Below are 57,671 nucleotides of genomic sequence, written 5' to 3' on the forward strand. Positions count from 1 at the left end.
AGGTAAGCTCGTACAAATACCTCCTGGGCCAAGTCCTGGGCGTCGGCGTGATTACCGGTTAGCTGGTAACTAAGAGCGTATACTTTATCCTGGTAAGCTATCACTATCTTTTCAAATTCTTTTTTCTTATCACCAAGGATCAAGCCCAACACCCCTGGAGGCCCGGAAAATCCCCGGACACTTATTTAGACAAGAAAACAGGCACAAAAGTTCCCGAACCATGTACCTAAAAAGAAAAATATTTTGCATAAGTGTGCATCAAGCGGGCGTTGCATATTTTACATGGATATTCTATTGGTATGATAGCAAAAATCGCCACCTACCGATACTCCCTTTTTACACTAAGAGACCTCTATAAGAGACCTCTATGTTAAGAAGCGATTTTTCCCTCCTTTAACCTTAAAAAAATTTTTGGCCTGGGAACTTTTTAGCCCTTACCGGTGTCTAATAAAATAGGTTCGCAAGGTAAAGGAAGCCAGCTCAAGTAGGGGGCTGGTAGAAAAGCTATTTCTTGCCTGGCTCTAACAGGCGGGAGACTGAAAAACCATAGAATAAGGAGGGAGGGCTCTGGTAAGATAGGTGCGCCAGGCCAAAAAGAGCAAGGATCACCTCTAAAATTAAGCGCTATAAAATACTTTGGAATTAGGAGGGGAAAGGTTTGAGGAGAATACGGAGGAAGTGGCTCTCTATACTGCTAACGCTAGCCTTGCTAGTTGGCTTGATGGTACCCTTTGCCGGGTCAGCGGTGGCAGAAACAACTTATGTAAATTTTAGTGGAGCATATTCTTACGTTACTTCAACAGGTGACAACAAAGCTGTCACGGGGTATGTATATCTTACAGAGAAGCTTTCTGGAGCCATTGGTGCTACTACCTATGTTACTTTGACATTGCCGGATGGCGTAGAATATATGGCTGCACCTTCGACAACAACCAATTACGTTTATCAAGGAGATGGAATTACGGCTCCCAACGCTACCTTGTTAGGAGGCACGACAAAAGAAATTGATTTAAAGTGGGATAGCGCTACTGGCGGTTTGAAGTTTGTATTTAATGCTTCTAATTACTCGGCCTTGAAGATTGCCTCTACCTTTAGTGGTGATCTTAATGTTTCTGTGCGAGTATGGAGAGTTGATAATAACGGTGCGGTCCTGTGGGATGAAAGCAGCAATGTTACTATTGCTAAAGTAATTGCTGGGAAAGTTAGCGTTACAGCAGCTTCTCCTACCAATGTATATGTTGGTACGAATCAGACTGCCGCTACTATAACTATCCAAGAAAATGTTCCGGGTACTGTGAGTGGAGATGTATACGTAACGTTGTTAACTTCGGATGTAACTTTTGGAGACACAACTGGTATATTATCGAATGTAGGAATTAATGCAAATGTTGCTGGTACCTCTACCTCTACTAAATTAGTCATTAATACTACTCCTTCTTCAGGTATCGCAGGGAAATTAACAATTACACCTAAACTCAATATTCCACCCACAGTATCTGGTGACATCCAGGTTAAAGTTTCGGGCAGCAACACCAATATTCCTGAGACCACCCTTACCATTGCTAAAGTGGCTCAAGGCGCAGTAACAGTTTCTGCCCTTAACAACAGTGACCAGATTGTATATCAAGGTCAAAGCGCTACTTTAACCACTGATCTTAGCATTAAGCCGCAAACAGGGGCTGTTTTGCCACAAAATAGCTATATTACTTTGCAGCTACCTGAGGGAGCAAAGTGGAACTTCACTTGGAGTGCTGATAGTACACCGTTTGTTGACACAAATGGCGGAACTGTAAACGGAGTGGTCTATAAAGGCGTTTATAATAGCGGCCGGAGCATATGGTTTATTGTAAATACTACTGTATCTAGCGAGATCCAGCTTCGCGATCTCCAGGTTATTGTGTCTCCCACCTTCCCGGTAGGTGACCTGGTGGTTACTGTTGGGGGCAATGCTGGTGTAAGCGGTAGTGTTACCATTGCCCAGGTCAAGGCTCCCTTCACCGTAACTGCTAGTAAGCCTGAAATTAAGCCCGTTGGTGGTAAGCAGGCTGCTGGTAATATTGTGATTACTGAAGCTGCTGCCGGAGTGCTAAAGGTGGGTAAGAATATAACCTTATCGCTGCCTTATGGAGTAAGCTTCAACGGGACACCTACCGCAACTGTCAAGAGCGGAAACATTGGTCTAGGTTCTGTTGATCTGAAAGATAACGTAGTTACTATACCTGTAACCACAGCAAGTACTACTGCTAGCACTATCGAGATCTCTGGCATTTACTACGACACTGATAATCGTGCTGCTCTGGGCGATGTCGTAGTAACCATTGGCGGTACAATAAACGAGTATAATAGCGATCCCGTGGCCAAGATTGCTAACGCTGTTATCGTCTCCCCCACCAAGCGGGTTGCCGTCTTCACCCTGGGCAGCAACGTCTACACGGTGAACGGAACCCAGTACACCATGGATGTGGCCGCTTATACGAAGGACGGCCGGACCTACCTGCCCGTCCGGTATGTGGCCTACGCCCTGGGTGTGGATCCTGCTAACGTGCTGTGGGACGATGCTACCCAGACGGTGACCCTGATTAAGGGCACCAATGTGGTGCAGCTCACCATCGGTAGCAAGGTGCTGAAGCTTAACGGCATCAGCATCAATATGGATGTGGCTCCCGAGCTGGTGAGCGGCCGGACCATGCTACCCTTCAGGTTCATCGCCCAGGCTCTGGGTGCTACCGTGAGTTATGACGAGGCTACCCAGACCGTAACGATGAACCTCGAATAAGGGTTGGCCTTCAGGGCCCGGGTTCCTAGCGGACCCGGGCCTTATTATCTTTATGTTAGCGCAAGGGCTTACCTGGAAGCGGGGTGATGAAGTTGGTAAGGAAGGTGTATAAATCCCTAGAGGCTAGACGGGTGTTCCCGCTGGAAGTTCCACTAGCGGAGATATTGCTGGCCATTTTAATGTTTTTTGTAGGCTGGATAGGCTGGGCCGGGGTGAGCTATGGGGATGAGGCGGTGCCAGAGACTTTAAGCCTGGAGGATGCTGTCCACCTGGCGCTTCTTTCTAGTAAGGAAGTGCAGGTGGCGAGGGAGACTGTTGAGCTTAAAAAAACAATTAAAGATGAGACTTGGGATAAATATAATGCGGTGCTTATTCGCACGCATATACCAGGCACCGATATGTATGTGAGCCTGCCTACAGGCCAGGATCCTACCGGTATGGTCTTTAAGACCGACTACGACTGGAGGAAAGCGGAAAGAGATTACGAGGTTAAGGTGGCTTCTGTGGTAGCTAGCGTGTACCAAAAATATTCTGCTGCTGTGCTCGCCCAGAAGCAGGTAGAGGTGGCTAAGCTTAATGTGGCCCTTAAGGAGAGGGAACTGGCGGATGCCGAGGCCCGGTTTAAGGTGGGAGCGGAAAGTGCTTTAGTTGTAGCCCAGAAGCGAGCAAGCCTGGCTAGCGCTCGTTCGGAACTAGCCCAGGCGGAAGGCAGGTTAAATAAGGCCTATGCTGATCTAGTGGAACTGGTAGGGCTTCCGCGCGGTAGTAAGCCTGCCCTTGTTAGCCAAGTGGACTTTGCGCCCTTAAAGGTGGAAGACCTGGATAAAGAAATTGAGACGATAATAGAAGCCAGCCCGCAAGTGTGGACTGCCCAAGAAACAGTGAAATTGCAGAAGAATACTTACGGGATGGTGAACTCTTACGATGTAGATAAGATAAACCTAAAGCTTGCAGAAATAGGAGTAGACATCACCCGCCAGCAGCTTTACTTAGCACTGCTTCAGCTTTATAACAATGTGAAGGCTTTAGAAGAAAATTACGAGGCCCTACAACAATCCTTAACCACAGCCCAAGAGGGTCTTCGCATAGCTAGATTAAAATATGAGCTAGGTATGGCTACCCGAGCAGAAGTGTTGAGCGCTGAAGCAAGCGTGGTTTCTTTGCTGACCCAATTAGAGAATGTAAAATGGCAGCACGCTATGGCGGTTAGGGCTTTTTATGAACCATGGGCTTGGTCGGGTGGCGGCATAGGGGGTGCAAGTTCTACTAGTGGCCAGGGAGGAGGAAGCTAGGGGCCAAGTTTTTCCTTAAAAATTAAGCGTGTTTATTGATACCGCCGGGTGGCTGGCTCTCGGCAATAAGAGCGATGAATGAAGCCTGGCCGTCGTGGCCGAAGAGCAGAGGGGTTTAATAAAAAGGGCTTTGGGCGACCTCACTTAGTTAGCCTCAAGCCCTTTATTTTTTACTAATTTCTTAACCAAAATTTTTAGAAGTAGATGGTAAAATGAATTACTAGGATAGGACGGCCTGCCTGCCGTGGTAGGAGGGACGAAGCAAAGTGCAGTCTGAACAAGCAATCCTGGGTACAAGGATAACCTCTAGGTTAAGACGCTTAAAATGGCCGCTTATAATAATATTGCTCCTAGGAGCCACGGGAGGTTACTTTGGTTACCGTTACACAATGGGCAAGTCCAAGCCCAGCTACCTTACAGTAACCGTGGGCAAGGGCAACATAGCTGACGTAATCCAGGCCAACGGAATTATAGAGCCGGTACGCACGGTGGGTCTAAATTTTAAGAGCAGCGGTCTAATAAAGGCTATATATGTGCAACCGGGGGACCAGGTTAAAGCGGGCCAGGTCCTGGCTGAGCAGGATACAGCAGAACTGGAAGCCCAACTTAGGCAGGCGGAGAGCAATCTTAAACGCTCAGAGGCGCAGCTAAGGCTTAAGGAGGCTGGCTCTCTCCCGGAAGAGATAGCCCAAAAGGAAGCTGAAGTAGAAGCTAGCCGGGTAGCCTATGAGATGGCTGTAAAAGAGCTTGAAAGGCAGCAGAAGCTTTTTGAAGCTGGAGCCGCCCCTGCCACCGAGGTAGATAAGGCCAAGGAAGCGGTAGCCAGCGCCAAGAGTAAACTGGAGCAGTCGCAGCAGGCTTTAAATCTCCTTAAGCAGGGCAGCCGCCCTGAGGATATAGAAACAGCCAAGGCTGCTGTAGAAGCTGACCGGGCCCAGCTTGAACTAGCCCGCCTGAATTTAGAGAATGCTAAGCTACGCGCACCCTTTGATGGCATAGTTGCTAAGGTAAATGGCGAGGTTGGGCAGCGGGGTGGTGCGGGGGGAAGTAGCGAGAATGCTGCCTTTATTACCCTGGTTAGCGAGGAGCTCCAGCTACGGGCCTGGGTGAACGAGGCCGATATAAGCAAGGTAAAAACCGGGCAGGATGCAGAATTTACCGTAGCAGCTTATCCTAATGTAACCTTTAAAGGTAAGGTTAAGAATATATATCCCCAGGCCATAACTCAATCCAATGTGCAGATCTTCGAGGTATTGATATCCATAGAAGATCCCTCTAAACAGCTCCGCCCCGGCATGACGGCTACAGCAAATATCGTTCTAGCGAAGAAGTCTAATGTATTAGCTGTTCCCAGCATGGCCTTAAGCTTTGCCGAGAGCTACTTGAAGAGCCAGGCCCAAGCAGGGAAAGGAGGAACTAGACAGACTAGCGGGCTAGGGAGACAAGCAGGCGGAGGTACGGGAGGTCAAGGCAGCCAAGGAGGCCAATGGCAGGGTGGGGCTAGGGTTGTCCTGGTACTGGAAAACGACCAGCCCGTACCGAAGAGGATAAAGGTAGGCTTAAGTGATGGACAATATGTTGAAGTACTGGAAGGGCTTAAGGAGGGTGATAAAGTTATTATCGGTATGGTCACAGGCAAACAGTCGCAGCAGACTACCAGCCCCGGCGGGCAAACCCCAAGGTCGCCTGTTTTCCCTGGCGGTCCTATGCCACTGGGAGTGCCACGGCAAGGGGGGAGCCAAGCTAGGTGAGCAAGGTTTTGATAGAAGTTGAGGGCCTGACCAAAATTTATAAGCAGGGCGGGAATCATGGCGTTGTTGCTCTACGAGATGTGTCCTTCACCATAAGCCGCGGTGAAATGGTAGCTATTATGGGTCCCTCGGGCTCCGGGAAATCGACTTTAATGCATATACTGGGGTGCCTGGACAAACCGGATAAGGGCCGGTACATCCTGGCAGGGAAAGATGTAACACTTATGGATACCTTTGAGCTGGCGAGCATCCGTAACCGGTATATTGGGTTTGTGTTCCAGAACTTTAATCTCCTAGGGCGGGCCACAGCCTTGGAGAACGTGGCCCTGCCCCTGGTGTACGCGCGGGTGGGAAGGAAGGAGAGGGAGAGACGGGCCCGGTATGTTCTGCAAACTTTAGGTCTAGCTGGCCGCGAACACCATCTGCCCAATCAGCTTTCTGGCGGGCAGCAGCAAAGGGTGGCCATAGGGAGGGCCCTTATCAATAACCCTGAGCTTCTCTTGGCTGATGAGCCTACCGGCCAGCTCGATTCTAAAGCCAGCGCCGATATAATGTATCTTTTGCAGACCTTCCACCGCGAGCGGGGCTTAACCATAGTGATAGTCACCCATGAACCTGATATCGCTTACCACTGCCAGAGGATATTAAGGCTTAGGGATGGAATACTGGTGGCAGAAGAAAGGGTGACTGAACCTAAAATAGCGGAACCTTCCATGGATATACTGCAAGGGCAGGTGAACGGTTCGTGGTCTTCTTAACCGCTTTTCAGATGGCCTGGAGGAGCATCCTTGCCCATAAACTCCGCTCAAGCTTAACTATGCTAGGCATTATTATCGGCGTTATGGCGGTTATCGTCATGGTAGCTTTGAGCCAGGGGGCGAGGGCCAGGGTTACTGAGAGGATCGCTAGCATGGGTTCTAACCTCCTGGTTATCATGCCGGGCTACAGCACGGGGCCGGTTAGAGGAGCTACTGTTACCACTCGTTTAACCCATGATGACGCCCAGGCCATAGCCCGCCTGCCTATGGTTAAATATGTAGCACCGGAGGTCTCCACCGAGGCCACTGTGGCCTATGGAAACCAGACCTGGACGGCTACAGTTAGTGGTACTACTCCTTCTTTGCAAGCTATAAGAGATTGGCCCCTGGAAGTAGGGGAGTTTTTCACCGAGGCCGATGTTACCAACATGTCCATGGTAGCTGTAATCGGCCGCACGGTGGCCGATAATCTTTTCCCTCCCGGTACCAATCCTGTAGGTAGCCGCATTCAGATTAAGGGGCTATCCTTCACTGTCATCGGGGTGCTTACGTCTAAGGGGGCGAGCATGGGAGGAATGGATCAGGATAACTACATCTATGTACCCCTAACTACGGCCCAGCAACGGTTGGTGGGCACCAAATACGTAAGGCTTATAAATGTGCAGGCTGAAGAAGCTGAGGCCCTACCCGCCCTGCAAGAAGCTATTACTATCCTGCTAAGGCAGCGCCATCATCTGGCACCTAACGTACCCGATGACTTTACTATCCGTAACATGGCGGCCGTGCTGTCGGCTATTGAAGACACCACCAGGATCATGACTTTCTTGCTGGGCGGCATTGCCGCAGTATCCCTGGTGGTTGGTGGTATAGGCATTATGAATATAATGCTGGTTTCAGTTACCGAACGCACCAGGGAGATCGGAATCAGAATGGCGGTAGGGGCCACTCCTTCGGATATCCTTATTCAATTTCTAGTAGAAGCCTTTGTGCTCAGCATAAGCGGAGGAATTATCGGGGTAGGTATAGGCTGGGGCACTACTCACCTTTTAAGCTATTTGTCCGGCTGGAATATGGTACTGGTGCCTTGGGTTATAGCCCTGGCTATGGGCTTCGCTGCTGCTGTGGGTATATTTTTCGGTTACTACCCAGCTAAGCGGGCGGCAAGCGCTAACCCCATCGAAGCTTTGCGTTTCGAATAGGAGCGTTTGCGGTATTGGACAGATGTAAGGGTGAAAGACTACAGTTGTTTGATACATCGCTAAAGTAGATAAACATCGGCGTTATTGCCTATATCTGGATGGCTTTCCGGTGTACACTTTCCTTTAACTCAGGCGTAGCAGAGTCCAAAATTACCAGAATCCACATTAAAGGGTTGAGCTGCAGCTAGTACATCAGAATATAGACGCCAGAAATCTATCTTTGGGGGAAGTTTATCTATAGCCAAGTCGATATCGGAGTGTTCGCTAAAAGTACCTTCACCAGCCAGGGAACCGAAAAGCCACACCTGGCGCAGGCCATACCTGTGAATGACTTCAGCAGCTCGGTGGGCAGCAGCCAGAGCAGCTTCTTTTCTTTTAGCTAGTTCTTGCTCGTGTTTTTCGCGTTTTTTCTTAAGGTAAGCCTTAAGTTCGGCTACCTCCTTAGCGCTATAACTAAGCATATAAGTTATCCCTCACTTACAGGAAATACCTATTCTTCTGCCTCTGCTTTAGTTAACAGTTCAAGAAAGGCATGTATTTCTTGGGAGAACTTTTCCACTGTTTGGGGCATGTTTAAGACCAGAGGTTCCATACGCTCCTAGCTTAACTCGAAACCATAGAGGTTACGGAAGCGATGACGAAAGCTTAAATATACCTCCAAGTCTTTGGCCATTTGCCTAGTAAAATGGAACCCAAGGCGCGCAATAGGGTGGTGTTTTTTATCGGTTTATTTTTATAGGGTTTTAAAGTTTCTTTTAGTTCTTCTTTTAGGCATTGTAGATTGTATAGTTCCTGGTGGATGCGAGATTTAAGAATAAGTATATCAGGTGACAAAATTATCTTTACCTCCTTCGTTAGCGTTTAACTACTTTAATTTTATTTGAACATACTCTGAGATACAAACAAAATCTCTTTACAATAGGATGGCTACCTAGTGCGGGGTCGTAATTACAGGGGGTTGGCGAATGCGCTACTATAAGATAGATAGCAACACTTGGAAAGGAGCCCCCAAAGAGATGTGCTTGCCGGCCAGGAGAAGGAAAAGATACATCAATGAAGAAGGAAAAAGTAATCTCGATGCCGACAATATACAAGTAGAAGACTAAACTTATCTAGAAGAAGGGGTTAGTCCTGACGGGCTGGCCCCTTAATTATGGTAAAATCTAAACTATGGGTGCCTATTTACCAGGAAACATAAGAGGTATTCCATCCATGGTCCAAGCCAAATTACCCCTGAACTTTGAGCGGCAGCAAGCAAAAAAGCCTTCGCCAAGCGGTGAACCGTATGGTGCGCAAGGGTTTCTGGTTTAGTTTAAAAAGGATTGAACCTCCCTCTTAACAAAGTATAACTCTTACAACAAGCAAAGGGAACATAAAGATAATCTTAGAAATTAAGGGAAAGAGCCCTAGCCTTTGTCCGCTTCCGGGAGGAAGCACTGGGCGATATTGACCGTACTAGGCAACAGCAAGAACTTCTTAAGGCGCTGGTCCAACAAGCCATGCAACCGGCAACTTTACTTATTTTTAGCCTGCGGGTCGGAAATACATATTCGGGACAGAGGGCTACCCCAAAGTGGGCAAAAAATTGTCCGATATAAGTTCGTGGGTGAAAAAAGAAGGGGGTGAAGGTCGTCCAGTCGGCTGGAGTTCAGCCGCGGGTGGGGCGACCGGGGACAAGCATGATAAGAAATATGAGAAGCTTGCGGATCAAGATGGCTGTGTTATTTGGGTTGATCGTCCTAATTGGGTGCTTGGTGTTAGCTGTTATAAGCCAGAATCGCGCTGAGATCGCTTTAGAAAGTGAAGCTAAAGAGGCTATACTTAAAGTGGCCAGGCAGGTTGCCGAAACTGTAGACAGCCGGATCCAGGCGCGCATTTATGTGGTTGAAGAAATGGCCGATAGGAACGTTATTCGCGGTAAATCGGGTGACCACGAGGCTACGATGGAGGAAAAGTTAGAAACCCTTCGCGACGAGCAAAAAAGTGTGGAGAGTTTAGGGTTCAAGCAGTTCGGCATTGCCGATAAAGAAGGTAATATTATTTTTTCCAATGGTAACCGGGCGAATATCGCCGACCAGGATTACTTCCGGGCTGCCCTGGGGGGAAAGACTACTATCTCCAGCACTATTGTAAGTAAATTTGACAATTCGGTTGGGTTTGCTTATGCCACACCCATACGTCACTATGCCACTAATGAGATAACCGGCGTTCTAGTGGGTATAGTGGATGGAGCTAGGTTCAGTGAGTTGGTGGGAAGCATTACATATGGCCGCACGGGGTACGCCTTCGCTGTGGATGGTACAGGCAAGACCATAGCCCATAAGGATATAGAAAAAGTTAAAGACCAGGAGAACATTATAGAGCAGTCTAAGTTCAACGCGTCCCTTAGCCCCCTTGCTGCGGTAATCTCCAAAATGGCGAAGGGGGAGGAAGGCATTGCTGCTTGCGTTTTCCAGGGTCAGGAGATGATTATCGCCTATGCTCCTATAAAGACCACCAATTGGTCTATAGCGGTCACTGCCCCTAAGGCTGAGGTGCTGGAGAGAGTTTCTGGGCTTAAACATTCCATGCTAATTGTATCCCTCCTAATAATCTTTACTGCTCTAGTTTTGACCTTTGTAATGGCCAGAAACATTACTACACCCTTAATTTGGGCGGTGGACCACCTAGGGATTATAGCTAACGGCGACTTCACCCGGCCGATTCCGGAGAAATACCTTCGCATGAAGGATGAGATAGGAGAGCTTGCCCGGGCCGTAGAACGGCTACAGACCAATATCAAAATGATGCTTTTAAGCCTAAAAGAAGACGCAAAGACGCTAGCCGGTAACTCGGAGGCCCTAGGTGCTGCTTCGGAAGAGATCGCTTCTTCCTCTGGCGAGGTAGCCAAGGCTATCCAGCAGGTGGCGGCGGGAGCCTCTGAACAGGCTGGACACCTGCAGGAGATCCTTGACCTTATGGAAAACATAACCTCGAGCCTGGAGAAAGTCTATACCGAGCTGAGTAACGTTAAGGCCAATAGCGAGAAGACCTCTGGGCTGGCTAATGTGGGCAAGAAAGAGTTGGACACCCTCATCGCCTCCATCAAAGGTGTGCGCGAGGCCTTTGAGATTGTCGCGAAAAAGCTGACTGGTTTGAGCGGTTCTGTAGCTCAGGTGGGCGAGATCCTGGAAGTGATTAACGGGATAGCGGAGCAGACGAATCTTTTGGCCTTGAACGCGGCCATTGAGGCGGCGCGCGCAGGAGAGGCGGGCCGTGGTTTTGCGGTGGTGGCTGACGAAGTACGCAAGCTGGCCGAGCAGTCTCGTGCCTCTTCAGATAAGATAAGGACGCTGCTAGATACTATAGCTTCGGAGACGAATGGAGTGGTGAACACTTCGCAAGAAGTAAACAGGCAGATAGTTTCACAACTAGAAAACGTAGAGAACACCATCAAGGCCTTTGACAATATACTTGATGCAGTAGCCGCGTTGGCTCCTATGATCGAGGCGACTTACCGCGAGGTGGACAGTACGGTAAAGGCTAAAGATATAGTGCTAGAGCGGGTTCAGAGCATCAGCGCGGTAGCGGAGGAGACCTCGGCTTCAGCGCAAGAGATTTCGGCCTCGGCTGAAGAGCTTTCTGCTTCTACCCAGGAGATATCTGCCAATGCCCAGCAGGTCCTTGAGGTGGCCAAACGGCTCGAAGAACAGGCAGGGCGCTTTAAAGTATAAGGTTTTGTGAGCTACGTGTAAATGATAACTAGGGTAGGTAAGGCATTATGAAAAAAATTTTAAATACCCGCTTGTGGTTTGTAAGCGGGCTTTTTTTGATCCTGGCCGTGTTAACTTATACTATCTGGCTTTATAACCAGATGGAAAGGCTAGCCCAGGAATATTCCCGGATATCCCAAGAAAAGTACCAGATCCTCTATCACCTTAAAAGTGCCGAGAAATTAGTTATCGATATGGAAACAGGGATACAGGGTTATATGTTAACTGGAGATACGCGTTTCTTGGAGCCTTACACTGAGGCTAAGAAAGAAATAGCTTCTCACTTGGAAGAACTTTTCCACCTTTTTCCTTTAGGTATAAAATATCAAAACCATTTTCAGGAAATTATGCAAGCTTTAGAAAAATGGACTGCCTTAGTAGCCGTTCCAATTATCCAGTCTTTACCGTCTGCAAAGGATAGGGCTAATAATACTGCCATATTAGAACAAGGGAAAAGGATTATGGACCAAATAAGGGATAGGTTTGATTTACTGGAAACCCTAGTCGATATTACCCGGCAACAGGATCTTAAAGCCCTTTTGGCTTTCCATCGTCGCCTGGTATGGCAAGTTATGGTGGCCATGATAGGGCTATGGTTACTTATCGCTTTTATGGGCTATGCTCTTTACCGCCAGGTACGGCGGGTAGAAAAGCAGAATATAGAGCTACTTGAAAAAGAAGAAAAGCTTAGGAAGGCTGTGCGCGAGCTATATGCAGCTTCCCAGATGAAATCAGAATTCCTAGCTAACATGAGCCATGAGCTGCGCACCCCTTTAAATGCTATTATTGGATTTGCCCAAGTACTTAAAGGCCAGTATTACGGGGCCTTAAATGAGAAACAGTCGACTTATGTAAATTATATATTGACCAGCGGCCAGCACCTTTTAAGCCTTATAAACGATGTTTTAGACCTTTCTAAAATAGAGGCAGGCAAGCTAGAGCTTGAGCTTTCCACCTTTTCCCTCCGTAAACTCCTCGAGAACAGCCTTATTATGGTTAAAGAGAAGGCGGCCAAGCACAATTTAAAATTATCCTTGGAGATAGAACCCGATCTCCCTGATATTACTGCTGATGAACGAAAGCTAAAACAGATAATGTACAATTTATTAAGCAATGCGGTGAAATTTACCCCTGATGGGGGCTCTATAACTATCCGCGCCCGGCGATTTAAAGAGATAGGAGAAACTGCAGAAAAAATAGAAGTGAGCGTAGCAGATACGGGTATAGGTATAGCGCCCGAGGACCAGGAAAGGATTTTTGAACCTTTTACGCAGGCCAGGATGCGGGAGGAATCTGTAGAAGGCAATACCCCTTATGTGCGCCAGCATGAGGGTACGGGGTTGGGCCTGGCCCTGGTGCGCCGTTTGGTGGAGCTGCACGGGGGACGGGTATGGGTAGAAAGCCCTGGTCTGGGCCGGGGTAGCACCTTTTATTTTACCCTCCCGGTAATGACGCAAGGGAGGGGAGGGACAGATGAAGCCCAAGATTCTGGTAGTAGAGGACAATGAAGCCAATATGGTTTTATTAAGGGATATCCTGGCAATTATAGGAAGCGAAGTGTTAGAGGCTACCACCGGCCAAGAAGGGCTACGCTTGGCCCGGGAGGAAAAACCCCAACTTATTCTGATGGATATACAGCTTCCTGATATAGATGGCATAACCCTTACTAGGCTTTTAAAGCAGGATCCCGCCACTAGCCATATACCTATTATAGCAGTTACCTCTTATGCTTATGAAAAAGAGAAGGACCTTTTTAGCCAAGCAGGAGGGGATGGTTATTTGACTAAACCCATTGAGATCGAGAGTTTATTAAAAGTAGTGACCCAATTTATAAGGGGAGAAAAGATACATGTGGGAGAAGCCCAAAATACTAGTAGTAGATGATGAAGAGGTTAACTTAGTTTTGATGGAGGCCATACTCGTTCCCGCTGGATATCAAGTTATCTTAGCCCGGAGCGGGGAAGAAGCGCTGGCGGCTGCAGTGAGAGAAGAACCGGATGCTATCCTTTTAGATGTAATGATGCCCAAAATAGACGGGTTTACTGTTTGCCGCCAGCTCAAAGAGGGGGAGGCTACCCGGTTTATCCCCGTGATTATAATAACTGCCCTTGACCGGTGGGAAGACCGGGTCCAGGGGCTAGCAGCAGGGGCTGATGATTTTTTAACCAAACCTGTTAACGAAATAGAGTTAAAGGTTCGCCTGCGCTCTTTGCTCCGTATAAAAAAGCTTAATGATCAGCTACGATATGCCCATGAGCATATAAATTATCTTACCCGCCATGTGGACGACCTTCTTAAGCATTTTGATCCTCTATCTTTCTTAACCCACCCTGCTAGAGAAGAGTTGATCAAGCAATTATTTTATTTTCAAAAGCTGGCCCCAGAGATGGTGCTGGTAGCTTTCCTAGAGGGCGATGAAAAAGGGCAGGGGGCAATATATTTTCTGCAAGAAGGAAGGGTACACCAAGAAAGATTTTCCTTTTCCCTGCTTCCTCAAAGCCCTTTAGCTAAAATTCTAACCTTAGAAGGAAGAAGTAGTTGGGGCAACCGTAGCGAGGGGCAGGAAGAGATTTTTAGAAGTTTGGAAGGGATCCTCGCCCAAGCTAAGGTAAGGAGAACTTTACATAATTATGTTAGCTACCGGCAGGACTCTATTTGGCTTTGTTGTTTTAATTATGCCCACCCCGTTACCTCTTATGAATGCGATGTGCTACGGAATTTGAGCACTTACAGCCAGTTTTTAGAACTAATAGCCGAGCAAGTAAAAAGGACGGAAGAAGCCTTTCACTACACTCTAGAGGCTTTGGCCCGGGCTGCCGAGGCCAACGATGAAGATACCGGGAATCATATTATACGAGTGGGTGTTTTCGCCAAGGAACTAGCAGAGGCTATGGGATGCCCGCGCTCTTTTTGCCAGGAGATAGGCCGCGCAGCTAAGGTCCATGATGTAGGTAAAGTTCATATACCCAGCCATATCCTGAGGAAACCTGGGAAGCTTTCCCCGGAAGAATGGGAGATCATACGCCAGCACCCCTATTATGGAGCCAGGATCTTAGGTGAGGCGCCACGCCTTAAGACGGCGCGGGATATAGCCTTGCATCACCATGAAAAATGGGATGGCAGCGGCTACCCCCAGGGGCTAAAGGGCGAGGAGATTTCCCTAGCCGGCCGGATCGTAGCCCTGGCGGATATTTATGATGCCTTACGTAATAAGCGTAGTTATAAGCCAGCCTTTTCCCACGAGGAGGTTTTTAAAATTATAACCTCTGGCGATGGACGGGTGGAGCCCTCCCATTTTGACCCTTATGTATTAGAAACCTTCCGCAAGATAGCTCCCCGCTTTGAAGAGATTTACGAATCCTTGAAAGACTAAGCCGCCGGAAAGGCTTTATTCCAAATTTAATGTAGAATTTTGGAGGAATTGGAGAAAAAAGATCGAATATAAATCTAGGAAAATTAAGGATATCGGGTAAGTGATAAGAGAGGGTGGAGGGTATGCTATGCTATTCCATAAATGCAATAAATTTCCTAAATGGGGGGGGGGGGTATATTATACCAACATTGGCAGCAAATGCCATAGCTTAACCGCTTTTGGGAACCTTTCTGCTTCTGTTTTTTCCCTCCTAGACAAGCCTTCCTTAAAGGATCCCTTCCTGCTCATATCTTCTTTACCCCCACCAGCCCTGCTCTAAAGCTCTAAAAGCTTTTTAGCATCTAAGTTTATGGGGGCGAATTTTAAGGTGCAGGTAGACTTATATGGGCAGGGCCAGCAGGGTGGTAGCAGGATATACCGCCTCGTTTTTCCCTCCCCTTTAGCCCGGATATTGTTCCGTAGTTTAGCCTTGATCTTGCTAACCTCTATAACCTTAGCTAATCGGTATAGCCGGAGCTTGTCTTTCCAAATACTTTTAGATTTCTTTTATTTAATCCCTATCACTATAGCCTCACTAGATTCTTTAAATACTGGGCTAATATTTGCTTGCCTTTCTGGAGTTTTACGCTTAATTTTAAACCCTGTCCTCTTTGTCTCCCTAAAAGCCACAGATTATGTGGACTTTCTGGTGGTTACTAGTTTCTATTTATTAGACCCCTTAGGGATTGAGCTTTTGAGGCGCCTGGCCTGGCAGAGGCGGATGCTGGAACAAAATTTAAAGGTTACGACGGAAGCTTTGCTGGAGGCCTTGCAGCTCCGGGACCATTATACTGGCCAGCACTCGCGGGAAGTAGCCTTATATTCCCGGCTTATAGGCGAGGCATTGGGCTTAACAAGGGTGGAACAAGAAGAATTGTACCTGGCCGGTCTTTTGCATGATCTGGGGAAAATAGGCATAGACGATGCTTGTTTAAATAAACCGGGCCCGCTTACACCTGAGGAATGGGCCATTATACACCAGCATCCTAGGCTGGCTTACCAGATAGTTAAGAAGGTGGTGGGCGAGGGAAGTAGGGTAGCCCGGGCAGTGTTGTATCATCACGAACGTTACGATGGCCGGGGTTACCCGGAGGGGTTAAAGGGTAAAGCTATCCCTTTAGAGGCCCGCATTTTGGCTGTGGCTGATTGTTTTGATGCCATGACTACGGATCGTGTATACCGGCGGGCCCTAACTCGTGAGCAGGCTATAGAGGAGCTAAAAAGGTGCGCGGGAACCCAATTTGATCCTGAGATCGTAGATGTGTTTTGCCGGATACTAGAGGGGAAGAGGAATTAAATGCTTAAGTATAGCTTGCGTGGCTTCCTATACGGAAGAGCACACGGCAGCCATGGAAGAGTTGGCGGCACTTTAAAATGGGTAGATTGGAGGCTAAAATAATGGGTGCTACCATCTTGATCATCGAGGATACGGAAGCCCATCGCGTGCTGCTTAGAGATATACTGGCCCTCACCGGGAAGGAAATTATTGAGGCTACTAATGGGGAAGAAGGGATTCGCCTGGCAAAGGAAATAAAGCCTGAGTTGGTGTTTATGGATCTCCATTTACCTGATATGGACGGCATTACCGCTACTAAAATTTTAAAAGAAGATCCTTTAACGGGAGATATTCCAATAGTAGCTATAGGTTCCTATGAATCTTCTCAAGAGAAGCGTCTTTTTTTAGCTATAGGGGGGAATGTTTATTTAAGCAAACCCTTAGATGTGGAGGTTATCTTAAGCGTGGTAAAGCAATTACTGGCCCGCCATTAAATCGATGGTTCCCAGGCGTTCCGCCAACTGTTCAATGCGTTTGCAAACATCAAGAGAAATCCTGTCCAGGGACAGTGAGGAAGGATTTTCTTAACGCCCTTAAAAATAAAAAAAGTATAAGGGAAGATGATCTAGCGGCCCGTTATGGAGGAGATGAATTTGCAGTATTATTTGCGCGCAAGGGCCTCTGCCAGAAAAGTTTAAGGTGAGGCTTAAAGCGAATTTAGAGGCTGAACTGGCTAAATTAAAGAATGAAAACCTAAAAGAGCTTGGCTTTTCTTTAGGGTTAGCTTATTACCCGCTAGATGGGCAGGACGTTCATTCCCTTTTACGCATAGCTGATGGATAGGCCGTATGTATTTAGAAAAGGAGCTTAAAAAGAAGGATTTGATATAGGGGGCTTGGAATTTGAAGTTGTGGTAGCCAAAAACCGGGGCTATTGCCTATATCTAGATGCCCCTTCGGTGTATATTTTCTTTTAACTCAGGCAAATAGCTATTATTATCCCCAATACCTTTGCTATAACCGGATGCCTAAGAATATAAGGTATTAAGCCCATGTTTGCTTTAATTTAAGCGCAGATAGGACGCTACAATAGGAGCGAAAGAATAGATACAGAAGGCAAGTCTGGCCTTTCAACCAGGGATATACTTGTTATTGTAGATGCCTTTTTCCATCCTGTTCCGTTTTCCTTTGGGGTAGCTGGATATTTTCTTGCCTAGCCAGCGAGTATAAAGCACCCCTGCTTTGGTAAAACTGGCAGGGCAAACCCTAGGCCCGCTAAAATCATTTTCTACTACTACAGCGATATATTCGGGGCCCAGGGTAGCCAGCATTCCCTCTATCTCTGCCCCTAGATTTCCCCGGGCCGTACTATCAATTCTCTTTCCAAAATAGGAAACCCCAGCCTGACGAAGTATAGAAACCGTTTCTTCTACACGCCGCCGGGCCTCAGCAGGAACTACCCCGCGGCTAAAAGTATTAACAACTAGCCCTTCCCAATTTACTGTAAGTAATTCGGGTAACATCCGATAATTAATAACCGTTACTATCTTCAAACCTTTCTTAGCAAATAATACGCCTGTGGCATTAGCGCCCGTAAGATCATCCGCCACTACCGCCCATTTTGCCATTCTGTATCGCCAACCCTTTCAAGTCTTTAAACTGTATTATCTGGCTCAGCCAATATTAAATTAATCCCCTGCCGCTCCATCTCAGCTACTATTTGTGGAGCAAGCTGGTTGTCGGTAATAATAAGGTCCACAACCTTAAGCTCACAAACCTTGGCAAAAGCCTTCCGACCGAACTTGGTATGATCTGCTACCAGCACTGCTTTAGCTGCACTGGCTACCATAGCCCTTTTTAAGTGGACCTTATCCAAAGTAGGGGTGTATAAGCCTGCTAGGTCAACAGCGCCGGCTCCTAAAAAAGCTATGTTCACACTAATGGAACGCAAAAAAGCGAGCGCTTCTTCTCCTAGTAGGCAATACACGCCCGGCTGAACTTCTCCTCCGGTAGTTAAGACCTTAAACCCTGGTACATCAGCCAGTTCTATAGCAATATTTAAATCGTTAGTTACTATAGTTAAATTCTCTTTAGACTTCTTTAAACACCGAGCCACTTCTAGGGTAGTGGAACCTGCATCTAGGATCACCGTGCTATTATTTTCCACTAGACCAGCAGCCACCTTAGCAATTCCCCTCTTAAGCTCTAGATGGGAAGTAACTTTCGAGCGATAAGGTATTTCTCCAATCAAACCATTTCTGGACAATGCTCCACCTCTAGACCTAGCCAGAAGCCCCTCATTCTCTAAAGCCTTCAGATCCCGCCGGATGGTCATAGTGGAAACCCCAAAAGCCGAAGCAAGTTCGGCTACCTCCGCCCGGCCTTCCCGTAATATCCATTGCAAGATCTTTTGCCTGCGCTCTAGGGTGAGCATTAGGGAACCCTTTCTTTGTTCAGTAGTGTTCTATAAGCTGATGTTGGTTGCTTTGAATCTAGCTGGCCTGTTTCAGGATTAAAATACCTAAGGCTAAGAGGCGATTTTCATATTTAATGTCAGCAGGATTTAAGCAATGCATGGCGAATATATTTATAGGCTGAACAAATTACCAGCACAAATGTGCAAATTGAGGGGACATATATGAATAGCGAGATAAAAACTATCATCCAAGTGGCGCGACTATACTACGAAAAAGGTTTAACTCAACAAGAAATTGCTACCGAAATGCAGCTTTCGAGATCAACCGTTTCCCGCTTACTTGAAAAGGCTCGTAAAGAAGGTTTTGTGGAAATCCGTGTGCTTGATCCTTATAACCACAATCAAGACCTTGCCCGGACTTTACAGCAGCGGTTTAACCTTAAGGCTTGTGTTATAACATCAACCGGGGTTTCTGAACGCACCTCTAGGCGAGCAATTGGCTTAGCGGCTGCAGGTCTGCTCGATGAAATCCTTAAGGAAGGCGATGTACTAGGTGTTTCCTGGGGCAGTACGCTATACGAACTGGCAATTAATCTTAATGGCGTAACTCCAAGGGCGATACAGGTAGTTCCGTTATTAGGTGGGATGGGACAATTACCACGTCATTTTCAGGTTAATGAGTTGGCCAATATGTTTGCTCAAGCTTTTGGTGGTACTGCCTACGCTCTCCATGCTCCCGCCTTAGTAGGTTCTGCCGAAGTTAAAAGAGCCTTAATTAACGATCCTAGTCTAAGGCCAGTAATAAGTTTATGGTCCCAGATCACCGTAGCTGTAGTTGGCATTGGACCACCCATATCCGTGTCCCCCATGTTATCGACCAATTATTTTGGTGATAGCGATGTCCTTGCTTTGATGCACCAAGGAGCAGTGGGGGACATTTGTGCTCGCTTTTTCAATGAATACGGTCGTCTTTGCCAGGCATCGGTAAACGAACGTATTATTGCTGTGGATTTAGAAGATTTGCGACGGATACCCACTGTAATTGGTGTTGCAGGCGGTCCTGAAAAAGTACGGAGCATTTTGGGAGCCTTACGCGGGCGGTGGATCAATACTTTGGTTACAGATCTTAGCACAGCTGAGGAGTTAATACGCAGTATTAGGGAGGACAGATTAGAGTGAAAGTTGGTCTAATAGTCAATTTCCGGGCTGGTCGTGGCCCGACACATAATCTTCCGCTTATTACTACACTGTTACCACAGCTATTATCCGGTTTGAGGATCATCATGCCGGTTACAGCGGTCCTAGTTTCAGAGGAAACGGTAGCAACGGCTATTACCCGCGAAATCGGTTTACCGGTAGTACCCCTGCCCGTGACATCGAGGGGTAATAGGAACGAAACTATTACGGCCGCGCGTTTGGCCTGCCAAATGGGCGCTGAAGTTTTAGTAGTTGTGGGGGGAGATGGTACCCTAGCGGATGCTGCACTAGGTATCTTATTAGCTCAAAAGGTGTTACCAGTTGGTGGACTGGCGGCTAAGACCCGGCTTTTAGGTGTGGGAATTGGGACGACCAACGTAGGGCCGCTTGTCGCTTTCAAAGGAGAAGAATTATTAGGCGCTACTGTGGTACAACTCGAGCAGTGGCTTCGGGCTTTGCAGCCCTTTAATCCCCCGGCGCTAGTCGCTGAAGTCGCTGACGAAATTCTAGGGGTGGGATTTAATGATTGTACCTTCGGTTTTACCGTTCCGGCCACGGTAGACGGTCAGCGGTGGGATGTCGACGCTACTGCCCTTTTGGCAGGCCGACATGAACGGGGTTCAGTTGGACCGATTGGCGGGCCAAATACTGAGGTCTGGTTGAGGCGTAGTAAACACGAGTTGCTAGTGGGCAAAGGGCATAAAATAGGTCAAATAATAATCGGCACAGTTGACGGTCGTTACATTGGTAAGGCCGTGTCTGGCGGTGTTTGCCTTGCAGCCCTAGCAGGGGCACCAGCAGCTTTAGTGCTGGCTGATAAACCTTTGACGCGGATTAATATTGATGCTAGTAAGTTGGAAGCTATAGAGCCTGTAACAAGCCAGTGTTTTAGTTTGTTTACTGGAGATAAAGTAACAGTGAAGGGTTTAGTTAATAATACTGTTATCTGCGTCGATGGTAATCCCTTAAGTCAACTAAGTGTCGAAAAAAAGGTGACGGTAATAGTAGATACTGCCCTCGTAACCTGTCTTAGGCCTGTTAACAAACATTAATTAGACGCAATGCTTAAAGGAGGAGATGTTTTTGACAGGCCAAGAATTGCGTTTGCGCCGCTTGTTTCCACCAGAAGGAGCCCTAATTGTGGCACTAGATCACGGACTTTTTCAAGGGCTTCAAGGAGGACCAGAAGACCCGGTAGGGATAATTAGGGGGCTTGTGTCGGAGCCGATAACTGGCTTGCTCCTAAGCCGGGGGCTATGGAAACTGTTACCACCAGACTGTTATACTAAAGCCCTTTTATTACGAGTAGATGCCGCTACCTCATTTCCTGATGTGCCAGACACGGTTCAGGTTACTAGTGCGGCTTGCGCCTTGCGTCTAGGGGCAGATGGCATCTTGACAATGGGTTTGTTGCGCCAGGGAGAAAATAATAGCCTTTTACGGTATTTAGGGTTACTAACCGAGGAGGCCCACGCCAACGGCCTGCCGGCTATAGTAGAACTGATGCCACGTCATGATAGTCTGCCCGTTCGGGACGCTTTGCGCATCAGCGCCGAGTTAGGCTTTGATGCTGCCAAAATTTTCCTTCCACTAGCCCAAGATGAATTTACCAGCTTTGTTAGTTTAATTGGAGCTAGTCCTATTCCTGTTGCCGTTGCCGGCGGGCAACCTTTAGCTACAGAATTAAAACTTCTAGAGCTTGTGCGGGAAATCCGCAGTGCCGGCGCAGCCGGTCTAATTTTCGGCCGGAATATTTGGTCCCATCCCCAGCCGCGAGCAATTATTCGTTCGCTTAGTGCTGTTTGGCAAGGAGATTTAACTCCAAGAGAAGCTTATGACCAATACTTAGGTATGGCAAGCGAGGCGGTATGCCAGTGAAGGCAGCATTTTATATAGAACCAGGGCAGATAGAAATACGGGAAGTATCTTTACCCCCGTTAGAAAAAGGGGATTGGCTAATTAAAGTAATGGCGAGCGGCGTATGCGCTACTGATGCCAAGACTTACTTGCGGGGCCATCCATTTATAAAGCCACCAGCAGTTCTCGGGCATGAAGTGGCAGGAGTAGTGGTAGCTGCCCCAGTGGGGATTAATAACAAAGACGGGCCGCAGGAAGGGGACCGTGTGGTGGTGGCGCCTTATATTCCTTGTGGCCGTTGTTACTGGTGCAGCAATGAGCAGCCGACCCAGTGCACTGCCCTTTTTGCTACTAGCATTGAACCTGGCGGTTTTGCGGAATATGTACGTGTACCAGCAAATACTGGGGGTCGGGCGCTTTATCGCCTTCCTGACGACCTTGATTATGCTGAGGCTAGCCTGACAGAACCAGTAGCCTGTGCTTTACACGGCATTGAGGCTTCTCGCATTAAAGCCGGGCAAACAGTGCTTGTTATTGGTGATGGACCAATGGGTATCCTTTTGGCCCGCCTGGCTAAAGTCTTTGGCGCTCGCGTTTTTCTAAGTGGGATGTTACCCCACCGTCTGAAAATTGCTGCCCAGGGCCTAGATGGCATTTTCGACGCCTGCCACGAGGAAGTTGACCTACGCCCTTATACCTGCGGGCGCGGGGCTGATGTGGTACTAATTGCTGTAGGCGTACAAGAGGCGATCAGTTACGGAGTCCGTAATGTGCGTCGGGGTGGTATAGTTAACTTTTTTGCAGGGCTTCCTAAAGGTACGACTTTCCCGCTGGACCTAGAGCAGGTTCATTATGGAGAAGTTACTTTCATGGGTACTTTCGGTTTTACGCCTGGACAATTTGCCCGCGCACTCGAATTTATCGCTTCCAGACAAATATATTTAGCCGATCTTATTACCGCACACTACTCTTTGATGGAGACAGAACAAGCCCTAAAAGATACACTGGCTTGTAACGGCCTTAAGAGCTTAATACTTCCTTGGGGAGGTGAGGTATAGAGCGTAATAGAAAAAGAAGGAAGTTTTCGATCTATTGCTGTGTATAGTATTAAAAAAACTTTTAGGAGGGAACAGCATGACAGAATTTTTGAAGAGCCTCCTTAGTAGTTTAGGAAGCATTGGACGGAGTATCGGTTTTCAGACGATGAATGTTATTGGTACCTTTTTGCTCGTTATTATGACTTTGATCCTTATTGGAGAAATGTTTAACTACCAGGTAGTCTTAACGCCTTGGCCGCGCCTAGTTAAACGCCAGCGCCGATGGAATACAAAATCAATTGCCGTTATGGGTATGACAGCGGCACTGTCAGTTATTTTACAGGCTGTAGGGGCCGTTATTGTCCTTGTTCCGGGGACTATTACTTTTCGTGCTGATGCCATGGTTCGTTTTCCTTTCGGGGCCATTTTTGGAATGCCGGCGGTATGGGGAGTAGGGTTAGCTAATTTGCTTGGCGACGCCCTGGCAGGAACCCTCGGGCCAGGAAGTATTGGCGGGGCAGTAATTTCCTGGTGGATGCCCTACTTGTTCTACCGGCTTATGCGGCAGCCGGAGGAACGTAACATGATCAAAGGAAGCGCATGGTTCAAATATTACGCCATTAGTTTGCTCTGGTGCCTTATCGGTTCGTTTTACCTGTGTTCTTCCTTCCAGTGGTTACGCTTGTTACCGACGGAAGTTATCTGGGTAGGCGTATTCCCAGCTGTTATAGTAACTACTTTTATTGGTGGTCTCGCCGGTCCCCTAGTTGCTCGGATTGTGGGCCCGGCAGCAGATAAATACGGTCTGTCATTAGATAAAATGCGTTTTGAAGTTGAAAGCGAGTATAACAGCTAGTTGTAATTCAAATATAAGCGGCAACCCCAAACTAGGGTTGCCGCTTGCTCGAAAGCGTTTTATTATTTTCCGGATTATACCAGGAGGTTATGTTAAGTTATGGACTTTGTTATTGAGTTGAGCGGCATTAGTTATAGTTACCCTGGCCGCGAGAACCAACCGGTGCTGAAGGATATTAATTTAAAGGTAAGACGCGGTGAGTTTATTGTAGTTACAGGCCGGACAGGTTCGGGGAAAAGTACACTTTGCTATATCTTAAATGGCCTTATTCCCCATTTCTTTGGCGGTGTCCTTCAGGGGACAGCCCGTGTAGCAGGTTTAGAAGTGGCAAAGGCGACTATTACTGATTTGGCTAGCCGGGTGGGAATTGTTTTTCAAAATGCGGAATCGCAATTAGTAGGCTTAACAGTCGAAGAGGATATCCAATTTGGCTTAGAAAACCTCTGCCTTCCTCCGGCAGTAATATTAGAACGTAGCCGCTGGGCTATGGCTGTAACCGGCTTAGCAGGACTGGAAGGCCGTTCTCCTTGGCGTTTATCAGGTGGCCAAAAGCAACGAACAGTTATTGCGGCAGCATTAGCCATGTACCCCGAGGTATTGGTGCTGGACAATCCTACTGCTGAACTAGATCCCTTGGGTAAAGCTGAAGTACTTGCTGTTATCGAACGCTTAAATAAGGAGATGGGCTTGACAGTTGTACTTTGTGAACAAGACCTGGAACGTAGTGCATCTTTAGCTGACCGGATAGTTGTCTTAGATGCCGGGCGGATAATTTTAGACGATCAGCCGGAAGCTATCTTTGACAACGCCGAAACTTTGCAAAGGCTGGGACTAAGGTTACCTCAAGTAACTGATTTGGCCCTGCGTTTGAGGGCTTCAGGCAAATGGACTGGGCCTTTACCCGTGTCCGTAACGGGTTTTTTAAGTAATCTTCCACCTAAGGTCCAGTGTATTACTTCCACGGTTAATTACGGTGGCGAACCGTTATCAAAATCGGCAGAGAAAGTTAGTACCAATACGGCTAAAATTATAGTCGATAACGTTAGCCATATCTATCCAGATGGTACAAAAGCTCTGGATGGGGTATCCTTACGGGTTTTCCAGGGGGAAATACTAGCGATATTAGGACATAATGGCTCGGGTAAAACGACGCTAGCCAAACATTTCAACGGTCTGTTGCGTCCAACAACAGGTCGTGTTTTGGTAGATGGAATAGATACTAAGAATGCCACCGTCGCCCAATTGGCAAATAGAGTTGGATATGTTTTTCAAAACCCAGACCATCAAATTTTCGCGAAAACCGTGGCCGAAGAACTGGCGTTTGGACCACGCAACCTGGGCTGGCCAGAAGAGCAAGTGCAGGAGGCAGTGGAGGTCGTTCTTAAAGAATTCAATCTCCAAAAGTATCGCGAAAAAGATCCGTTTTTCCTAGGATTAGCTGAACGCAAGCTATTGGCTATTGCTTCGATATTGATTATGAAACCCCAGATTTTGGTGTTGGACGAGCCAGCAACAGGAGCTGATTACACTATCAACACCAGAATTATTGACTATATCCAGGAACTTAACAAGAAAGGGATGACCATAGTTGTCATTACTCACGATGTCGAAGCGGCTGCCGGCTATGCCCATCGCTTGGTGGTAATGAAAAGTGGCCAAGTAGTTTTGGCGGGAGAACCAGGGTTTGTTTTCCGCCATGAAGAGTTATTACGGCAATGTTATATTGAAGCGCCACCTGTAACTAAAATAGGACAAGAATTGAACAGAGTTGGCTGGCAGGGCGACATGTATACAGTAGAGCAGGCGTATGCAACCTTAGCGCGATTACTTTAGGGGATTTTTATTAGCACAAAGGAAGTGGGGGGACATCATGGCAAATATTAGGGTTGATTTCTTTCAGGGTGGTAATTCACTAGTTACTCGGTTGGATCCACGGACCAAATTGCTCTATGTTGCCTGGATATTTATCATGATTATAGTTTTTAGCCACCCTTTATACCAGGCTTTGACTTTTTGTACAATACTAGCCATGATTATCGCAGGTCGTTTATCCTGGCGTCAGGTATTTCGTAGTGGACGGCTTGGTATCTACGTAGGTCTTTTTTCCTGGTTGTTATGGATGATATTTTTGCATAATACAGGCCGTCCCCTGGCTAAAATACCCCTTTTGCCATGGCCAATCACTGACCTAGGCTTTACTTATGGATTGGGAGTAGCTTTTCGGATTTTTAGTTTGTTTTTCGCCTTTATAGTAGTTGCCATGACGACCAGTCCTAGGGATTTAATAGCTGGCCTTTACTATTTACGGCTACCTTTTGCTTTCTCCTTTGTAATTGGCATTATTCTCCGGTTAATTCCCCACTTTTTAGCGGAGCATGCGACTATTGTAGAAGCTCAAAAATCTCGGGCCTGTGAATTCGATAAGGGAGGCTTGTGGACTAGATTTAAAAAGCATACAGCTTATGTTATTCCCTTGTGCTTGCGCTCCTTGAAGATTGTGAGTGATATGAGTGTAGCTATGGAATCGCGGGCTTTTGATCCTAATAGACCCCGTACATTAATCAACCGGCCAGCTTTCCAGACTATAGATTACATCCTGTTGGCAGTTATGGCTGTATGGTTGATTACTGCTGTTACCCTAAGGTTACATGGCTATGGCGGAGTTATTCCAGGGCTGTTGTAAGGAGGTGTCTTTAATGATACCGGCAGAGGCTCAGTGCCATGGAGATAATCAACATGATAATCAAACACGGAAACCTGTTAACACTTATGATATTGTTACAGTTGGAGCCGTCGCTCTTGATATAATAGTCCAGGTGGACACTTTTCCTGGGGCCGATCAGCTGGTTCTGGCTAAGGAAGTGCGACGCGACGCTGGGGGGTCAACAGCCAATATAGCTGTCCGTCTGGCCCAGTTAGGGGAACGCGTAGCCTTTGCCGGTCTAGTCGGTGACGATGCAGCTGGCGAATACTTGAAGCAAGCCTTTATCAGGGAAGGAGTTGCTACAGAATTAATTACTACAGTACCTGGCGGTAGTACAGCGACTGCTGTTGTAATGGTTAATCCCGCGGGGCAACGTGCCATCCTTTCTTTAGGGGGGACCGCTCTATATAACGAAATCGCCCAAGTTCCATCCAGGGTCTGGGAGAGCAAGTTACTTTATATTGGTGAGGCCTACTTACCATTGGTCCGCCAGTTGGTAACCGGTGCCTGTTCCCGGGGCCAGCAAGTATTTTACGGACCAGGCGGCATTTTCGTACGGGAGGGTTGGACCGCCCTCGCTCGGGCTATCCAGGGAGTTAAGGGCCTTTTTCTCAACTGGGAAGAATGTATGCTTTTACTAAGTTGCCAAGTAAGGATACCTTATCAACTACCCGCACTAGGCGAATGGTTGGCCCGGGCCATCAAAAAGGCGGGTTGGTGGCAGGGGGGGCTAAGGGAGATAGTTGTCACTCTTGGCGCCCAGGGCTGTATCTGGCTAGCTCCTGATGGTTTATTTTGGCAACCAGCGATAGCGGCCAGGGTAGTCGATACTACCGGAGCCGGCGATGCTTTTACGGCTGGGTACTTGGCGGCTTATTTAAAAGGGTGGCCTGTGGAAACACGGTTAAAGTTTGCCACTGCCTGCGCTTCTCTGGCTATTGAGGGACCGGGGGCGCGCTGGGGGCGGATTACACCTGCAGCAGTAGCAGCCAGGTTACAACAGGAAGGTGGCATGGCTAGTGCTTAAGCAGTATTTTACGGTCGAACTGGAAAAATACCTTGGCTGCCTTTGGGGTTTAGCTTTAGGCGATGCTATGGGCATGCCGACGGAATTTTTAACTCCGGAAGAAATTGCCAGTAGGTTTGGAGGTAAAGTACAGGAGTTGCGGGAACCTTTAGTTTCCCATCCCCGGGCAGGTTGTCCCGCTGGTGCAGTAACAGACGATACAGGTCAAGCCATCGCGCTGGCTAAGGCCCTTATTACCTATCAGCGCTTGACCCCTGAGTTAGTTGCTAATGCTTTAGTTCAATGGGCAATTGAAGTAGACGCTTTTGGTAAAGGGTTTCTTGGCCCTTCAACAGCTTATGCTCTAAAAGCCCTGCAAAAAGGAGCAACACCTGCCGAGGCTGGTCGTCAAGGTAAAACCAATGGCGGGGCGGTGCGCATAGCACCAGTTGCTCTTGTCTTTAGTGATAATTGGCAGCTGCTGATGGAGCAAACTGCTATTGCCTGTTTACCTACCCATGGTACCACCCTGGCTATTTCGGCGGCCGCTGCTGTTAGTGCAGCTATTGCCGCGGCGTTGGTACCAGGAGCCAGTGTGGAGGATGTTCTGAAGGCCGCGCGCTTGGGGGCTGTGGCCGGCCGCGATTATGGTTACCCCTGTTGGACGCCGTTACTGGAACGACGCTTGGATCTAGCCTTGGAAATTATTTCCCGTTATGCCGAAAGAGCGGACCAGATACGGGCGCTTTATGAGTTAATTGGCGTAGATATGACAGTTACTGAAAGCGTAATTACTGCCCTGGCTCTAGTGGCAGTTACGGGTGGTGAACCAATGCCGGCTATTATAGAAGCTGTTAATATGGGTGGTGATACAGATACCATAGCGGCCATTGCTGGAGCCATTTGTGGAGCCTTAAGAGGTTCTCGGGCTTTTGATGTTACCCTCGTTTCCCAAGTAGAAAGAGTTAATAGCTTAGATTGTAAAAAACTGGCGATAGAGTTATTGGAACTCAGGAAAACGTATATGCAGCGATATTCTTTTTAACCTCATCATTAAGCCTGCTTTTCGAATAAGAACGGCTTCTATCGCGAATGTTTCAAAACCTGCAGTAGCAGGGGGGCCAAGGTAGCTACCGCTTTCAGGTTTTGCTGTACAGCCTCTGCAGGTAGAGTAGCTTTCGTTTAGCCCCGCTTTATAGGCTGCCGCTACAGCCCCACAGGTCCAGTGGTCGCAAGGGAGATCTGAAAATCTCGCTGCTGGCAGCTTTTGTTCTTCTAGTCCTAGAGCTCGTACCAGAAAAGTTACAAACTGAGTCTGGGTAATAGGGGTATCCGGGGCAAATAAATCTTCTGGTACCCCTTTGGCAAGGAGTCTTTTGGCGGCCCCTCAAGGAATGTCGAATGGTTTATAGCTGTTGACAAACCCTCCTCGACGGGGGTATTATTTTAGGTGTATTTACTTCGCTTTCGTAATTTACGTTTTAGAAACAGGTGAGGGATAATGCGTTACATTCGCTTACTTGAGCTTTTGGGCCGGATACATGGGAGGCTGGCGCGGCGGCTGGCACCGGCTTTCTATGCTGAGGACCTATCGGGTACCGAGATGATCGTATTGTGGAAAGTAGCAAAGAAGGGGCCGTGGCGGGTTAGTGAGCTGGCCAGTTTCCTAGGCATCCCTCCTAGCACCTTTACCGGCATCCTTGATCGCTTAGTAGCGCGGGGGCTAGTAGAGAGGGTAATGGATCCAGCGGACCGGCGGAGCTTCTTGGTGCGAGGTACCCCTTCCCTTAAGCAGGTGCTAGAAAGGGTGGCAAGCCGGGTGGAAGAGATACTGGATAAAACTTTATCCGGTTGGCCAGAAGAAGAGTACCGGATATTAATTAAAGCCTTAGAAGGATTAGATCGCTACTTGGACCAGCCGCTAAAAGAGTGAAAAAAGGTATCTCGAAAGGCCAGCCGTTAAAGGAGTGAAGAAAGAATGGAGGAAGCCAGAGAAAAAGGGAAACTAGGGAAAAGCCCTAGTAGCTTTTGGGCTTTACCCGTACTGGTAGCCCTTATCGGGCCCTTCATGGCTATTCTGGATTCAAGCATTGTCAATGTAGCCATCCCCACTATCATGCGCGTGTTTAACACTGACACGGCCACGGTGGAATGGGTAGTCACCATATATATGCTTTCCTTGGGGGTGGTGGTCCCTTTAAGCGGCTGGATGGGTGACCGCCTGGGATTAAAGAGGCTCTACATCCTATCCCTGGCTATATTTACCTTAGGCTCTTTTCTATGCGCTTTTAGCTTTAACATATATTCCCTTATCGCAGCCAGAGTAATCCAGGCTGTGGGGGGAGGTATGATTATGCCTACCACCATGGCCATGATCTACCGCATGGTGCCCCGGGAGCGCTTTGGTAGCGCCATGGGGGTCTTCGGTATAGCTATTCTAGTGGCACCAGCTATCGGACCTACCCTGGGTGGTTATCTGGTAGAGTATGTGGATTGGCGCTGGATTTTCACTATAAACTTACCAGTTGGTTTGCTGGGTATATTGCTTTCCCTTTTCTTCTTGCCAGAATTTCCAGGAATCCCTATCGGCCACCTGGATATAGGCGGGGCAGTTACTTCGGGCACCGGCCTTTTCTGCCTGCTTTTAGCCTTGAGCAAAGGTAACGACTGGGGATGGAGACAAGAGAACACGGTTTTATTACTTTATACAAGCGCTGTCTGCCTGGGACTTTTTGTATATCTGGAGCTTACCCAAGAAAACCCCTTGCTGGACCTCCGAGTGTTCCGTTATCCCACTTTTACTCTAGCTAACCTTATGGTGATCCTCACTACTATAAGCCTTTTCGCCGGTGTATTTTATGTACCTCTTTTTCTCCAGACAGTGAAGGGTTTAGGGGCTATGGAGACAGGTCTTCTCATGATGCCGGCCGCCCTTACCTCCGGCCTCTTGATGCCTATAACTGGTCGCCTTTATGATCGGGTGGGCCCCAAGCCTTTATGTTTGGCTGGCTTACTTCTTCTAGCTTATACTACCTATCAGTTTCATAATTTGGATATAGTTACCTCTACCAATTCTATAAAGTTTTGGCTGGTACTGCGGAGTATAGGCATGTCCATGGCTATGATGCCCGCCCAGACCGCGGCTTTAGCGGTTATCCCTGTGGAGTTGGTGGGGAGGGCTTCGGCTATTACAAACATTATAAACCGTGTTTCGGGTTCCTTCGGCATCGCTGTTTTGACGGCTATCCTTACCAACCGGCAGGCCTTGCACAGCGCCCACTTAGCCTGGCAGATTACAGGGACTAATCCGGCCGTGCAGTATTTTTTGCAGCAGGCCGGACCAAGCCCAAGCCTGGGTCTTGTTTACTTAAACGGGATAGTTCAGAGGGCTTCTTTCATCCGGGCGCTGAATGATATTTTTGTGATTATGGCGGTTTTGGCTTTAACCGGCCTTTTACCTTCCTTTTTTCTAGAAAAAGGGAGAGATAAACCTAGTCCTTTAGTGGGAAGCGAATAGAAAGCGAGGAGTGGGTGCAAGGTGATGAAAAATAAGAGGGTAAAGGTAGTCTTTTTGGTTCTTATACTTTCTCTTATAGGGGCAGGCGCTATAGTAGGATATTACTACTACGAATGGCGAAATTTCGTGACCACAGAGGATGCCCGGGTAGCTGCGGATATGGTGACCGTTACACCGGAAGTGCCGGGGAGGCTGGTGCAATGGAATGTTAAAGAGAGCGATAAGGTAAAGGCCGGCCAGCTCCTTGGCCGCCAGGATCTGGAGCCTAGCCTTACTTCTACTGCTACAGGCCCCCAGGCCTTAGCGGGAGCAGCAGGAGTAATGGCTTCCAAAGCCGAGATACGCTCGCCCATAAGCGGGGAGATCATACAGTCCAAGGCGGTGGTGGGATCCCTTGTTAGCCCGGGTACCCCTTTGGCTGTGGTGGCAGATACTGAACATGCTTATATAAGCGCTAACATCAAGGAAACGGAGATCAATAGAGTAAAGGTGGGCCAAAAGGTGGAGGTGAGGATAGACGCCTACCCAGGGAGGGTGTTCTCGGGTCGGGTGGCCAGCATAGGACGGGCTACTACCTCGGTATTTTCTTTGCTCCCCAGTCAAAATTCAAGCGGCAACTATATAAAAGTAACTCAAGTTATTCCAGTTAAAATCACCCTTATAGATGCTGGAGATATAAAGCTTTTCCCAGGGATGAGTTCTACGGTGAAAATCCATGTTAGATAAAGTATTTGGCTTAAAAGAATGGGGGAGATAGAAAGTGTTATGGGGGAGAGAAAACCTTAAGCTCTTTATAGCCATTGTAATAATACTTCTAATGATTTTGGCCCTGGGGCTCGTAGCTTACAGCAAGGAGGTAAGCCAGGGTACAAGTGAAAGAATCCCTGTAAAGGTAGTAGTGGTGGGCAAGGGCCAAGTGGAGTCTACGGTAGAGGTGGCAGGCTCTTTACTTCCCTATCGTTCGGCTAATGTGACGGCCAAGCTGGCTGGGCAGGTAAGCGCAGTCCACGCGGATGTGGGGGAGGAGGTGAAGGCTGGCCAGCTTTTAGTAGAGCTAGATTTAAAAGAATTAAAGGCTCAGCTTAAGCAGGCAGAAGCAGGAGTGGAGCAAGTAAAAGAGCAGGCTGAGCAGGCCAAGATAAGCATTGAAACGGCCAAGCTAAGTAGAGAAGTCGCTAGGCTTAACGCTGAAACGGCTAAAGCGGACCTGGACAATGTGGAGAAAAGTTACAGCCGTGTGAAGGCTTTAGTAGAGGCAGGTGCTGCTCCGCAAAGTCAATTGGATGAGCTAGAGACTAAGCTTTTCCAGGCAAGAAAACGTTACGAGGTAGCCCAAAAGCAGTATGATCTGGCGGTTAAGCAGCAGGAAGCTGCGGAAAAGCAATATGCTATAGCCACCGGACCGGGCTTGGCCCAGGCAGAGGCAGCTAAGAATGTGCTGGAAGCCCAGCTGACCAACGCCCAAATATTTTCACCTTTGAGTGGCATAGTAACCAACCGTTACATAAACCCAGGGGAGATAGCGGCGCCAGGCGTCCCCCTTTTAAGTATAGCGGAAACGTCCTCTTTAAAGCTTTTCGCCACGGTACCCCAAGAAAGGGTATCTTATCTGGCCCTGGGGCAAAAGGTTTCTGTGTTAGTAGATGCTTTTCCAGGGAAGGAATTTAAAGGAGAGATAGATAGAATAGGGCCTTTGTCTGTCTCTTATGGGCAGCGCTTTCCAGTAGAGATAAAGGTGGCTAATCCAGGCGAGCTTAAGCCCGGCATGACGGCTAAAGCCCTATTCCACCTTAAGGGAGAAGAGGGTCTAATAGTGCCGGCCAGTGCCCTCCAAAGGGAGGCGGGAGAGATTTTTGTATTTGTAATAGATCCCCAAGGAGTGGCGCGGCGGAGGGCGGTTACTTTGGGACTGGGCAATGAAGAAAAAGTAACGGTTCTTAAGGGTTTAAGCGAGGGGGAACAGGTAGCCATTACCAATGTAACGGCTTTGCAGGATGGGATGATAGTAAAAATAGACTAGTAATAAGCTCAAGCGAAGATTTTAGCTGGGAAGCAGTAGTAATAGCACGCGTTAGGGTTAGAAGCTGTGGGGAGGGGAGCGGGGAGCATGGGTTCTAGGCGAAGATTACTGCTGATTTTTTTAACTTTTAGCCTGTTAGCTGCAAGTTGTGGTAAAAGAGGCCCCCAGGAAACTGAAGAGCCTAAAGTAGCGGTGGAACTTAAGAAAGCGGAGTTAGGAAGTATTACGCGCCTGGCCAGCGCTACCGGGATTATTGCAGCCCGGGAGGAGGTGAAGGTGGGAGCCCCTTTACCAGGCCGCCTGACTAAAGTGTATGTGCAGGTGGGCGACAGGGTAAAGGCAGGGGATGTGGTGGCTGAGCTAGATAATGAAGACGTAAAAGCCAGGCTAGATCAAGCGAAGGCAGGGTTAGAACAAGCTCGGGCGGCTTTGAGCCAGCTGGAGGCCAACCGTGCCCAGTTGGAAGCTAATTTGCGTCAGGCGGAAGCCAATGCCAGTAACAGCCGTGCTAATTGGGAAAGGGTTAAAGCCCTTTATGAAGCCGGGGCAGCTTCTAAACAGCAGCTGGAGCAAGCCCAGACGGCCATGGAAGTAAGCCAAGCCCAGGTGGAGGCGGCTAGGGCGGCTCTGGAAGCCCTTAAAGCCCAGCGTTCTGCCCTTTCTTCCCAGGTGGCTAGTGCCGAAGCTGTGGTACGCCAGGCGGAAGTGGCCTTATCTAACACCTACATAAAAGCTCCGGTAGAAGGCGTGGTAACAGCTAAGCTTTTAAATCCAGGGGAGATAGCTCAGGGTCCTATTTTGCAATTGTCTACGGATAAAGATATAGAAGTCAACTTCCAAGTGACGGAGCGAGACATAAATTTCTTAAAAGAAGGTGCAGAGGTTAAGATATTAGTACCAGCGCTAGGACGGGAATTTAAGGGTAGGATAAGCACTTTTAGCCCCGCGGCGGACCAGCGGACACGGTCTTACACAGTTAAAGCGAAATTTACCAGTAGCCCTGAAGGATTACACCCTGGCATGACAGCCATTATCTATTATCTCACTGAGCGGGTGGATAACGCTGTCCTGGTGCCCAAGAATGCAGTAGTCAAAAGAGGAGCCCAGGATATAGTGTTTACTGTGGAAGAAGGCCGGGCTGTAGGCCGGCCGGTTACCCTGGGGATCGCGGACAGCGAGAAGGTAGAGATAAAAGAGGGCCTGGCTGCAGGCACTCCTATAGTAGTAAAGGGCCAGGATTTCTTGAGTGAAGGTCAATTGGTGGAAGTGGTGAAAGGGGAATGAAGAGATGAACCTACCCCGGTTAGCTGTAAACCGGCCGGTGGCCGTACTTATGAGCATCCTGGCGGCCATGCTTTTAGGTATGGTAGCTTTAACCCGCCTCCCGATAGACCTTTTGCCGGAGCTAAATTTACCTTATGCGGCAGTGATAACAAACTACCAAGGGGCAGGACCAGAAGAGGTGGAGAAGTCCATAAGCAAGCCTCTAGAGGAGGCCCTGGGCACTGTCCACGGGATAAAAAACATCCGCTCTATGAGCATGATGGGTACCTCCGTATTGGTTTTAGAGTTTGAATGGGGTACTAATATGGACTTTGCTACCCTGGAGATGCGGGAGAGGATCGACCGGGTCCAGGGGTTTTTACCCGACGGGGCAGACAAGCCCATGGTGGTTAAAATGGACCCCAATATGATGCCCGTGATGACCCTGGCTTTATACGGGGATAAGGATGAGGCGCGGCTTAAGGATCTGGCCGAAAATATAGTTAAAAAGAGGCTTGAGCGGCTAGAAGGGGTAGCAGCTGTCAGCGTAACGGGAGGCTTTAAGCGGGAAATACAAGTGCTGGTATACCCTGAACGCCTAAACTTTTTCGGGCTCTCCCTCGCCCAGGTGGTTCAAACCCTGGCGGGGGAAAACACCACTTTTGCTGCAGGCAAAGTGGAGGATGCCGGTAAAAATGTACTAGTACGGGTCACGGGAGAATTCAAAAGCTTAGAAGAGATAGAAAGAATAGGCTTTCCCACTTCGGGTGGAGGGATCGTACGCTTAAAGGATATAGCTAAAGTAGAGGATACCCATGCCGAACGCACAAGCCTTGCCTTGCTGGATGGCAGGCCGGCCATAGGTTTATCCATACAGAAGCAGGCGGGGGCCAATACAGTGGCCATCTCCCGGGAAGTGAAGAAAGCTATAAGTGAGATGGCCAGTAGTTTACCCCCGGGGGTAAAGGTAGAGCCCATAGTGGACAATGCCAAGTACATAGAGGCAGCCATCCAGGGGATATACCGGGATATGCTTTGGGGTAGCCTCCTGGCCATGGCCTTAATCCTCCTTTTTCTTAGAAACTTTAAGTCTACCCTGGTCATCGGCCTTACCATACCTGTTTCCGTGATCACTACCTTTGTCCTTCTTTACTTTGACCGCCTTAATTTGAACCTTATAACCCTAGGAGGGCTCTCCTTAGGTATAGGCCGCATGGTGGATGATGCTATCGTAGTATTTGACAATATCTACCGTCACCGCCAGCTAGGGGAGGAACCGGTCCAGGCGGCCATAAGCGGGACCGGAGAGGTGGCCAACGCAGTGGTGGCTTCCACCCTTACCACCATAGGTGTCTTTTTGCCGGTGGCCTTTGTCCAAGGGTTGGCCTCCCAGCTTTTCACGCCTATGGCCTTTACCGTGGCCTTATCCCTTCTGGCCTCCCTGGCTGTATCTCTAACCGTTACTCCTATGCTGGCTGCCCGTATCCTGGCCGGAGAATTGCCTAAAGAAGAAAGAACAGGGCGGGGCCTTTGGCAGGTGCTCTGGTCTGGCTCCTGGCTTACCTCTTTAACCTCTTTTTATAAGCGGGCCCTACAGTGGAGTTTAAACCACCGGCCGGCTGTGATCTTATTTACTTTAGCTATTTTTACCGGCGGGCTAGCTTTAATCCCGGCAGTGGGAGTAGAGTTTTTCCCCGCTTCGGATGAAGGAACTATAAATATTAGCCTGGAATTACCTAAAGGTACTCTTCTATCTGAGACCTCTCGGGTTGCAGAGAGAATAGTGGAAATAATTAAGGGGGAACCCGAGGTTAAGAGTATTTACGAGGTAGTAGGCGGTTCTACAAGCCAGATGAGTATTTTAAGCGGGGAGACACCGGAGATAGCCAGCATAACGGTGAGGCTGGTAGACCGGTCGGAAAGGCGGCGCAGTTCAGAAGAAGTAGCCTCGGCCTTGCGCCGGAAGCTAAGGCAGATCCCTGGGGCTAAAATTACAGTGACCGCGGCCTCGGGCTTTGAGAGCGGGGGTCTGACACAAGCGCCGGTGCAGGTGGATATCCACGGGGATGATTTGTTTACTCTGAAAGAGTTGGCTCTGCAGGTTAAACAAATAGTATCTCAGGTACCGGGGACAGTGGGGGTGGAGAGCTCCTTTACCCAGGGCAGGCCCCAGGTAGAGGTAATAGTCGACCGCGAGAAGGCTGCCCTCTATAATTTGTCTTCCGCGCAAGTGGGGAACATTGTAGCTTCAGCTGTGGGAGGGAAAGTGGCTACCCGCTACCGCGTGGGAGGAGAAGAGTACGATGTAAGAGTCCAGTTACCCCTTTCTTCCCGCCGCACCTTAATGGATCTAGAAAACCTTACCGTACCTTCTCCCCTAGGGATCCAAGTGCCTCTAAAAGAAGTGGCCCGCTTTAAAATAGATACCACCCCCTCTACCATAAATCGCTACAATCAAGAGAGGGTAGCTAGCGTCACCGCCAACATATCGGGTCGGCCTTTAGGGGATGTTATACAGGATATAAGGAGAGGCTTGAGCGAGCTTAAGCTTCCACCGGGTTATCGGTTTGAATTTACCGGCCAGAACAAGATGATGCTGGAATCCTTTGGCCAGCTAGGCATGGCTTTAGTGATGGCTATCCTTTTGGTGTACATGATCATGGCCGCCCAGTTTGAATCCTTATTTCATCCTTTTATAATCATGTTTTCCATTCCTATCTCCTTAACGGGAGTAGTCCTCGCTTTGCTCTTAACTCGCCGCACCTTTAGCGTCACCGCTTTCCTAGGAGTTATAATGCTGGCAGGGGTAGTGCTATCTAACGCTATCGTGCTGGTGGATTATATTAACCTTTTGCGCCGCCGGGGGCTGCCCCGGGAAGAGGCTATCCTGCAAGCTGGGGCTACTAGACTGCGGCCCATACTGCTAACCGCTTTTACTACTATCCTAGCCATGCTTCCTTTAGCAGTAGGGCTGGGGGAGGGAGCTGAAATGCAGGCGCCCCTGGCCACGGCTGTTAGCGGGGGACTTTTGGTTTCTACCCTTTTGACCCTGGTATTTATACCTGTGCTGTATACCCTCCTTGAGGATTTAGGAATAAGGCTTTTCTGCCGTTTTAAGGTAAGCAAGGGGATGGGCGCATAAGAGGTAAGCCGTAAGAGGCTAAAGCGCCTGGGAAAAGAGGTTAAACAATCCCTTAATCTCTCTTCCCAGGCGTTTTCTTTGGATTCCTTTGCGGTAAAATTTTTGCAACTATTTATTTCGATTTCGTAATTTACGATAAAGAAACAGCCTCGCATTTCTTAAGGTGAGAGCGCGGTGGTCGTTTTTTCTTTTGCTCGTGGCGCGGGGCCACGAGGTTTTTTGTGTTTAAAAAAATTTGCTTTTTGTTCGCGAAACTTTCTGCCCTCTCCTTCGTGATTATTACCGAAGTCACGACCCAACCTGGGCTATTTAAAGGGAGCTTATCTATGCCTGAAGTTGAGACTCTAATAGCCAAGGTGCAGGAGGGGGATACTTCTGCCTTTGAGGAGCTGGTGATGCTTTATAAGGATAAAGTATATTCCCTAGCCCTTACTTTAACAGGAAACCATGTAGATGCAGAAGATCTGACCCAGGAAATTTTCTTTAAAATTTATATCTCGCTCCCGGAATTTGCTCAGGGGAAAGGGAGTTTTGAGGCGTGGGTACATAGGATGGGGGTTAACCTTTGGATAGACTGGTGGAGGCGGCGGAGGAAAATCCGGAGTTTTTCCTTAGAAGGGGTAATGGATTCCAAGGAAGAAGGGGGGAAGTGGGAAATACCTGACGATAAAGATGATGTCCAGGAGACAGTGGCTAAGCGAGAATTTTGGCGAGCAGTGTGGAAGGCTTATAGAGAGCTCCCAGAGAGCTACCGCCTTACCTTAAAGCTAAGAGCTATCGATGAGCTTTCCTATAAAGAAATAGCCGCTACCTTAGGCGAAAGCGAGGCGGCAGTGAAGTCCCGCTTAAACCGTAGCCGCCAGCTACTTAAAGAAAAGCTTAAAAGCTTGGGATACCTTTCCTAAAAAAATACCGGTTAGTCACGAAACTTTCCTGCTAAATATTCGTTTTAAATAATACGAAAGGGTGCTTAAAGAGATGCTTTCCTGGGACGGGCAGGTCTATTAAGAGGGCAAAAGGTGGTTAAACTTTATGAGATGCTGGAAGGCAAGAAAGTTGCTCTCACCTTATATAGATGGGGAGCTAGGCGAGGAGGAAAGGTCCTCGCTTGAAGGGCACTTGGCTAATTGTCCTGCCTGCCAGGAAGAGCTGGAGGCATTGCGCAAGATATCTGAAGGGTTAAAAGATATATACCGCCAGGTGAAACCCCCGGCTGGTTTTGCGGAAGGAGTCATGGCCCGGATAAAGGCGATAGAGGAAGCAAGTGCTTCCCCTTGGCAGCTACAGGAGAAGCCGTTAAAGTGGCGCAAGGTAGCGGTGGCTGCTGCTCTTGTAGCGGGAATAGGCTTGGCGGTGCTGCAATATGGCCGTGCAGGGATAGGCGGGCCAGCGGGAGCTCCTTTGCTGAGCGGGAATATAGCTGCACCGGGAAGTTTAGCAGTAGAGGAGAAAGTAAGGGGCGAAGCTCCTAGCAATTCCTTAGGAGAGAGAGAAAAGATCCCGGTAGTGAGTAATCCTGGGGCTAAAGAAGGTGATAGGCTTCTAGACCAAAAGAAAGAAGGCCAAAGTAAGGGAAAGAAAACTTATGCCGGGGTGGAAACTGTGCCTAAAGCTGGCTTAGAGGCAGGGCCGTTGGTCAAGCAAGAAAAGCAAGGTCAGGTAGCTTCAAGCAGCGTGGGTTCGCCGGCGGTGGGAGGAAAAGCAGAACTCAAGCCCCAGCTATTTTTAAGCAAAGAGCTACATGTGCGCACTACCCTACTTAAACTTGAGGTGAAAAACCTCCCCTATGCCAAAGAAGTCGTTTTAGCCTTAGCGGAGAAATTTGGGGGTAGTCAGCCCAAAGAAGTTTGGGTTTACCAGCAGGAAGAGGTGCTCTTAAGAGTTGTCCTTCCAGTAGAGAAGGCGAGCGGGTTTATATCTCAGGTAGTGGCTTTAGGAAAAGAAATGGCCCGGGAAAGGAGCACCGTAGATTTGACCGGGGAGTATAACCGCAGGCTACTAGAATATCAAGAGCTCGAAGCCAGACAAGATCCGGAAAGCGAGGCAATGGCTAGGGCTTTAAAGAACTACCTGGAAGAAACCGGACAAGAAACCCTGGAAGCGGGGAAAGAAGTGATCAATGTGTGGCTTAAGCTACAGCCCTAAAGGCTCTAAAGTGTATAGAAAATACAGGTAAAGCTTTATGGGTAAAAAATATCGTGGGCGCGAAACTTTTGGAGGATATCTTCGTTATTATTACTTGGAAATGGCAGGGTAAAGAAAGGGAAAGGAGACACCTCTGGAGCGCCTGGCCGCGCCAGGGATAAGATAAAGCCTTGTGGCAAGAAAGAAGATAAAGGGGGGATGCAGTCCCGGTAGCGCCGTGTTGGGCCCCCAGAGGATGAGCGAGTGTAACGCGGGGGTGTAGCAAAGGCGGTCGGGGAGGGGAAAGGGAAGAACGGTAAAAGAAGGCATTATCACCTTAAACACTATCATTCTTAAAACTTTAGGGAGGGGAGAAAGTTGGCAAAAACGAGGAAGAAGTGGCTGTCAATCTTGGTAACCCTCGCTATGCTAGTCGGTTTAATGGTGCCTTTCGCCGGACCGGCAGCGGCTGTGGGTACGGCGTACACGCCGATTACAGTCCCAACGGTTGAAGATGATACTGCCCATGCCAAGCTAGGCTCATTTCAAATAGAAATTGATCCTATGTATTCTTCTGTAACCTCGGAAGCATGGATAGAGCTACCGCAGGATTATGAAATTTATCAGGTGCAGTTTACGGGTCTCGGTTTAGATGCTTCGAATGCTGTTACAAGAGTTACATTTACGGATCAACAAGCTGTAAATAAGGTAGTTTATGAGGAAAGCGGAAAATATAATACTTTTGTTACCGTCTCCGACAAAACGAAACGCGGGTTCAAATTATCATTCAGTGGCGGTAATATATCTGGTCAAAAATTCCGCTTGCTCGTAGAATTCACAGATGTAAAGGTGCCCGCTGGTGCGAGTGGTGATATCAAGGCTACGATCAAGAATATTTCGGGCCAGCTAGTTGATGGCAGCGTGGTAATCGGCAAAATTGCTGGTGGCGGGCTCCAGGTAGCTGCAGTGGACACCGATACTTTCTCTGATGCTGGAGGCTATGTAAAGATACGCCTTGAAGAAACTGTGGCCGGCAAGCTCAATGCGAAAGATGAGCTCAAGCTGGAGCTGCCCGACGGCTTTGAGTGGGGCGACGTCAATATCAATGGCGGAACATTGGACGATACGAAGAATGTAGGCGCAAAAATCATATATGGTACTTTGGGTAGCAGTGGTGATGTATCGAAAGTCAAGTTCATTTCCGACGGCGATACGCTGAAGATGTCGCTGGTAGACGATGTTTACAAGTCTACGGATAAAGTGGCCATAGACTTCTGGGTACCCATCAAGGTAACCGATACCAGTAAAGCTAAATATGGCGATGTGATTGCGAAAGTAAAGGGCGACTATACTGTGAGCCCGAGCGAAATCATAGTAGGCACCTATGGTGAGTACAAGGCGACTGTTAGCGCTAAAGACTCTTCCAAGGTAGTCTATGCTGGCCAGCATGATCAGGAAGTTAGCGATATCAAGATCACAGAGGCAATGAAGGAGAGCCTCGTACCAGGCAGGACAATCACGCTCACTTTGCCGCCCAATGCCAGGTGGTGGAAGATTGACGACCAGCGTGTTGATAATCAACTCAAGCCAGGCGATAGCGTGGATGAGGATAGCGGTATTAAGCTGGTATTCAAAGGCCTCGAAGGTACCGATGATCGCACAGCGAAGTTTACCGTTGAGCTGGCTTCAGGTAACACTGGTAAAGGTTCTACGGACAAGGCAGAGCTCACCATCGAAAATATCACTGTAGACCTCCAAGCTGGCTATACAGGGGATCTAGTAGTTGAAGTTGGCGGTAGCGCCGGTGTAAGTGGCAGGATTACGGTCGCTAAGGTGGTCAATCCCGTAACAGTAACCGCCGAGAAGACAAACGTACAGCTTGGCAAGGCTAACCAGGTGGCGGGTAAGATTACTATAACTGAGCAGGGAGCAGGTGCTATTGATACTGATGACGGCAAGAGGGAACTGGTGTTAGGGCTGCCGAGCGGTGTGAAGTTTAGCTCTAAGCCCGAAGTTAAGGTAACCAAGGGCGACATCGAGATCGACCAAGTCTCCCTTGTGAACGACGATCGCGATCTCAAGATCAAATTTAAGGATGACAGTAACGAAGCTAGCACTATCGAGATTAGCGGTATTTACTATGACATCGATCGGACCGTTGGCGAAGGCGATATCCAGGTTAAGGTTGGCGGCCCTGCGCTGGTAATTACCGACACGGAAGGCTATGATAAGGATAAGGATGGAGTAGTTGATAAAGCCTTCTTCCCGGGCGATGACTATGTTGTGAAGGTCGTCAACGCTACCGTTGTGACTCCGGCTCCGTCCGAGGCCAGGCAGACGGCAGTGTTCACCATTAATAGCACTACCTACACCGTGAACGGCGTCCAGTCCACTATGGATGTTGCCCCGTACATCAAGGATAGCCGCACTTACCTGCCTATCAGGTATGTAGCCTATGCCCTCGGCATCTCGCCCGAAAACGTGATCTGGGATGGCGTTAAGGCCACCTTCATCGGGCAGGGCCGCGTGGTTCAAGTCACTCCTGGCAGCGCGATACTGAGCATCAACGGTGCGCCCGTTACCATGGACGTGGTAGCCGAAGTGGTCAACGGCCGCGTGATGGTGCCGTTCAGGTGGGTGGCCCAGGCCTTCGGTGCTCAGGTGGACTGGGACGAGGCTACTCAGACCGTCACCATGAAGCTATAAGCCTACGAAGGCTTCCAGGACCCAGGTCCGGGTGCGGACCTGGGTCCTATAATTTGGGGGTGGTAGCTTGCAAAGGGCCTTACTGGCACTAGTCCTGGTTGCTGTTTTCGTGTTGAGCTTTGGTATGGTAGAAGCAGCTGCTGCAAAGGATACGCTGAGTTTGGACGAGGCCATCAAGCTGGCCCTGGAGCACGACAGGGGCATAAAGAAGGCGGCGGCCGAGATCGACCGCACTAAGGCCCTACGGGACCAGGCGCAGGAGGATGTACAGTTTACGCCGGTACTGGGAGGCTACGTCGGCCCCTACGGCCCGCAGATAGAGGCTAACTGGAACAAACTGCTTTCCTATGACCTGGCCTGGAGGGTCAGCAAGAGGGACTACGAGGCGAAGATAGACGCCCTGGTACTGGATGTGTGCAAGAAGTACTGGGATGTGCAGGTTGCCCAGAGCAAGTTAACCCTCCAGGAGAAGCTTAAAGAGCAGGCGCTGGTTAACCTGCAGAACGCCAGGGCTGGTGTAGCCGCAGGCACTATAGCACAGTCCATATTAACTATCGCAGAGGCCCAGTACCAGCAGGCAGTGAAGAATTGCGAGCTGGCGCGGCACGAATTGGATGACGCATACAACGCACTGAACCAGACCATTGGGCTGGATGCTGGCGAAAGACCGGAGCTTACTGACGACGTCAAGTTTGAGCCCTTGAAGGTAGACAGCCTTGAGGCCGAGGTGTCCAGGGTGCTGGATAAAGACCCCAACGTATGGAAGGCGCGGCAGAATATAGACCTTAAAAAATGGGCGGCGGACATGATGTACTTTATTAAAGGGGTTTACACCCCCTACGAGGCCAGGCAGAAGGAGTTGGAGGAGGCGGAGCTGGACTACGCCAACGCGCGAGAGGTTATGGCTAAATTTACGCGGACCATTTACTACCAGGCCAAAAAAGTCGAGGAAGGCTATGCCGCGGCGTTAGAGGCCCTCAAGATGGCGGGGGAAAAGCTGCGCGTGGAAAGGGCCAAATACGAGGTGGGGATATCCATTAAAGCAGACGTGCTGGCTGCTGAAGTAGCCGTGGTCCAGGCGAAGCAGGCCCTGGATGACCTGGTGCGGAAGCATGCCTACTTGAAGCTTGCCTTTGAGAAGCCCTGGGCTGTAAGTACGGGAAGCGGGAGTACTGGGAGCAGTGGGTCTGGCAACTAGAGCTGGATCTTTTCAAATTAAGTCTATACTTGCCGTAAAACTTTCTTACCCAGGGGAAAGGCTTATGGCCTTCCCCTGGGGGTTTTGGGAAGGAAAGGGCCTCTAATTGTCTCTAGTAACTAAATAGTTAGTTACCTGGCACAGGCATTTATAAGGGGGCGTTGCAGTGAAGGTGTGCGGGATGCAGAGCAGGGAGCGCATCCTGGCGGCGGCCGAAGAAGTTTTCGCTTCCAAAGGACTCCGGGGAGCGCGGGTAGATGAGATCGCTGCCAGGGCCCAGATCAACAAGCGGATGCTGTATCACTATTTTCAAAGCAAGGAAGACCTTTATACTGCGGTTCTAAAGGCTAATTTCGAGAGAGCCCTGGCCGCCACCAGCCAGGCATCGAAAAGCAAGGAAGATCCTAGGGAACAAGCCGTCGAGGCGATAAAGACCTACTTCTATTTCCTGGCCAGGAACCCCAATTACGCCCGGCTAGTATCCTGGGAGGCTCTTGAAGGCGGCCTTTACGCGAGGAGAGTCCTACCCCCCATATGGGAGGAGGGATTGCCGCGGCTTAAAGCCATATTGGAAGACGGCATGGCCAAGGGGGTTTTCCGCACCGACCTGGACGTGAGGCAGGTCTTAACAAGCGTAAACACCTTATGCATTTCTTACTTCACCCAAAAGGATATACTGGCCATCCTCTGGCAGGACGATCCCACGCGGCCAGAAAACCTGGAAAAACGTTTAAAGCACATACTGGACTTGGTTTTAAGGAGTATCCTGCTCATAAAGGGGTGAATATTTTTGCGCGAGAAATTTTCCCAAGTGCTATCCTTATTGGTTATCAGCTTTCTAATAATCACAGGATGCGGTAAGCAGCAGGAAACACTCCTCAAAGTTGACGGAATAGTGGAGGCCGAAGAGGTGGATGTCGCGGCTAAGATACCGGGACGCCTCCAAGCGATCAAAGCCAGGGAAGGCGACCTGGTCAGAGCGGGGGAAATTTTAGCTTACATAGAAATTAAAGAGTTAAAAGAAAAAGAAAAACAGGCTCAGGCTGCCGTTGAGGCTGCAAGGGCCCAGTATGAAAAAGCCCAGAATGCCCTCCTGCTCCAAGAAAAGGCAAGCGAGGCTGACCTCCAGGCCGCGCGGGCAGCCTTAAGCCAAGCCATGTCCCAATACGATAAGGTTAAAAAAGGTCCCCGGGCTCAGCAGGTAGAGCAGGCCCGCGCGAAGCTAGACCAGGCTAAGGCTGCCCTGGAGGTGGCGGAAAAGTCTTACCAGCGCACCAAGCAACTTTTCGAGTCTGGCGCCGTCTCCCAGCAGATGCTGGATGAAGTGAAAGCTAAGTATGAAGCGGCCAGGCAAGAGATGCTCTACGCGGAAGAGGGTTTAAGCCTTCTGGAGGAGGGGACACAAGAGGAAGACATACGCGCCGCGGCCGCCGCTGTTCAGCAGGCCCAGGCCGCCCTATTGAAAGCTGAGGCGGGCAAAATGCAAGACCTGATCGCCCGCAACGCGGTACAAATGGCTGAGGCGGACTTAAAGCGCGCAGAAGCCGTACTAGCTGAGGTTCGTAGTAGCCTGGAAGAAGCTGCTATAAAAGCCCCCTGTAACGGCATAATTGTTTCTAAGTACGTGGATGAAGGCGAGATAGTAGCCGCGGGGATGCCACTCTTCACTATACAGCAGCCGGATAAAAACTGGGTGAACGTTAAAGTCAAGGAAACACAATTAGGCCGCATTAAAGAAGGCCAGGAGGTGAGCGTAACAAGCCCTGCTTTTCCGGGCAAAACCTTTAGTGGCTGGGTAGAATCTATCAGGCCAAAGCCTGATTATGCCATCCAGCGAGCCACCAATGAGAGGGGTGATAAAGACATTATTTCTTATAACGTTAAAGTAAGGCTAGATAACCCTGAGTTTAAGGCGGGGATGTCTGTAACTGTAGACTTCCAACCCAAGCAGGAGGAAAAGTGAAAATGCTCTCCCAAATGTGGTACGTCTGGCTCCGCGAGTGGCAATACATCCTAAGAAACCGGCGTCTGCTCCTTATCTTAATTGGAGTGCCCCTATTGTACTGCATTTTATTCGGGATTCTTTACAGCAAGCATGTGGTTAATAATATCAACCTAGGCGTGCTGGACATGGATAATACCTCTTTAAGCCGCGCGGTCATAACTGCCTTCTGCGATTCTGACCGCTTCAAGTATACGACCAAGCTGGACAACCAAAAGCATATGGAAGTGGCCATGGAGAGAGGAGAGATCATGGCTGCCATTGTCATCCCTCCAGACTTTACTAGGAACATCAAGAGGGGTACGGGCAGCCAGGTGATGGTAGTAGTCAATGGGGCCAATATGATTATTGGCAACGCGGTCACTACCGCGGCAAGCGAGATCATCCAGACCTTATCTGCTGGTACGCTACTTAAGAGGTTAGAAGGTAGCGGCCTTTCGTCCCAGGCGGCCAGCAAGCTAATCCAGCCTATAGTCTTTCGCCTGAGGGTATGGTATAATCCAACATTTAACTATACTAATTTCCTGCTTCTGGGCCTCATGGCTACTGTAATCCAGCAGGTGGCGCTTCTTTATATGGCTGTGGCTATGGTCAGAGAAAAGGAACAGGGGGCCTGGAGGGAGATAACAGAACGCTACCGGAGCGCCTTTGCCGTTACAGTGGGGAAAATTATGCCTTACTTTCTTATCAACCTGGGGACCCTAAACCTCTTGTTTGCAGGAGGTATTTACCTCTTCCAGGTGCCCTTTAAGGGCAACTACGTCAACCTTTTACTCCTGACACTAGCCTTCCTCGCCTGTATCTTGAGCCTTGGCATTCTGCTTTCTACCATATGCCGCAATGAACTGGAAGCTACGCAGGTGGCCATGCTGGTGGCTGTTCCCTCTTTTTTGTTTTCCGGCTATACCTGGCCGCTGGCTGCTATGCCGCCCTTAGCCAAAGCCCTCGCCCGGCTCCTGCCTCTTACTTATTATGCAGATAACGTTAGGAAAATCTTTTTGATGGATGTAAGTCTAAACACTATCCTGCCCGATCTGGTTGTACTAGCCTCCATGGCCGCAATATTGTTTCTGTTGGCTACTGTGGTGGTAAAACTAAGATATTTTACCCCAGCCTCGCATCCCGAGTCGACTGAGCTACCACATAAGGCCCTTTAACCTGGACCAGTACCTTAACCACAGGAGGTCTATTCGATTTGGCCATGCCCGGTCGTAACGAGAGGAAACCTTGACAGATGTTGCTTGCAAGGCCTAATATGAACCTGAGAATGGTAGAGGTGAAGAAAGAGTTTAAGCTTAGGGTGGAGGAATAAACATGAGTCAGGGAACGTTGTGCTGCCAGGGATACGTGGACGCCCACATACATGTATGGGAATTCGCCCTCTTCAATCACTTTGCTGACCTGGAAAAATGTTCAAATCTCCAAGAACTAGTGGAAACCCTGAAGTCAAGCCTGGTAGAGGGATGGGCCATAGGGGTACGCTTTAACCAGGAAAGGCTGGCCGAAAAAATTATCCCCGAACGGGCCTTCCTGGACTATGCTTTCGGCTCAACTCCTGTGGTAATAGTCCGGACCTGCCTGCACCTGGTCGTAGCTAATACGGCCGCCATGCAGAGGCTGGGTTTTTTCGCAGAAAACGGCATCTTTTATGAGGCCGAGGTATTTAACCTCCTTAAGACCCTGGTAGCCAGCCTCAATCTAGAGCCAAGATCGATCCTATCCCAAGGCTTAAGGGAGCTTAAGAAACTGGGGATAGTTAAAGTCATTGACATGAGCATGGATCGAAGCAAGCGTCCCCTCTTCGAGGACCTGAATGAAGGGATCGAAGTGGAGTTCTATACGGTGGACTTCGGGCTACTGGATGAAGCTTTAGGGTATAAGGTTTTCCTGGACGGGGGCCTGGGGGCCCGTACCGCGGCCTTAACTGAAGAATACTCCGACGACCCTGGTAACTATGGCCTCCTCAATTACAGCGATGAAACCCTCCTTGCCCTGGTAAAAAGAGTCCATCAAAAAGGCAAGCCCATCGCTGCCCACGCTATCGGAGACCGGGCTATTGACCAATTCCTGCGCGTTGTGCGGCAGAGCCGTCACCCCCTGGACCGCCTGGAGCACGTCCAGTATGCCAGAGAAGAGCAGCTGGAGGCCTTGGCGGAGCTAGAGATACCCGTCTGTATACAGCCTATCTTTTCCCGGGAAATCTCCTGGGCCAAACGCAGGCTGGGCCCGGAGCGGATGCAGACAGCCTACGCCTGGGGGCTTATGAAGGATAAGGGTATACGTTTGCTGGTCGGCTCCGACGCCCCGGTGGAACACGCCGATCCCCGGGAGGCGGCCGCATTGGTGGCGGGCCTCTCGGGAGGGCATCATCTTAATTTTGAGGAGGTATTGGACCTTTTTGCGCGGGCCAACCAGGAGTTTTACGACAGCCAAGAATAGGCTCACTCCCGTAACCTATCCCCCACCCCAGGCTTAATGGCGGCTTTTGGACCCCAAGGTGCTTGGGGGAGCTAGCGCCTCGGAACTTTTTATGCGGTTCATGGCATTTTGCAACGGGATGTCGAAGAGTTAAAGGGATTTATGAGGGAAATTAAGAGGTGAAAGAAGGATGCGGGTAGCAGTAGTGCAGATGTTTATAGCTGATAGCCTTAAGGTTAATCTATCGCGAATACTAGCCTTGGCTAGGGAGGCGGCTCGGCGCGGGGCAAAGCTAGTAGTATTCCCAGAGATGTGCCTTACAGGTTATAGTTCTAAGGTCCTTAAAAGCCCACGTTTAGAAGAAGAATTAAAGGAAGCCTTGGCTATACTTAGCAGGTGGTCGGTCAAGCTAGACTTAAGTTTAGTGGTAGGAAGGGCAGAAGTTTCAGAAGGAAAGTATTACAATGCTGCCTCAGTTTTCCTCCCGGACGGCAGGGTACATACCTATTATAAGATCTACCTTACGGAAGCGGAAGCCCGTTATTTTTCTCCGGGGAAGACACCTTTAGTGTTTGAGTACTATGGACATCGCTTCGGTATAATTATCTGCCGAGACCAAAATTATCCTGAGCTGGCGCAAAGGTTGCGACAAGAAGGGGCGGAAGCCCTGCTTATCCTTTCAGCCCATTTTTACTCCCCACCCGAGGCTAGATGGAAAATGGATAAGAACTTAGCTCTTCCCATTGCCCGGGCAGTGGAGAATGCTTTTCCTGTCTTCCTGGCCAACGCGGTGGGGAGCCATATAGGCCTTATAAGCCTGGGGAACAGCTTAATCGTAGATCCCCAAGGCGTGGTGGTGGCCCGGGCCGGGGAAACAGGAGAGGAAATACTCACCTGGGATCCCTTCCCTCACTCCAACTCTCCGTGAGGTAGTTTAATAGCCTTATCCTTCATCTAGCCGTGGAGAGGTTAAGATGAGGAAGGAGGTGAAAAAATGCCTGTGATTCAAATCGATGCAGGTTCCATGAGCAAAGAGAAAAAGGCAGAACTTATCAAGGCCCTAACTGATACTGCTAGTTCTATCCTAGGTATACCCACCCAAGCCTTTGTCGTTATCATCCGGGAGAATTCCCCGGATAACATCGGCACCGGTGGCAAACAGCTTTCTGAGTTACACAAGTAAAATGAAGAGTAAAATGAGGAGAGGAGCTAAAGAAGGGTATGAAAGGAAGCAGTACGGCCGGGCTTTTAGCACCGGCCATTTTTTATGTGCGCCCGGCATGGGCGTTAACTTGGTGGTGAGAGTCCACTGCAGGCGAGGCAGCACGAGCCTGCTAGCCGAAGGCAAGGGTGTCCATCGTGAGGTGGAATCCGAAGGAAGCCGGAGGCAAAGCCACGGCCCGATGAACAAGAACCCCATAAGAGGCTAAGCCGTTCGGATGAGCTGGCATAACACAGCGAAATCCCAGGCAGACATAAGGACGGCGGAGTATATGGGGCGGGCGCGGGGTGAAGGTTAACGCTCTTACCCGGGGAGGCCTGCCGGATAAGCCAGGTAGAGCTGGTAACCCGTGTCGGAAGGCACGGCTGAACTGGCAGGAGGAAGCTTTGGGCATAGTACCCTGGGGGTCATGAACTCCAGGGGAAGGCCCGAACATCAAGTCAGAGGTGGGACTGGTGCGTTCGCGAGAAGGGCGAAGAAAGCAGAAAACCCCGGAAGGGGCCTGCCCACAGGAGGAAGTGGTGAAGCCACGGGGGACTGGGGGAGGGCCGAGTTCTTCTCCGGCACAAGGCGGGACGTCACCTCGCGGAGGCCAAGGTAGCGGCCTGATGGAGCAGGTGGTGGAAAGAAGCAACATGCTGGCCGCTTTGAGGCGGGTAGAGCGGAACGGAGGCGCGCCCGGCGTAGATGGCATCCCGACCGAACGGCTTCGGGACCAAATTCGTGCCGAATGGCCGCGCATCCGGGAGGAATTGCTTACAGGTACCTATAGGCCTAAGCCCGTGCGCCGGGTCGAAATCCCGAAACCCGGGGGAGGCAAGCGGCTATTAGGGATACCTACCGCAATGGACCGCCTGATCCAGCAGGCTCTCCTGCAAGTATTGACGCCCATTTTCGACCCGCAGTTTTCGGAGGCCAGTTACGGGTTTCGGCCTGGGAGGAGAGCCCATGATGCGGTAAGGAGAGCGCGTCAATACGTGGAAGAAGGATACGAATGGGTCGTGGACCTGGACATAGAGAAATTCTTTGACCGGGTCAACCACGACATACTCATGGCCCGAGTGGCCCGAAAAGTGACAGATAAGAGAGTGCTTACCCTTATCCGTCGCTATCTCCAGGCAGGTGTCATGGTAAACGGGGTGGTCGTAGAGACGGTGGAAGGGACGCCGCAGGGCGGGCCTTTAAGTCCACTTTTGGCCAACATACTCCTGGACGACCTGGACAAAGAACTGGAGAAGAGGGGCCACAAGTTTGTCCGCTATGCTGATGACTGCAACATTTACGTCAAGAGCAAGCGGGCGGGGGAGAGGGTCATGGCAAGTATCCGTAAGTTCCTGCAGGAACGGTTGAAGCTCAAAATTAACGAGCAGAAAAGTGCGGTAGACCGGCCGTGGAAACTGAAATTCCTGGGGTTTAGCATGCACAAGCGCAAGACAGGAGAAATTCTTATCCGCCTGGCGCCTCAGACCATCGAGCGGGTGAAAGGGAAAATTCGGGAGATAACTGCCCGGAATAAACCCGTGAGTATGGCCGAACGCATAGAGCGTCTCAACGCCTATTTGGGCGGGTGGATAGGATACTTTGCCCTGGCCGAAACGCCCAGCGTTTTTGAGGAGATAGAAGGCTGGATGCGGAGGAGGCTACGCATGTGCCTCTGGAAGCAGTGGAAGCGAGTACGGACCAGATATCGGGAGCTACGCGCATTGGGACTGCCGGAATGGGTGGTACATCAATTTGCTAATGCTCGCAAAGGGCCATGGTGGATGGCTCATGGTCCAATGAATAGAGCCCTGGGTAATGCCTATTGGCAGTCCCAGGGCCTCATGAGCTTAACCGAACGCTATTCTTGTCTTCGTCAAGCTTGATGAACCGCCGGATGCGGACCCGCATGTCCGGTGGTGTGAGAGGACGGGGGCTAGCCGCCCCCTCCTACTCGATGTGACTTGGCTACAACTGGGGAGAGTATGTATCCTAACCTTAATCTTTTATTATAGAGAAGGCTTAAACACCAATTTCACGGGCAAACAAGAACCTCCGGGTGGTATAAAATAAAGCTCAGCGGGCCGGTTGGCCTTAAGTTTCCCTAGGAAAATGGCTTGCTCCGGGGTTTCCACAAACCCCTTCCGGGGGACCTCGATTATATTTCCCTCAAGGACCACTATCCCCCCAAAGTAGCCGCTTACCGGGACTAAGAAAACCTCAGTATCGCGAATGGGTAGGAGCTTTAGCTTGTAGAAAGCGCCGTAATTGCCGGTAAGTGAAGGTGCACTACCCTTTCCAGGTAAAAATTCATCTTCCTGGCCATCAGCGAGGATAAGACTCCCTGTTTCCTGGCCGGTTAAAACAAGCTCTATTTCTATATCAGAGGGCCCGAAGGTTCCCCGCGTGTGTATTCCATCTGCCAGCAGATAAGGAAGCTTGTTATATTCCTTGAGCACATCAGTGGTGGTGGGAAGGGCTATGAAAAGGATCTGGAGCTTACCAGTAGCATACACATCCATAATCCCGTGTACTACTTGGTGCCGTACTGCAGGAGGGGTTATTTTATTAAGGATCAAAGCCTCTCCAGGTTTTAGGCGTAAAGTACGGCTTTGAGTGGCATTAAAATACTGGATGAGAGCCTCCTTGGCCACCTGGTAGACATTGTTAGAAGGTCCACTGTATCCCTCTTTCTCAATAGTGAGCTCAACTTCTCGCTGTCCAGGGTTAACAGCCAGTACATATATTCTAAAGGTTAAAGGGCTCTGAATAGCGTGCCAGAAATAGAGCCTTGCTTCTCCTTCTATCTCGTCACGGTATAGTATCCCGGGCCGTTCTATATATTCTGGGCTGTCGCTAAAGAGCAGGATAGGGCCTGTATGCTTCTTTATTGGCTTATAAGTGAAGGTGGGAGATATTTTCTCTTTCGGCCATAGGTCACCAGGTTGGAGGGTGACCGGAGCGGATAACACTTTGATAGTCCGTGAGAAGGGCTTGCTCCAGCTTCCCCGGCTATCCTTTACCTGCAGAGTAACAGTGTATAGACCTTCTTCGGGGAATACTTCTTGCCGGCCTATCCACCTTTCTTCAACGATGGGGTCTCCTTCGGGATCCTGTGGCTTTACTGTGTAATGTAGAGGTTGGCCAGCGTAGGCAGGTTGAGAGACTTCGAAGTAGGCCGTGGGAGGCCGGTTAGTGCTCCCTAGGAGGTAAGCTTTTCCTTCTGGCCATCTGGCGTAAGGGATGTTAAAAACCCTATAAAACATTATAGCGGGGGCAAAGACAAGCTGGCCCACCTTTTGTATTTCTGCTGGTAAGATTTCAGCTCCCGGCTGTTCCCCTTCTAAATAAAAGACAATCTTGCTTCCAGGGTAAATAATAGCCTGGCGATTTCCTAAGGAAACTTTTATGGTTTCCGGTGGACCGGGCTCCCACTGTACCTGACCGCCCAGCTTTTCGGCGAGGGGTCTTAAGGGAACCATAATGTAGTCACCGGATAGGTAGGGCTTCTCAGGCAGTTCGTCCCGCGTGCCGTCTATCCATATTTCCCTTGAGTTTTCTGAGAAGATGACCTGGGTTGCTGTTGCCGCCAAAGCGGGGTAGGGGAGAAAGATAGTAAAAAGGGAGAAGATAGCAAAAAGGCAAGGGATAAGAATATATTTGGACCTACGAGGAGCATTGTTAACACAGCTCATAGTCTTGTGGGCTATAAATTTATTGACCATAGCTTGATACGCTCCCGTTTAATTTACGGCTATTGTTTGGTATTTGGCGGCAAATTTATAGCCCTGCAGGTCCTTATGAACAGGCCTTTGCTCAGCTCCTATATTATTCGTCGGTCTCCTTCCTGTCCAATCTTACCTTTTCGCCGTCTCGCACGGCCTTTAATACTTTAGCTTCACCTATTACCTTGCCTACCACAGTAACGGGGCTATAGGGCCTTATTTCGCCTGGGCCAGATACAGGTGTGGGACCGAAGAAAACGCACAAGGCATGGCCAGGCGGCCAATAAGCCACATCTCCTTCTTGGACTGTCTCTTGGGGTTTTTCTTGCTCAAGCTTAACAGGGATGCTGAAATATATCTCGTCCCCCCAGGTGTTGACAGTAGCTTCAATGGGTAACGTTTCCCATATTTTCTGGGCAGTGGATGTATTGTTAAGCTCGATCTCAAGCTTTACATTTCCTACTTTAAGCCACACATGCATAGGTATTCACCTCCAAAGTTTATTTTACTAAAATTTGTTTCCATGCTCTAGGTTGTTTTCATCTGCTCCTTTTATCGAAATCCTGCGAGCCATAATTTTAAAGAGAAAAATTTATCTCCTGGAGGTGCCTAGAAGGAAACTTCGGAGGCTTGGCGAATTTGGACAGAGAACTGCCATTTTTGCGGGAGGTATATTATTTTGAAAAAGATAGCTGCAGAGGAAGCAAGGGCAATATGCAAGATAGAAGAACTAGGGTGTCTTCATACTGATGATCTTAAACCGCTGGGAACCATTATTGGTCAGGAACGCGCAGTTAAGGCGTTAGAATTTGGCCTGGATATCCAAGCGGAAGGCTTTAACATCTTTGTGGCCGGAGTACCAGGAACTGGTAGGACTACAGCGGTAAAGTCCTTCTTGGAAGAGGTGGCCTGTAAGAAGCCAGCGCCGCCAGATTGGTGTTACGTCTATAATTTCCGAGATTCCTACCGACCACGGGCCCTAAGGTTACCGGCAGGTATGGGGGCCCAACTAGCGAGGGATATGCAAAACCTTATTAAAACAGCCCGCCGGGAAATACCACGTGCCTTTGCTAGTGAAGAGTACGCTAAGAAGAGGGAAGAGATAACTGCGGCCTTTGACGCTAAGAAAAACGAGCTTCTCCGGGAGCTCCATGCTAAGGCGCAGGCGGCCGGGTTTGTTGTCCAGGCCACGCCCAACGGCATCTTTATTATTCCCCTTAGGAATGGTCAAATAATTAAAGATGAAGAATTCGCCGAGCTTCCACCAGAGGAACAAACAGACATATTACAGCGGCGAGCGGCTTTAGAGCAGGAAGTGGCCAGAACTTTCCGGGAGTTACACAAGTTTGAGCACGAAGCTGCCGAGGCTTTACGTCGTCTGGAAAGCGAAATAGCTGCTTTCGCAGTAGGACATCTATTTGCTCACCTCTTAGAAAAATATAGTGCATTTCCCGATGTGAAGGCTCATTTAGAGGCCGTCCAACAAGATATGGTGAATAATATCGGACTTTTTCGTAATGAACCACGGGAAAGCGAAAGTATGGTACCTCCCTGGATGCGGGAGACCCCGTTTCGGAAATATGAGGTAAATGTAATAGTAGATAATAGCGGACTAACGGGTGCACCTGTAGTTGTAGAACTTAACCCTACTTATGGTGACCTCTTTGGGCGAATCGAAAAAGAAGCTCATTTTGGCACCTTGGTAACTGATTTCACCATGGTCCGTGGCGGATCGCTTCACCGTGCTAATGGGGGATATATTGTTATCCATGTAGAGGATTTACTCCGCAATCTATTCGTTTGGGATGCCCTTAAACGTGCCCTGCGCGATAAGGAGATAACCATCGAGGAACCTGCTGAGAGGCTGGGCCTGGTGGCAGGCAAAAGCCTTCGCCCAGAGCCCATTCCTTTAGATGTAAAGGTTATCCTGCTAGGGGAGCCCCTACATTACTATATTCTATACTGGTTTGACCGGGATTTCCGAGAACTCTTTAAAGTTAAAGCTGAGTTCGATACTCGTATGGACCGTAACGCTGAAAACATAAGTAAATACGCGGCCTTCTTCTGCACCCTATGTGGCAAGGAAAATCTATTACACCTTGATGCTTCAGCAGTGGCTAAGCTAGTGGAATATGGTTCCCGGTTAGCCGAAGATCAGAAAAAACTTTCTACTCGATTTGCAGAGATAGCAGATATTGTGAGGGAAGCCTGTCATTATGCTCGACGAGAGGGAGCCCTTTATACTACCGCTGTGCACGTTAAAAAGGCTATAGATGCTAGTTTTTACCGTTCCAATCTTATCCAGGAACGGATTCAAGAAATGTTTGCCCGCGGGACCTTATTACTAGATGTCACTGGAGCCAAGGTGGGTCAGGTCAACGGGCTTTCTGTGGTGAGTCTGGGAGACCTCACCTTCGGTAAGCCATCGCGCATTACGGCTACTGTTGCAGCTGGCAAAGATGGTGTTATTGATATAGAGCGAGAAGCACGTCTTGGGGGTCGTATCCATACTAAAGGAGTGCTCATCTTAAGCGGCTATCTAGCGGGAAAGTATGCCCGGGACATTCCCCTTAGCCTTTCAGCACGGTTAGTTTTTGAGCAGAGTTACGAAGGTGTTGAGGGAGATAGCGCATCCTGTGCTGAACTATTCGCTTTACTGTCCGCACTAACCGGGATACCCTTGAAACAAAACTTAGCTGTCACTGGCTCTATCAACCAGAAAGGAGAGGTACAACCCGTAGGGGGTATAAACGAAAAGATTGAAGGATTTTTTGATGTTTGCCGTATTAAAGGCTTAACAGGGGATCAGGGTGTGGTTATCCCCGCGGCTAACGCTGAAAACCTAATGCTTAGGGAAGACGTAGTAGAGGCTATAAGAGATGAAATGTTTAACGTTTACCTTATTAATACTGTAGATGAGGGTATCGAACTCCTAACAGGCTTACCAGCGGGTCAGCTCGGGCCTGATGGAAAATTTCCTGAAGGTTCCTTTAATGCTCGGGTGGTCGCTAGCCTTACTGAGCTTAACTTGCGAGTAAAGGAAAGTGGAAAAGAGGGGAATGGCGAGAAATAAAGTAAAAATCCAAGAAAGAGAGAAGGGGAAAAGGATCAGTAATCCCCCATGAGTATGGCTATAGATTAAAACAATTTAAGCCGGTTTTGACTCGAACCCATAGGGATGCTAGAATAGCCACCAATGGAAAAAATAGAGGCGCTGAATTCCCTTAAATCTTAGGGAAGCGGGGGACCCGTATTTTGGGGTGAATCCCGGGAAATTTGGTTCCCGGGTAGGGCCGCCCCTGGGCCCGAACCCGTCAGCTAACCCCGTAAGCGCAAGGTAGGGGATTGCTCGAGGAAACATGGAGGATCTCCATGATTTTTTATTGGCTTTTTTAAGCAATAAGATTTAAGTAGATACTAAGACTTAAAAGGAGGAAATAAAGTTTTGGCTTATGGGTGCGATGGAAGAAACTAAACTAGAGTTAAGGCGAGATGTATCTGTGTGGGGCTCCTTTATGTGGGGTTATGCTGATGTGGGAGCGGATATATATGCAGCCCTAGGGTTAGTGATGCTTTGGGCTAAAGGCGCAAGTGTTCTGGCTTTTGCCCTGGCAGGGTTAGTATATATAATGATCGGCCTGGCCTATACTGAGCTTGCCGCTACTTACCCGGTAGCTGGGGGAGGGCAGTATTTTACCCTGCGGGGGCTAGGGGATTTCTGGGGTTTTGTAGCCGGTTCAGCCTTGCTTTTGGATTATACTATCGATATAGCCCTTTTTTCTGCCGCCTCGGCCGGGTATATTAATTTCTTTGTTCCTTACCTTTTTAACGTGGATGTTAAAGACTTAACGGTAAGCTTAGGTCCCTTCCACCAGGTAAACTTAGTTTGGATGGCAGAATCCCTTCTTTTGGTAGCCTTCCTTATCTGGCTTAACATTCGAGGCATCCGGGAATCTTCCCTGCTTAATGAGATCTTAGGAGCTATCGATATCCTTACAGAATCTAGCATCATCGTATTTGGCTTCCTTTTTGCCTGGAAGCCAGAGCTCTTGGCTTACCAGTGGCACACCCAGTTTCCTACCCTTAAGGAATTTATGTATGGCTCTTCCCTAGCCATAATTTCCTTTGTAGGGCTAGAATCTATTTCCCAGGCTGCCCAGGAGACCAAGAGGCCAGCCACCATAGTTCCCCGGACCTCGGTGACCCTGATTTTCACTGTATTTATTTTTGCCACTGCCTTTTCTACCATGAGCCTAGGGGTTTTGCCTTGGCAGGAACTGGCGGAAGCTATAGGTGACCCTGTGGCGCGCCTGGCCCATGCTATTCCCTTTATCGGTGTCATCGCCGGGCCCTTTGCTGCCTTGCTCGGTGCTACCATCCTTTTAATTTCTGCCAATTCAGGGGTGATGAGCGCTTCCCGCCTCACCTACTCTATGAGCCAGTTCCATTTTATCCCGGAATGGTTTAATGCTGTGCACCCGCGCTTCCGCACTCCTTACCGGACCATACTGGTCTTTTCCCTCATTGGCGTCGTGCAGTTAATCCTTTCCTTTCTTACCCCTAATGCCATGGATACTTTAGGCAATATGTATGCCTTTGGGGCCACCACAGGGTATATTCTAGTGTTTATAGCCCTGATTAAGCTTCGCTTCTCAGATCCTTATTCACCCCGGCCCTATAAAGTGCCCTTTAACATTAAGGTGAGGTATCATAACCGGATAGTAGAGTTTCCTATTTTGGGAGTATTGGGGATGCTGGGGGTAAGTCTTATCTTGTTTGAAGTTATCCTTACCCATGCCATAGGAAGGATAGCTGGCCCAGCTTGGGTTGTTTTAAGCTTTTTGTTTTATGCCTGGTACCGCCGGAAGCATGGCCTCCCTATATTAGGTAGTATACCGCGTGATTGGGAGGCTGAGCAGATGAGGGTTTTGGAGAGCGCCGAAGAATATGAACTCCTGGAACGATATAAGCTAGCCCTCCGGGAACGGAGGAAAAAGGAGGTAGCCCAGGCGTGAACGCCCGCCCCCTTACGTGGCGTGATTATTATCAAGTGATCGCTACTCTGGC

51 protein-coding genes and 1 riboswitch (2 of these 52 running past the window's edge) are annotated in these 57,671 nt (G+C 49.1%); of the genes, 45 read left to right on the forward strand and 6 right to left on the reverse strand.

Annotated elements, in window-relative coordinates:
- Positions 1-149 carry the 5' portion of a sigma-70 family RNA polymerase sigma factor gene (locus tag B9A14_RS00970; RefSeq protein ID WP_231967864.1) on the reverse strand. Its footprint begins 484 nt before the window's first position, so the window shows 149 of its 633 coding nt (coding positions 1-149); it begins with the start codon at positions 147-149; the stop codon falls past the left edge of the window.
- Positions 150-658: 509 nt separating this feature from the next.
- Between B9A14_RS00970 and B9A14_RS00975 the strand changes: the two genes are divergently transcribed.
- The 5 genes from B9A14_RS00975 to B9A14_RS00995 all read left to right on the forward strand — a co-directional run bounded on the left by B9A14_RS00975 (position 659) and on the right by B9A14_RS00995 (position 7,776).
- Positions 659-2,776 (forward strand): copper amine oxidase N-terminal domain-containing protein, encoded by a 2,118-nt coding sequence (locus B9A14_RS00975; RefSeq protein ID WP_084663142.1) that lies wholly within the window; start codon positions 659-661, stop codon positions 2,774-2,776.
- 86 nt (positions 2,777-2,862) lie between these two features.
- Positions 2,863-4,068, forward strand: coding sequence for a TolC family protein (locus B9A14_RS00980; protein ID WP_084663144.1), 1,206 nt, complete (start codon positions 2,863-2,865; stop codon positions 4,066-4,068).
- A gap of 389 nt (positions 4,069-4,457) precedes the next feature.
- A complete protein-coding gene (locus B9A14_RS00985; protein WP_157109724.1) occupies positions 4,458-5,819 on the forward strand; it encodes an HlyD family secretion protein in 1,362 nt (453 codons plus the stop codon).
- Positions 5,816-6,577, forward strand: coding sequence for an ABC transporter ATP-binding protein (locus B9A14_RS00990; protein WP_157109725.1), 762 nt, complete (start codon positions 5,816-5,818; stop codon positions 6,575-6,577). The genes B9A14_RS00985 and B9A14_RS00990 overlap by 4 nt, the downstream gene beginning before the upstream one ends.
- Positions 6,578-6,588: 11 nt before the next feature.
- Positions 6,589-7,776, forward strand: coding sequence for an ABC transporter permease (locus tag B9A14_RS00995; protein ID WP_084666983.1), 1,188 nt, complete (start codon positions 6,589-6,591; stop codon positions 7,774-7,776).
- Between the two features lie 128 nt (positions 7,777-7,904).
- Here B9A14_RS00995 and B9A14_RS01000 read toward each other — a convergent pair whose 3' ends face one another.
- On the reverse strand, positions 7,905-8,237 hold the full coding sequence (locus B9A14_RS01000; RefSeq protein WP_084663148.1) for a nucleotidyltransferase family protein: 333 nt from the start codon (positions 8,235-8,237) through the stop codon (positions 7,905-7,907).
- A gap of 504 nt (positions 8,238-8,741) precedes the next feature.
- Between B9A14_RS01000 and B9A14_RS16865 the strand changes: the two genes are divergently transcribed.
- From B9A14_RS16865 to B9A14_RS17320, 9 genes are all read left to right on the forward strand, one after another.
- Positions 8,742-8,882 (forward strand): hypothetical protein, encoded by a 141-nt coding sequence (locus tag B9A14_RS16865; protein WP_157109726.1) that lies wholly within the window; start codon positions 8,742-8,744, stop codon positions 8,880-8,882.
- A gap of 339 nt (positions 8,883-9,221) precedes the next feature.
- Positions 9,222-9,374, forward strand: coding sequence for a hypothetical protein (locus B9A14_RS18170; RefSeq protein ID WP_422938465.1), 153 nt, complete (start codon positions 9,222-9,224; stop codon positions 9,372-9,374).
- A gap of 81 nt (positions 9,375-9,455) precedes the next feature.
- Positions 9,456-11,489: a methyl-accepting chemotaxis protein gene (locus B9A14_RS01015; protein WP_084663152.1), complete on the forward strand. Its 2,034-nt coding sequence runs from the start codon at positions 9,456-9,458 to the stop codon at positions 11,487-11,489.
- A 47-nt stretch (positions 11,490-11,536) separates the two neighbouring features.
- Positions 11,537-13,036 carry a sensor histidine kinase gene (locus B9A14_RS01020; protein WP_084663155.1) on the forward strand — a complete coding sequence of 500 codons (1,500 nt, stop codon included), beginning with the start codon at positions 11,537-11,539 and terminating at the stop codon, positions 13,034-13,036.
- A complete protein-coding gene (locus tag B9A14_RS01025; protein ID WP_084663158.1) occupies positions 13,002-13,412 on the forward strand; it encodes a response regulator in 411 nt (136 codons plus the stop codon). The genes B9A14_RS01020 and B9A14_RS01025 overlap by 35 nt, the downstream gene beginning before the upstream one ends.
- Positions 13,378-14,901 carry an HD domain-containing phosphohydrolase gene (locus B9A14_RS01030; RefSeq protein WP_084663161.1) on the forward strand — a complete coding sequence of 508 codons (1,524 nt, stop codon included), beginning with the start codon at positions 13,378-13,380 and terminating at the stop codon, positions 14,899-14,901. The genes B9A14_RS01025 and B9A14_RS01030 overlap by 35 nt, the downstream gene beginning before the upstream one ends.
- Positions 14,902-15,268: 367 nt before the next feature.
- Entirely contained in the window at positions 15,269-16,237 is a 969-nt protein-coding gene (locus B9A14_RS01040) for an HD-GYP domain-containing protein (protein ID WP_231967866.1), read from the forward strand.
- Between the two features lie 77 nt (positions 16,238-16,314).
- Positions 16,315-16,710: a response regulator gene (locus B9A14_RS01045; RefSeq protein WP_197686541.1), complete on the forward strand. Its 396-nt coding sequence runs from the start codon at positions 16,315-16,317 to the stop codon at positions 16,708-16,710.
- A 205-nt stretch (positions 16,711-16,915) separates the two neighbouring features.
- The gene (locus tag B9A14_RS17320) at positions 16,916-17,059 is read left to right on the forward strand and encodes a hypothetical protein (RefSeq protein ID WP_172839002.1); all 144 of its coding nucleotides are present in this window, start codon (positions 16,916-16,918) and stop codon (positions 17,057-17,059) included.
- Between the two features lie 286 nt (positions 17,060-17,345).
- Here B9A14_RS17320 and B9A14_RS01050 read toward each other — a convergent pair whose 3' ends face one another.
- The gene (locus B9A14_RS01050; RefSeq protein WP_084663173.1) at positions 17,346-17,843 is read right to left on the reverse strand and encodes a four-carbon acid sugar kinase family protein; all 498 of its coding nucleotides are present in this window, start codon (positions 17,841-17,843) and stop codon (positions 17,346-17,348) included.
- A 26-nt stretch (positions 17,844-17,869) separates the two neighbouring features.
- Positions 17,870-18,649, reverse strand: coding sequence for a DeoR/GlpR family DNA-binding transcription regulator (locus tag B9A14_RS01055; protein WP_084663175.1), 780 nt, complete (start codon positions 18,647-18,649; stop codon positions 17,870-17,872).
- 204 nt (positions 18,650-18,853) lie between these two features.
- Here B9A14_RS01055 and B9A14_RS01060 point away from each other — a divergent pair, with 204 nt between their 5' ends.
- From B9A14_RS01060 to ltrA, 28 genes are all read left to right on the forward strand, one after another.
- Positions 18,854-19,810, forward strand: a complete 957-nt coding sequence (locus tag B9A14_RS01060; protein ID WP_084663177.1) for a sugar-binding transcriptional regulator — start codon at positions 18,854-18,856, stop codon at positions 19,808-19,810.
- A complete protein-coding gene (locus tag B9A14_RS01065) occupies positions 19,807-20,880 on the forward strand; it encodes a diacylglycerol kinase family protein (RefSeq protein WP_084663179.1) in 1,074 nt (357 codons plus the stop codon). The genes B9A14_RS01060 and B9A14_RS01065 overlap by 4 nt, the downstream gene beginning before the upstream one ends.
- Positions 20,881-20,911: 31 nt before the next feature.
- Positions 20,912-21,706: a class I fructose-bisphosphate aldolase gene (locus tag B9A14_RS01070; RefSeq protein WP_172839003.1), complete on the forward strand. Its 795-nt coding sequence runs from the start codon at positions 20,912-20,914 to the stop codon at positions 21,704-21,706.
- Positions 21,703-22,743, forward strand: a complete 1,041-nt coding sequence (locus tag B9A14_RS01075) for an alcohol dehydrogenase catalytic domain-containing protein (RefSeq protein WP_172839004.1) — start codon at positions 21,703-21,705, stop codon at positions 22,741-22,743. Before B9A14_RS01070 ends, B9A14_RS01075 begins: the two co-directional genes overlap by 4 nt.
- A 76-nt stretch (positions 22,744-22,819) precedes the next feature.
- Positions 22,820-23,578 (forward strand): hypothetical protein, encoded by a 759-nt coding sequence (locus B9A14_RS01080; protein ID WP_084663185.1) that lies wholly within the window; start codon positions 22,820-22,822, stop codon positions 23,576-23,578.
- A 99-nt stretch (positions 23,579-23,677) separates the two neighbouring features.
- Positions 23,678-25,411, forward strand: a complete 1,734-nt coding sequence (locus B9A14_RS01085) for an ABC transporter ATP-binding protein (RefSeq protein WP_084663187.1) — start codon at positions 23,678-23,680, stop codon at positions 25,409-25,411.
- Positions 25,412-25,448: 37 nt separating this feature from the next.
- Positions 25,449-26,261 (forward strand): energy-coupling factor transporter transmembrane component T family protein, encoded by an 813-nt coding sequence (locus B9A14_RS01090; protein ID WP_084663189.1) that lies wholly within the window; start codon positions 25,449-25,451, stop codon positions 26,259-26,261.
- Positions 26,262-26,274: 13 nt separating this feature from the next.
- Positions 26,275-27,309 (forward strand): carbohydrate kinase family protein, encoded by a 1,035-nt coding sequence (locus B9A14_RS01095; protein WP_172839005.1) that lies wholly within the window; start codon positions 26,275-26,277, stop codon positions 27,307-27,309.
- A complete protein-coding gene (locus B9A14_RS01100) occupies positions 27,302-28,333 on the forward strand; it encodes an ADP-ribosylglycohydrolase family protein (protein WP_084663193.1) in 1,032 nt (343 codons plus the stop codon). Before B9A14_RS01095 ends, B9A14_RS01100 begins: the two co-directional genes overlap by 8 nt.
- A gap of 456 nt (positions 28,334-28,789) precedes the next feature.
- On the forward strand, positions 28,790-29,221 hold the full coding sequence (locus B9A14_RS01105) for a MarR family winged helix-turn-helix transcriptional regulator (protein ID WP_084663195.1): 432 nt from the start codon (positions 28,790-28,792) through the stop codon (positions 29,219-29,221).
- 45 nt (positions 29,222-29,266) lie between these two features.
- Complete coding sequence (locus B9A14_RS01110) at positions 29,267-30,805, forward strand: DHA2 family efflux MFS transporter permease subunit (protein WP_084663197.1); 1,539 nt, start codon at positions 29,267-29,269, stop codon at positions 30,803-30,805.
- A gap of 24 nt (positions 30,806-30,829) precedes the next feature.
- Positions 30,830-31,531, forward strand: a complete 702-nt coding sequence (locus tag B9A14_RS01115; RefSeq protein WP_084663199.1) for an HlyD family secretion protein — start codon at positions 30,830-30,832, stop codon at positions 31,529-31,531.
- 34 nt (positions 31,532-31,565) lie between these two features.
- Positions 31,566-32,825 carry an efflux RND transporter periplasmic adaptor subunit gene (locus B9A14_RS01120; RefSeq protein WP_231967867.1) on the forward strand — a complete coding sequence of 420 codons (1,260 nt, stop codon included), beginning with the start codon at positions 31,566-31,568 and terminating at the stop codon, positions 32,823-32,825.
- Positions 32,826-32,912: 87 nt separating this feature from the next.
- Positions 32,913-34,109 carry an efflux RND transporter periplasmic adaptor subunit gene (locus B9A14_RS01125; protein WP_084663208.1) on the forward strand — a complete coding sequence of 399 codons (1,197 nt, stop codon included), beginning with the start codon at positions 32,913-32,915 and terminating at the stop codon, positions 34,107-34,109.
- Positions 34,110-34,113: 4 nt separating this feature from the next.
- Positions 34,114-37,230, forward strand: coding sequence for an efflux RND transporter permease subunit (locus B9A14_RS01130; RefSeq protein WP_084663210.1), 3,117 nt, complete (start codon positions 34,114-34,116; stop codon positions 37,228-37,230).
- Positions 37,231-37,556: 326 nt separating this feature from the next.
- The gene (locus B9A14_RS01135; RefSeq protein ID WP_084663212.1) at positions 37,557-38,135 is read left to right on the forward strand and encodes an RNA polymerase sigma factor; all 579 of its coding nucleotides are present in this window, start codon (positions 37,557-37,559) and stop codon (positions 38,133-38,135) included.
- A 127-nt stretch (positions 38,136-38,262) separates the two neighbouring features.
- Positions 38,263-39,375: a zf-HC2 domain-containing protein gene (locus tag B9A14_RS01140; RefSeq protein ID WP_084663214.1), complete on the forward strand. Its 1,113-nt coding sequence runs from the start codon at positions 38,263-38,265 to the stop codon at positions 39,373-39,375.
- Positions 39,376-39,732: 357 nt separating this feature from the next.
- On the forward strand, positions 39,733-42,060 hold the full coding sequence (locus tag B9A14_RS01145) for a copper amine oxidase N-terminal domain-containing protein (protein ID WP_084663216.1): 2,328 nt from the start codon (positions 39,733-39,735) through the stop codon (positions 42,058-42,060).
- 67 nt (positions 42,061-42,127) lie between these two features.
- Positions 42,128-43,258 (forward strand): TolC family protein, encoded by a 1,131-nt coding sequence (locus B9A14_RS01150; RefSeq protein ID WP_231967868.1) that lies wholly within the window; start codon positions 42,128-42,130, stop codon positions 43,256-43,258.
- Positions 43,259-43,424: 166 nt separating this feature from the next.
- Entirely contained in the window at positions 43,425-44,042 is a 618-nt protein-coding gene (locus tag B9A14_RS01155; protein WP_231967869.1) for a TetR/AcrR family transcriptional regulator, read from the forward strand.
- A 6-nt stretch (positions 44,043-44,048) separates the two neighbouring features.
- Positions 44,049-45,221 (forward strand): HlyD family secretion protein, encoded by a 1,173-nt coding sequence (locus B9A14_RS01160; protein WP_084663218.1) that lies wholly within the window; start codon positions 44,049-44,051, stop codon positions 45,219-45,221.
- 2 nt (positions 45,222-45,223) lie between these two features.
- Positions 45,224-46,417, forward strand: a complete 1,194-nt coding sequence (locus B9A14_RS01165; protein ID WP_084663223.1) for an ABC transporter permease — start codon at positions 45,224-45,226, stop codon at positions 46,415-46,417.
- 157 nt (positions 46,418-46,574) lie between these two features.
- On the forward strand, positions 46,575-47,699 hold the full coding sequence (locus tag B9A14_RS01170) for an amidohydrolase (protein WP_084663225.1): 1,125 nt from the start codon (positions 46,575-46,577) through the stop codon (positions 47,697-47,699).
- A gap of 169 nt (positions 47,700-47,868) precedes the next feature.
- Positions 47,869-48,606 carry a carbon-nitrogen hydrolase family protein gene (locus B9A14_RS01175; RefSeq protein ID WP_084663227.1) on the forward strand — a complete coding sequence of 246 codons (738 nt, stop codon included), beginning with the start codon at positions 47,869-47,871 and terminating at the stop codon, positions 48,604-48,606.
- A 66-nt stretch (positions 48,607-48,672) separates the two neighbouring features.
- Complete coding sequence (dmpI, locus tag B9A14_RS01180) at positions 48,673-48,861, forward strand: 4-oxalocrotonate tautomerase DmpI (RefSeq protein ID WP_084663229.1); 189 nt, start codon at positions 48,673-48,675, stop codon at positions 48,859-48,861.
- A gap of 1 nt (position 48,862) precedes the next feature.
- Complete coding sequence (locus tag B9A14_RS01185) at positions 48,863-49,108, forward strand: hypothetical protein (RefSeq protein ID WP_084663231.1); 246 nt, start codon at positions 48,863-48,865, stop codon at positions 49,106-49,108.
- Between the two features lie 79 nt (positions 49,109-49,187).
- Positions 49,188-49,313 (forward strand): hypothetical protein, encoded by a 126-nt coding sequence (locus B9A14_RS17860; RefSeq protein WP_269456741.1) that lies wholly within the window; start codon positions 49,188-49,190, stop codon positions 49,311-49,313.
- A 195-nt stretch (positions 49,314-49,508) separates the two neighbouring features.
- Positions 49,509-50,765 carry a group II intron reverse transcriptase/maturase gene (gene ltrA, locus B9A14_RS01190; RefSeq protein WP_231967870.1) on the forward strand — a complete coding sequence of 419 codons (1,257 nt, stop codon included), beginning with the start codon at positions 49,509-49,511 and terminating at the stop codon, positions 50,763-50,765.
- Between the two features lie 123 nt (positions 50,766-50,888).
- On the opposite strand, the gene B9A14_RS01195 is transcribed toward ltrA, so the two are convergent.
- Together B9A14_RS01195 and B9A14_RS01200 are read right to left on the reverse strand one after the other, a co-directional pair.
- On the reverse strand, positions 50,889-52,604 hold the full coding sequence (locus tag B9A14_RS01195; RefSeq protein WP_084663235.1) for a stalk domain-containing protein: 1,716 nt from the start codon (positions 52,602-52,604) through the stop codon (positions 50,889-50,891).
- A 103-nt stretch (positions 52,605-52,707) separates the two neighbouring features.
- Entirely contained in the window at positions 52,708-53,085 is a 378-nt protein-coding gene (locus B9A14_RS01200) for a cyclophilin-like fold protein (protein WP_084663237.1), read from the reverse strand.
- 198 nt (positions 53,086-53,283) lie between these two features.
- Between B9A14_RS01200 and B9A14_RS01205 the strand changes: the two genes are divergently transcribed.
- The 3 genes from B9A14_RS01205 to B9A14_RS01215 all read left to right on the forward strand — a co-directional run.
- Entirely contained in the window at positions 53,284-55,677 is a 2,394-nt protein-coding gene (locus B9A14_RS01205; RefSeq protein WP_231967871.1) for a Lon protease family protein, read from the forward strand.
- Between the two features lie 129 nt (positions 55,678-55,806).
- Positions 55,807-55,952, forward strand: a riboswitch (cyclic di-AMP (ydaO/yuaA leader).
- A gap of 113 nt (positions 55,953-56,065) precedes the next feature.
- Entirely contained in the window at positions 56,066-57,619 is a 1,554-nt protein-coding gene (locus tag B9A14_RS01210; protein ID WP_157109727.1) for an APC family permease, read from the forward strand.
- On the forward strand, positions 57,616-57,671 hold the 5' end (the start) of the coding sequence (locus B9A14_RS01215; protein ID WP_084663243.1) for a hypothetical protein. 163 nt of this gene lie beyond the right edge of the window; the window shows 56 of its 219 coding nt (coding positions 1-56); its start codon is at positions 57,616-57,618; its stop codon lies off the right edge, out of view. Before B9A14_RS01210 ends, B9A14_RS01215 begins: the two co-directional genes overlap by 4 nt.

The organism is Thermanaeromonas toyohensis ToBE, assembly GCF_900176005.1.
Lineage (GTDB): Bacteria > Bacillota > DSM-521 > Neomoorellales > Neomoorellaceae > Thermanaeromonas > Thermanaeromonas toyohensis.

Bases quoted from the DNA above. Each gene is read 5' to 3' on its own strand.
- B9A14_RS01050 (WP_084663173.1), bottom strand. From the start codon at position 17,843: ATGGCAAAATGGGCGGTAGTGGCGGATGATCTTACGGGCGCTAATGCC.
- B9A14_RS01135 (WP_084663212.1), top strand. From the start codon at position 37,557: ATGCCTGAAGTTGAGACTCTAATAGCCAAGGTGCAGGAGGGGGATACT.
- B9A14_RS01000 (WP_084663148.1), bottom strand. From the start codon at position 8,237: ATGCTTAGTTATAGCGCTAAGGAGGTAGCCGAACTTAAGGCTTACCTT.
- B9A14_RS01130 (WP_084663210.1), top strand. From the start codon at position 34,114: ATGAACCTACCCCGGTTAGCTGTAAACCGGCCGGTGGCCGTACTTATG.
- B9A14_RS01030 (WP_084663161.1), top strand. From the start codon at position 13,378: ATGTGGGAGAAGCCCAAAATACTAGTAGTAGATGATGAAGAGGTTAAC.
- B9A14_RS01055 (WP_084663175.1), bottom strand. From the start codon at position 18,649: ATGCTCACCCTAGAGCGCAGGCAAAAGATCTTGCAATGGATATTACGG.
- B9A14_RS01140 (WP_084663214.1), top strand. From the start codon at position 38,263: ATGAGATGCTGGAAGGCAAGAAAGTTGCTCTCACCTTATATAGATGGG.
- B9A14_RS01085 (WP_084663187.1), top strand. From the start codon at position 23,678: ATGGACTTTGTTATTGAGTTGAGCGGCATTAGTTATAGTTACCCTGGC.
- B9A14_RS01115 (WP_084663199.1), top strand. From the start codon at position 30,830: ATGAAAAATAAGAGGGTAAAGGTAGTCTTTTTGGTTCTTATACTTTCT.
- B9A14_RS01110 (WP_084663197.1), top strand. From the start codon at position 29,267: ATGGAGGAAGCCAGAGAAAAAGGGAAACTAGGGAAAAGCCCTAGTAGC.
- B9A14_RS01210 (WP_157109727.1), top strand. From the start codon at position 56,066: ATGGAAGAAACTAAACTAGAGTTAAGGCGAGATGTATCTGTGTGGGGC.
- B9A14_RS00980 (WP_084663144.1), top strand. From the start codon at position 2,863: ATGAAGTTGGTAAGGAAGGTGTATAAATCCCTAGAGGCTAGACGGGTG.
- B9A14_RS16865 (WP_157109726.1), top strand. From the start codon at position 8,742: ATGCGCTACTATAAGATAGATAGCAACACTTGGAAAGGAGCCCCCAAA.
- B9A14_RS01170 (WP_084663225.1), top strand. From the start codon at position 46,575: ATGAGTCAGGGAACGTTGTGCTGCCAGGGATACGTGGACGCCCACATA.
- ltrA (WP_231967870.1), top strand. From the start codon at position 49,509: ATGGAGCAGGTGGTGGAAAGAAGCAACATGCTGGCCGCTTTGAGGCGG.
- B9A14_RS01125 (WP_084663208.1), top strand. From the start codon at position 32,913: ATGGGTTCTAGGCGAAGATTACTGCTGATTTTTTTAACTTTTAGCCTG.
- B9A14_RS01105 (WP_084663195.1), top strand. From the start codon at position 28,790: ATGCGTTACATTCGCTTACTTGAGCTTTTGGGCCGGATACATGGGAGG.
- B9A14_RS01175 (WP_084663227.1), top strand. From the start codon at position 47,869: ATGCGGGTAGCAGTAGTGCAGATGTTTATAGCTGATAGCCTTAAGGTT.
- B9A14_RS00995 (WP_084666983.1), top strand. From the start codon at position 6,589: ATGGCCTGGAGGAGCATCCTTGCCCATAAACTCCGCTCAAGCTTAACT.
- B9A14_RS01080 (WP_084663185.1), top strand. From the start codon at position 22,820: ATGACAGAATTTTTGAAGAGCCTCCTTAGTAGTTTAGGAAGCATTGGA.
- B9A14_RS01090 (WP_084663189.1), top strand. From the start codon at position 25,449: ATGGCAAATATTAGGGTTGATTTCTTTCAGGGTGGTAATTCACTAGTT.
- B9A14_RS01015 (WP_084663152.1), top strand. From the start codon at position 9,456: ATGATAAGAAATATGAGAAGCTTGCGGATCAAGATGGCTGTGTTATTT.
- B9A14_RS01200 (WP_084663237.1), bottom strand. From the start codon at position 53,085: ATGCATGTGTGGCTTAAAGTAGGAAATGTAAAGCTTGAGATCGAGCTT.
- B9A14_RS01045 (WP_197686541.1), top strand. From the start codon at position 16,315: ATGGGTAGATTGGAGGCTAAAATAATGGGTGCTACCATCTTGATCATC.
- B9A14_RS01020 (WP_084663155.1), top strand. From the start codon at position 11,537: ATGAAAAAAATTTTAAATACCCGCTTGTGGTTTGTAAGCGGGCTTTTT.
- dmpI (WP_084663229.1), top strand. From the start codon at position 48,673: ATGCCTGTGATTCAAATCGATGCAGGTTCCATGAGCAAAGAGAAAAAG.
- B9A14_RS01195 (WP_084663235.1), bottom strand. From the start codon at position 52,604: ATGGTCAATAAATTTATAGCCCACAAGACTATGAGCTGTGTTAACAAT.
- B9A14_RS01025 (WP_084663158.1), top strand. From the start codon at position 13,002: ATGAAGCCCAAGATTCTGGTAGTAGAGGACAATGAAGCCAATATGGTT.
- B9A14_RS00985 (WP_157109724.1), top strand. From the start codon at position 4,458: ATGGGCAAGTCCAAGCCCAGCTACCTTACAGTAACCGTGGGCAAGGGC.
- B9A14_RS01095 (WP_172839005.1), top strand. From the start codon at position 26,275: ATGATACCGGCAGAGGCTCAGTGCCATGGAGATAATCAACATGATAAT.
- B9A14_RS01060 (WP_084663177.1), top strand. From the start codon at position 18,854: ATGAATAGCGAGATAAAAACTATCATCCAAGTGGCGCGACTATACTAC.
- B9A14_RS01185 (WP_084663231.1), top strand. From the start codon at position 48,863: ATGAAGAGTAAAATGAGGAGAGGAGCTAAAGAAGGGTATGAAAGGAAG.
- B9A14_RS01165 (WP_084663223.1), top strand. From the start codon at position 45,224: ATGCTCTCCCAAATGTGGTACGTCTGGCTCCGCGAGTGGCAATACATC.